General features: G+C 64.4%; 48 protein-coding genes. 29 read left to right on the top strand and 19 right to left on the bottom strand.

Features of this window, described 5'->3' with window-relative positions; genetic code table 11:
* Positions 1-134: 134 nt before the first annotated feature.
* From RFN28_RS29775 to RFN28_RS29765, 3 genes are all read right to left on the bottom strand, one after another.
* The gene (locus RFN28_RS29775) at positions 135-818 is read right to left on the bottom strand and encodes an RNA polymerase sigma factor (RefSeq protein WP_320290711.1); all 684 of its coding nucleotides are present in this window, start codon (positions 816-818) and stop codon (positions 135-137) included.
* 193 nt (positions 819-1,011) lie between these two features.
* Positions 1,012-2,097 carry an HPP family protein gene (locus RFN28_RS29770; protein ID WP_320290710.1) on the bottom strand — a complete coding sequence of 362 codons (1,086 nt, stop codon included), beginning with the start codon at positions 2,095-2,097 and terminating at the stop codon, positions 1,012-1,014.
* 217 nt (positions 2,098-2,314) lie between these two features.
* Positions 2,315-3,484, bottom strand: coding sequence for a cystathionine beta-lyase (locus RFN28_RS29765; protein ID WP_320290709.1), 1,170 nt, complete (start codon positions 3,482-3,484; stop codon positions 2,315-2,317).
* A gap of 556 nt (positions 3,485-4,040) precedes the next feature.
* On the opposite strand from RFN28_RS29765, the gene RFN28_RS29760 reads away from it, so the two are divergent.
* The 4 genes from RFN28_RS29760 to RFN28_RS29745 all read left to right on the top strand — a co-directional run bounded on the left by RFN28_RS29760 (position 4,041) and on the right by RFN28_RS29745 (position 8,297).
* Positions 4,041-5,069: an amino acid ABC transporter substrate-binding protein gene (locus RFN28_RS29760; protein ID WP_320290708.1), complete on the top strand. Its 1,029-nt coding sequence runs from the start codon at positions 4,041-4,043 to the stop codon at positions 5,067-5,069.
* A gap of 62 nt (positions 5,070-5,131) precedes the next feature.
* A complete protein-coding gene (locus RFN28_RS29755; RefSeq protein WP_320290707.1) occupies positions 5,132-6,319 on the top strand; it encodes an amino acid ABC transporter permease in 1,188 nt (395 codons plus the stop codon).
* A gap of 4 nt (positions 6,320-6,323) precedes the next feature.
* Positions 6,324-7,481: an amino acid ABC transporter permease gene (locus tag RFN28_RS29750; RefSeq protein ID WP_320290706.1), complete on the top strand. Its 1,158-nt coding sequence runs from the start codon at positions 6,324-6,326 to the stop codon at positions 7,479-7,481.
* Between the two features lie 12 nt (positions 7,482-7,493).
* Positions 7,494-8,297, top strand: a complete 804-nt coding sequence (locus RFN28_RS29745) for an amino acid ABC transporter ATP-binding protein (protein WP_320290705.1) — start codon at positions 7,494-7,496, stop codon at positions 8,295-8,297.
* A gap of 367 nt (positions 8,298-8,664) precedes the next feature.
* On the opposite strand, the gene RFN28_RS29740 is transcribed toward RFN28_RS29745, so the two are convergent.
* Both RFN28_RS29740 and RFN28_RS29735 read right to left on the bottom strand, forming a co-directional pair.
* Positions 8,665-9,900, bottom strand: a complete 1,236-nt coding sequence (locus RFN28_RS29740) for an FAD-dependent monooxygenase (RefSeq protein ID WP_320290704.1) — start codon at positions 9,898-9,900, stop codon at positions 8,665-8,667.
* A 12-nt stretch (positions 9,901-9,912) separates the two neighbouring features.
* The gene (locus RFN28_RS29735) at positions 9,913-10,158 is read right to left on the bottom strand and encodes a zinc-finger domain-containing protein (RefSeq protein WP_320290703.1); all 246 of its coding nucleotides are present in this window, start codon (positions 10,156-10,158) and stop codon (positions 9,913-9,915) included.
* Between the two features lie 237 nt (positions 10,159-10,395).
* Between RFN28_RS29735 and RFN28_RS29730 the strand changes: the two genes are divergently transcribed.
* Together RFN28_RS29730 and ppx are read left to right on the top strand one after the other, a co-directional pair.
* Entirely contained in the window at positions 10,396-12,591 is a 2,196-nt protein-coding gene (locus RFN28_RS29730) for an RNA degradosome polyphosphate kinase (protein ID WP_320290702.1), read from the top strand.
* Positions 12,588-14,123, top strand: coding sequence for an exopolyphosphatase (ppx, locus tag RFN28_RS29725; protein ID WP_320290701.1), 1,536 nt, complete (start codon positions 12,588-12,590; stop codon positions 14,121-14,123). The genes RFN28_RS29730 and ppx overlap by 4 nt, the downstream gene beginning before the upstream one ends.
* A gap of 25 nt (positions 14,124-14,148) precedes the next feature.
* Here ppx and RFN28_RS29720 read toward each other — a convergent pair whose 3' ends face one another.
* From RFN28_RS29720 to betI, 4 genes are all read right to left on the bottom strand, one after another.
* The gene (locus tag RFN28_RS29720; protein WP_320290700.1) at positions 14,149-14,571 is read right to left on the bottom strand and encodes a DoxX family protein; all 423 of its coding nucleotides are present in this window, start codon (positions 14,569-14,571) and stop codon (positions 14,149-14,151) included.
* A 183-nt stretch (positions 14,572-14,754) separates the two neighbouring features.
* Positions 14,755-15,177 carry a DoxX family protein gene (locus tag RFN28_RS29715; RefSeq protein ID WP_320290699.1) on the bottom strand — a complete coding sequence of 141 codons (423 nt, stop codon included), beginning with the start codon at positions 15,175-15,177 and terminating at the stop codon, positions 14,755-14,757.
* Between the two features lie 243 nt (positions 15,178-15,420).
* Positions 15,421-16,818, bottom strand: coding sequence for a class II fumarate hydratase (fumC, locus tag RFN28_RS29710; RefSeq protein WP_320290698.1), 1,398 nt, complete (start codon positions 16,816-16,818; stop codon positions 15,421-15,423).
* A gap of 485 nt (positions 16,819-17,303) precedes the next feature.
* The gene (betI, locus tag RFN28_RS29705) at positions 17,304-17,954 is read right to left on the bottom strand and encodes a choline-binding transcriptional repressor BetI (protein WP_320290697.1); all 651 of its coding nucleotides are present in this window, start codon (positions 17,952-17,954) and stop codon (positions 17,304-17,306) included.
* Positions 17,955-18,032: 78 nt separating this feature from the next.
* Between betI and choX the strand changes: the two genes are divergently transcribed.
* From choX to RFN28_RS29690, 3 genes are all read left to right on the top strand, one after another.
* Positions 18,033-18,971 carry a choline ABC transporter substrate-binding protein gene (gene choX, locus RFN28_RS29700; protein ID WP_320290696.1) on the top strand — a complete coding sequence of 313 codons (939 nt, stop codon included), beginning with the start codon at positions 18,033-18,035 and terminating at the stop codon, positions 18,969-18,971.
* Positions 18,968-19,825, top strand: coding sequence for an alpha/beta fold hydrolase (locus tag RFN28_RS29695; protein ID WP_320290694.1), 858 nt, complete (start codon positions 18,968-18,970; stop codon positions 19,823-19,825). The genes choX and RFN28_RS29695 overlap by 4 nt, the downstream gene beginning before the upstream one ends.
* A 182-nt stretch (positions 19,826-20,007) precedes the next feature.
* Entirely contained in the window at positions 20,008-20,496 is a 489-nt protein-coding gene (locus RFN28_RS29690; protein ID WP_320290693.1) for a sulfocyanin-like copper-binding protein, read from the top strand.
* Between the two features lie 18 nt (positions 20,497-20,514).
* Here RFN28_RS29690 and RFN28_RS29685 read toward each other — a convergent pair whose 3' ends face one another.
* Positions 20,515-21,279 (bottom strand): NIPSNAP family protein, encoded by a 765-nt coding sequence (locus RFN28_RS29685; RefSeq protein WP_320290692.1) that lies wholly within the window; start codon positions 21,277-21,279, stop codon positions 20,515-20,517.
* Between the two features lie 239 nt (positions 21,280-21,518).
* On the opposite strand from RFN28_RS29685, the gene RFN28_RS29680 reads away from it, so the two are divergent.
* Both RFN28_RS29680 and RFN28_RS29675 read left to right on the top strand, forming a co-directional pair.
* Complete coding sequence (locus RFN28_RS29680) at positions 21,519-22,124, top strand: TetR/AcrR family transcriptional regulator (protein WP_320290691.1); 606 nt, start codon at positions 21,519-21,521, stop codon at positions 22,122-22,124.
* A 186-nt stretch (positions 22,125-22,310) separates the two neighbouring features.
* On the top strand, positions 22,311-23,459 hold the full coding sequence (locus RFN28_RS29675) for a metallophosphoesterase (protein WP_320290690.1): 1,149 nt from the start codon (positions 22,311-22,313) through the stop codon (positions 23,457-23,459).
* A gap of 134 nt (positions 23,460-23,593) precedes the next feature.
* Here the strand turns inward: RFN28_RS29675 and RFN28_RS29670 are convergent, their stop codons facing one another.
* Positions 23,594-23,773, bottom strand: coding sequence for a CsbD family protein (locus tag RFN28_RS29670; protein ID WP_320290689.1), 180 nt, complete (start codon positions 23,771-23,773; stop codon positions 23,594-23,596).
* Between the two features lie 173 nt (positions 23,774-23,946).
* Between RFN28_RS29670 and RFN28_RS29665 the strand changes: the two genes are divergently transcribed.
* The 11 genes from RFN28_RS29665 (at position 23,947) to RFN28_RS29615 (ending at position 30,333) form a co-directional block, all read left to right on the top strand.
* On the top strand, positions 23,947-24,621 hold the full coding sequence (locus RFN28_RS29665) for a glutathione S-transferase family protein (RefSeq protein ID WP_320290688.1): 675 nt from the start codon (positions 23,947-23,949) through the stop codon (positions 24,619-24,621).
* A gap of 117 nt (positions 24,622-24,738) precedes the next feature.
* Entirely contained in the window at positions 24,739-25,494 is a 756-nt protein-coding gene (locus tag RFN28_RS29660) for an SDR family NAD(P)-dependent oxidoreductase (RefSeq protein ID WP_320290687.1), read from the top strand.
* A gap of 85 nt (positions 25,495-25,579) precedes the next feature.
* The gene (locus RFN28_RS29655; protein WP_320290686.1) at positions 25,580-25,915 is read left to right on the top strand and encodes an ArsR/SmtB family transcription factor; all 336 of its coding nucleotides are present in this window, start codon (positions 25,580-25,582) and stop codon (positions 25,913-25,915) included.
* On the top strand, positions 25,915-26,694 hold the full coding sequence (locus RFN28_RS29650; RefSeq protein WP_320290685.1) for an SRPBCC domain-containing protein: 780 nt from the start codon (positions 25,915-25,917) through the stop codon (positions 26,692-26,694). The genes RFN28_RS29655 and RFN28_RS29650 overlap by 1 nt, the downstream gene beginning before the upstream one ends.
* Before the next feature lie 198 nt (positions 26,695-26,892).
* Positions 26,893-27,264: a YkgJ family cysteine cluster protein gene (locus RFN28_RS29645; protein ID WP_320290684.1), complete on the top strand. Its 372-nt coding sequence runs from the start codon at positions 26,893-26,895 to the stop codon at positions 27,262-27,264.
* Between the two features lie 619 nt (positions 27,265-27,883).
* Positions 27,884-28,093 carry a cold-shock protein gene (locus RFN28_RS29640; RefSeq protein ID WP_192246232.1) on the top strand — a complete coding sequence of 70 codons (210 nt, stop codon included), beginning with the start codon at positions 27,884-27,886 and terminating at the stop codon, positions 28,091-28,093.
* Positions 28,094-28,272: 179 nt separating this feature from the next.
* Positions 28,273-28,515, top strand: coding sequence for a hypothetical protein (locus tag RFN28_RS29635; protein WP_320290683.1), 243 nt, complete (start codon positions 28,273-28,275; stop codon positions 28,513-28,515).
* Positions 28,515-28,922 (top strand): hypothetical protein, encoded by a 408-nt coding sequence (locus tag RFN28_RS29630; protein WP_320290682.1) that lies wholly within the window; start codon positions 28,515-28,517, stop codon positions 28,920-28,922. Before RFN28_RS29635 ends, RFN28_RS29630 begins: the two co-directional genes overlap by 1 nt.
* 1 nt (position 28,923) lies before the next feature.
* Positions 28,924-29,076, top strand: coding sequence for a hypothetical protein (locus tag RFN28_RS29625; RefSeq protein ID WP_320290681.1), 153 nt, complete (start codon positions 28,924-28,926; stop codon positions 29,074-29,076).
* Positions 29,077-29,080: 4 nt separating this feature from the next.
* Positions 29,081-29,488 carry a YkgJ family cysteine cluster protein gene (locus RFN28_RS29620; RefSeq protein WP_430679179.1) on the top strand — a complete coding sequence of 136 codons (408 nt, stop codon included), beginning with the start codon at positions 29,081-29,083 and terminating at the stop codon, positions 29,486-29,488.
* Positions 29,489-29,721: 233 nt separating this feature from the next.
* Complete coding sequence (locus RFN28_RS29615; RefSeq protein ID WP_320290680.1) at positions 29,722-30,333, top strand: LysE family translocator; 612 nt, start codon at positions 29,722-29,724, stop codon at positions 30,331-30,333.
* On the opposite strand, the gene RFN28_RS29610 is transcribed toward RFN28_RS29615, so the two are convergent.
* A complete protein-coding gene (locus tag RFN28_RS29610; protein WP_320290679.1) occupies positions 30,330-31,367 on the bottom strand; it encodes an AraC family transcriptional regulator in 1,038 nt (345 codons plus the stop codon). The genes RFN28_RS29615 and RFN28_RS29610 overlap by 4 nt on opposite strands.
* 188 nt (positions 31,368-31,555) lie before the next feature.
* Between RFN28_RS29610 and RFN28_RS29605 the strand changes: the two genes are divergently transcribed.
* Together RFN28_RS29605 and RFN28_RS29600 are read left to right on the top strand one after the other, a co-directional pair.
* Positions 31,556-31,981 carry a GFA family protein gene (locus tag RFN28_RS29605; RefSeq protein WP_320290678.1) on the top strand — a complete coding sequence of 142 codons (426 nt, stop codon included), beginning with the start codon at positions 31,556-31,558 and terminating at the stop codon, positions 31,979-31,981.
* A 56-nt stretch (positions 31,982-32,037) separates the two neighbouring features.
* Positions 32,038-32,553 (top strand): OsmC family protein, encoded by a 516-nt coding sequence (locus RFN28_RS29600; RefSeq protein WP_320290677.1) that lies wholly within the window; start codon positions 32,038-32,040, stop codon positions 32,551-32,553.
* A 168-nt stretch (positions 32,554-32,721) separates the two neighbouring features.
* Here the strand turns inward: RFN28_RS29600 and RFN28_RS29595 are convergent, their stop codons facing one another.
* From RFN28_RS29595 to RFN28_RS29585, 3 genes are read right to left on the bottom strand one after another with little or no spacing between them, the layout of a single operon-like run.
* Positions 32,722-33,108 carry a nuclear transport factor 2 family protein gene (locus RFN28_RS29595; protein WP_320290676.1) on the bottom strand — a complete coding sequence of 129 codons (387 nt, stop codon included), beginning with the start codon at positions 33,106-33,108 and terminating at the stop codon, positions 32,722-32,724.
* A 19-nt stretch (positions 33,109-33,127) separates the two neighbouring features.
* Entirely contained in the window at positions 33,128-33,562 is a 435-nt protein-coding gene (locus RFN28_RS29590; RefSeq protein ID WP_320290675.1) for an OsmC family protein, read from the bottom strand.
* A 32-nt stretch (positions 33,563-33,594) separates the two neighbouring features.
* A complete protein-coding gene (locus RFN28_RS29585; protein WP_320290674.1) occupies positions 33,595-34,605 on the bottom strand; it encodes a zinc-dependent alcohol dehydrogenase family protein in 1,011 nt (336 codons plus the stop codon).
* A gap of 115 nt (positions 34,606-34,720) precedes the next feature.
* Here RFN28_RS29585 and RFN28_RS29580 point away from each other — a divergent pair, with 115 nt between their 5' ends.
* Complete coding sequence (locus tag RFN28_RS29580) at positions 34,721-35,338, top strand: TetR/AcrR family transcriptional regulator (protein ID WP_320290673.1); 618 nt, start codon at positions 34,721-34,723, stop codon at positions 35,336-35,338.
* An 85-nt stretch (positions 35,339-35,423) separates the two neighbouring features.
* On the opposite strand, the gene groL is transcribed toward RFN28_RS29580, so the two are convergent.
* From groL to RFN28_RS29565, 3 genes are all read right to left on the bottom strand, one after another.
* Positions 35,424-37,076 (bottom strand): chaperonin GroEL, encoded by a 1,653-nt coding sequence (gene groL, locus RFN28_RS29575; protein ID WP_320290672.1) that lies wholly within the window; start codon positions 37,074-37,076, stop codon positions 35,424-35,426.
* 62 nt (positions 37,077-37,138) lie between these two features.
* Positions 37,139-37,435, bottom strand: coding sequence for a co-chaperone GroES (gene groES / locus RFN28_RS29570; RefSeq protein ID WP_040975262.1), 297 nt, complete (start codon positions 37,433-37,435; stop codon positions 37,139-37,141).
* A gap of 307 nt (positions 37,436-37,742) precedes the next feature.
* A complete protein-coding gene (locus tag RFN28_RS29565; protein ID WP_320290671.1) occupies positions 37,743-38,504 on the bottom strand; it encodes an SDR family NAD(P)-dependent oxidoreductase in 762 nt (253 codons plus the stop codon).
* Between the two features lie 106 nt (positions 38,505-38,610).
* On the opposite strand from RFN28_RS29565, the gene RFN28_RS29560 reads away from it, so the two are divergent.
* A complete protein-coding gene (locus tag RFN28_RS29560) occupies positions 38,611-39,510 on the top strand; it encodes a LysR family transcriptional regulator (protein WP_320290670.1) in 900 nt (299 codons plus the stop codon).
* A gap of 204 nt (positions 39,511-39,714) precedes the next feature.
* Here the strand turns inward: RFN28_RS29560 and RFN28_RS29555 are convergent, their stop codons facing one another.
* Complete coding sequence (locus tag RFN28_RS29555) at positions 39,715-40,341, bottom strand: TetR/AcrR family transcriptional regulator (RefSeq protein ID WP_320290669.1); 627 nt, start codon at positions 40,339-40,341, stop codon at positions 39,715-39,717.
* Between the two features lie 120 nt (positions 40,342-40,461).
* On the opposite strand from RFN28_RS29555, the gene RFN28_RS29550 reads away from it, so the two are divergent.
* The 3 genes from RFN28_RS29550 to RFN28_RS29540 are packed head-to-tail and all read left to right on the top strand — an operon-like array spanning position 40,462 to position 44,073.
* Positions 40,462-41,646, top strand: coding sequence for an MFS transporter (locus tag RFN28_RS29550; RefSeq protein ID WP_320290668.1), 1,185 nt, complete (start codon positions 40,462-40,464; stop codon positions 41,644-41,646).
* A 13-nt stretch (positions 41,647-41,659) separates the two neighbouring features.
* Positions 41,660-42,940, top strand: coding sequence for a D-arabinono-1,4-lactone oxidase (locus tag RFN28_RS29545; protein WP_320290667.1), 1,281 nt, complete (start codon positions 41,660-41,662; stop codon positions 42,938-42,940).
* A complete protein-coding gene (locus RFN28_RS29540; protein ID WP_320290666.1) occupies positions 42,937-44,073 on the top strand; it encodes an alanine racemase in 1,137 nt (378 codons plus the stop codon). Before RFN28_RS29545 ends, RFN28_RS29540 begins: the two co-directional genes overlap by 4 nt.
* Positions 44,074-44,314: the final 241 nt, after the last annotated feature.

Here is a 44,314-nt window from a genome sequence, read left to right as displayed (position 1 = left end):
ATCCATGCCGTGACCTCGCGCGAAAAGTGCAGCGGAGCAGAATTCTGCACCGTCGCAATACGTCCATGTAACGGCATGGATCCTGGGGTCTGCGCCGCGTCGCTTCGCTCCCGCTACGCCCGAGGATGACGAACTCAATCGCCGAACCCCAGCCTCTTCATCACCGCCGCCGTCAGCCTGTCGCACCGCCGCCCGGCGAAGGGGAAGGCGTCGAGCAGCACCGGGCCGATCTCGTCATCCAGCGCCTTGCGCACCAGCGCGCGAGCGCGGTGCAGCCTGGTCTTGACCGTCTCCGGCCGGATGCCGAGCACCTCGGCCGTCTCCTCGATGCTCAAGCCCTCGATGACGCGGGCGACGAAAACGGTGCGATAGACATCGGGAAGGCTGTCGGTCGCCCGTTCGACCAGGCCGAGGATCTGCCGCTGCGCCATCGTCCGCTCCGGATCGTCACTTGGGTTCAGGGGAAAGCGAATGATCTGCGCCTCCGGGTTCTCCGGCATGGCCACGACACGCTTTCGCTTGCGCAGCCGGCCGAGCGCCTCGTTGATCGTGATGCGCGACAGCCAGGTCGACAAAGAGGCATCGCCGCGGAAGCTGTCGAGGCTGGCGAAGGCGCGCATATAGGCCTCCTGCACGATGTCCTCGGCCTCGGCGTCGTTGCGCACCACGCCGCGCGCGATGCGGTAGAGCCGCTGGTTGTGCGACTTGACGATTGCGCGGAAGGCATCCGCTTCCCGTGCAAGCGCGCGGCGCACCAGCGCCATGTCGCCGGCCTCAGCCGCCGAAATCGCGGCGGCCTCTATTGCGGACTTCCTCATCGTGTCCCGATCTCCGGACAGGCGTTTCATCCTAATGCATGTCGCCCAAAAGTGCGCAGCGGTTTTGGGAGAACGACATGCATCAAACAAAGACTTAAAGCGCGTCGCCCGACACCGTTTCAACGCGACGCGCTTTAAGATTGGATGCGCCAGCCGGCAAAAGGTTCCCGGACTTTCCGGACCCAGTCGGGCGCTATGCTACAGCTTTCAGCTGCGGCCTGTCTGCAGCCTGCACGCGCGCCGCGGCGGCGAGAAGTTCGGTCTGCGTGATCAGGCCGAGAATTTGCCGCCCGGCATCGACGATCACCACGGCGTGGCTGTGCCCGTCCGTCAGCACCGGCAGCAGGCTCATCGCCGGCGTGTCGGGCGAGGCGGTGCCGGCTTTCGACATCACGCCTTTCACCGTATCCGTTGGCCTGGTCAGCTCGCGCAGGCCGACGGCGCCGACCAGCTTTGCCTCGCCATCCACCACCGGCAAGGTGCGGATATTGTGGTCGAGCAGCTGTTTTCGCGCGTCGTCGGCGCTGGCATTCTCCGGCACCGAGATCACGTCGCGGGACATGATGTCCTGGCAGAGCAGGCTGCGGTGCGCGCGCACCATCGCCTGCAGCTCGACCCGGCGCAGCAGCCGCTCGATGTCGTCGCGGTCGATGTCGAAGGTCTCGTCGAGCGCGGCAAGCGCGGCATCGACATCCTCCGGCCGGAAGCCGACGCGCTCGGTCGGGGGCCGGTCGGTGGTGCCGTGGCTGTTGGCGGCGGGCTGATGCACATGCGGGTAGTTGCGCCGCGACAGCTTGTGGAACAGCAAGCCGAGCGTCACCAGGATGATCGAGTTCAGCGCCACCGGCACGAAGGGAAACAGGAAGCCGGCGGCGGTCACGGCTGGTCCGCCAAGCACGCCGGTGAGCGCCGCGGCACCGCCCGGCGGGTGCAGCGAGCGCGTGAACGACATGGCGGCAATGGCGAGCGCCACCGCGAGGCCGGAGGCGATCACCGGGTTGTGCACGAAATGCGCCACCGTCACGCCGACCAGCGCCGAAATCGTGTTGCCGCCGATGATCGACCAGGGCTGCGCCAGCGGGCTCGACGGCACGGCAAACAGAAGCACGGCCGAGGCGCCCATCGGCGCCACCAGCATCGCCACATGCGGGCCGCTGCCCATGGCGAGCCCGCTGATCACGCCGGTCAGCGCGATGCCGATGGTGGCACCGATGCAGGCGGTGAGCCGTTCGCGCAGCGTCGCGCCGGCAAGGATTGGAACGAAGAGGCGGAACGCCATGGCGGGCCCTGGGAAGAGTGGGTGATTTTGCGGGTGCCGCAATGCCGCCGAAGCCACGGATTTGGAAGCCAAACCAATCCGCATATTCGCGGCCGGGGAAAATATTATTGCCCGGCGAGGCGCGTGCGGCATGCCGCAAGCGGCCTCTGCTTTCTCAATTGCGCCAAGGCGTTACGGGCGTTTGCGGAATCGGATTGGCAAGCGCTCGACCCATCGCTCAGGCTTCGGCTGCCGCTTTGAGCCCGCGCTGGATATCGGCCTTGAGGTCCTCGACGTCTTCCAACCCGATCTGCAGGCGAATCAGCGGGCCGGCGTAAGGGCCCTTGGCGACGGTGCGGTCGCCGAGGAAGACCGGCACGGCAAGGCTCTCATAGCCGCCCCAGGAATAGCCGAGGCCGAAGATGGTCAGCGCGTCGAGGAAGGCGTGCTGCTGTTTCTGCCCGCCGCCCTTCAGCACGATCGAAAAGATCCCGCTCGAGCCGCAGAAGTCGCGCTTCCACAGCGCATGGTCAGGGTGGCTCGGCAGCGCCGGATGCAGCACCTCAGCCACGCCCGGCTGTTCCTCCAGCCAGCGCGCGATCTCGAGCGCGCTCTTCTGGTGATGCTCGAGCCGCACTCCCATGGTGCGCAGGCCGCGCAGCACCTGGTAGACGTCGTCCGGCCCGGAACAGCAGCCCAGCGTGCAGAAGCCTTCATAGAGCTGCTTCCAGCAGGCTTCGTTGGCCGATACCGTGCCGAGCAGCACGTCCGAATGACCGGCCGGATATTTTGTCGCCGCATGGATCGAGATGTCGACGCCATGATCGAGCGGCTTGAAATAGAGCGGTGTCGCCCAGGTGTTGTCCATCATGACGATGGCGTTCGCCGCATGCGCCGCCTGGACGATCGCGGGAATGTCCTGCACCTCATAGGTGTTCGATCCCGGCGATTCCGTGAACACCACCTTGGTGTTGGGCTTGATCAGCGCCGCGATGCCGGCGCCGATGCGCGGATCGTAATATTCGATCTCGACGCCGAGGCGTTTCAGCATGGTGTCGGCGAAGTTCCGCGTCGGGTGGTAGACCGAATCGACGATCAGCAGATGGTCGCCGGCCGAAACGAAGGTGAGCAGGGGGATCGTCACCGCCGCAAGGCCCGACGGCACCGCGATCGTGCCGGCCGAGCCTTCAAGCGCATCGACGGCGAGCGTGAGCGCATCCATGGTCGGCGTGCCGCGCGTGCCATAAGTGTATTTCTGGCCGCGGTTGGCCATCGTCGCGGCGTCGGGATAGAGCACCGTCGAGGCGTGCACGACCGGCGGATTGACGAATCCGAAATAGTCGCGCGGCTTGTTGCCGGAGTGGGCAAGCCGCGTGTTGATGCCGATATCGCTGCCGTTTGTCGCCATGGTTCGTCGCCTGTCGTAATGTGTCAGGAGGCCAGCCATAAAGCGACGGCACTGGGCGTGCAACTGCTGCCAACGCGCCAAGCGGCGGTGTTTGGATGGGCCAAATAGAAGATTGCCGGCTTGTCGTTTGAGCCTGTTGCACGCCTCCTGCGAAGATGCGCCGAAGCCGGTTTGAGGCACCTTCCTGTGCCCATGAATCATGCCAGTCCTTCTTTTTGCGACGACAGTAGTAACCGGCAGGAGTTCACGTAACGTTCAAACTTTGCGCGACGCCCGACTTGCCGGTTCCGCTTGCATCTCTTGACCAATTCGCGGCGCTTTTGGCTGCAATTCGGGCATTTGCGGCAATCGGTTTTCAAACGTGTCGCAATTCGGTCATTTCCCTTGACCTCACAGGAATAATCGCCTTCGATGCGTTTCGTGAATGGGAGGCAGTGCATCGGTAACGGTGCGGGTCCGGGAGTGGGGCCGAAGTGGGAGCTGCATTCACACAAAAAAGGATCAGGGCTGCCTGGGAAGCAGGGGCGCCTGTAAAGCAGAAAAGGGTCTGTGGGTCATGAAACACATTGCAATCGGCATTCTCGGCGCCGCCGCGCTCGGGTTTATGGCGTCGGCAGCCTCGGCCGGCACGCTGGATACCGTGAAGCAGAAGGGCTTCATCCAGTGTGGCGTCTCGACCGGCCTCGCCGGCTTCTCGGCGCCGGACGACAAGGGGGAATGGCAGGGTATCGACGCCGACTTCTGCCGCGCCGTCGCGGCCGCCGTCTTCGGCGACGCCACCAAGGTCAAGTTCACCCCGCTCAGCGCCAAGGAACGCTTCACCGCGCTGCAGTCGGGCGAGGTCGACATCCTGTCGCGCAACACGACCTGGACGATCAACCGCGACACCGCGCTCGGCCTGAACTTCGTCGGCACCACCTACTATGACGGCCAGGGCTTCATGATCAACGCCAAGAAGCTGCCGGGCGTGAACTCGGCGCTGCAGCTTTCGGGCGCCGCCGTCTGCGTGCAGACCGGCACCACGACCGAGCTCAACCTCGCCGACTACTTCAAGGCGAACAAGATGGAGTACAACCCCGTCGTGTTCGAGAAGCTGGAAGAGGTCAACGCCGCCTATGACGCCGGCCGCTGCGACGTCTACACCACCGACCAGTCGGGCCTCTACGGCATCCGCCTGACGCTGGGCTCGCCGGCCGATCATGTCGTGCTGCCCGAGATCATCTCCAAGGAGCCGCTCGGTCCGGCCGTGCGCCAGGGCGACGACCAATGGTACCACATCGTCAAGTGGACGCTGTTTGCGCTGATCAACGCCGAGGAGTACGGCATCACCAAGGCCAATGTCGACGAGATGAAGAACTCGGACAACCCCGAGATCAAGCGCATCCTCGGCCAGGAGGCCGACACCAAGATCGGCACCGATCTCGGCGTCTCCAACGACTGGGTCGTCAACATCGTCAAGGCCGTGGGCAATTACGGCGAAATGTTCGACCGCAACGTCGGCTCCGGCAGCCCGCTCAAGATCGCGCGCGGCATCAACGCGCTGTGGACCAAGGGCGGCCTGCAATACGCTCCGCCGATCCGCTGATCGAAATGTGATCCGGGGGGCAGATCGTCTGCCTCCCGGTTTCTCTTTTCAGAGGACGGTCCATGGCTTCGCAGGAAATCCTTCGCGAGGGGCCGAGTCGCGGCTCCTTCGTCAATGACCCGAAAATACGCAGTCTCTTCTTTCAGACGCTGGTCATCGTCTTGCTGTTCGGCTCGATCTGGTGGATCGTCCACAACGTCATCGACAATCTGCAGCGCCTGCACATCGCATCCGGCTTTCAGTTCCTGAGGGGCCGGGCCGGTTTCGACATCTCGGACACGCCGATCGCCTACACTTCCGATTCGACCTACGGCCGCGCCCTGGTGGTCGGTTTGCTCAACACAATCATCATCGCGGGCGCCGGCATCGTCACCGCGACCATCATCGGCTTCATCGTCGGCATCGGCCGCCTGTCGAATAACTGGCTGATCCGCAAGATCTTCACCGTCTATGTCGAAGTGTTCCGCAACATCCCGCCGCTGCTGGTCATCTTCTTCTGGTATTCCGGCGTGCTGGCCGTCCTGCCGCCGCCGCGCGAGAGCATCCATCTGCCGTTCGGCACCTTCCTCAACCAGCGCGGGTTCTATTTCCCGCGCGCCGTCTGGGGCGAGGGCTCCTGGCTGGTCGCCGTCGCCTTTGTCCTGGCGCTGGCCATGGCCTGGTTCGTCGCCCACCGGGCGCGTCAGCGGCAAATGGCGACCGGCCAGCAGTTCCCGGTGTTCTGGACTTCGGTCGCGCTGATCGTCGGCCTTCCGGTGCTCGCCTTCCTGTTAGCCGGAATGCCGCTCGCCTTCGATTTCCCGAAGCAGTCGACCTTCAACCTGACAGGCGGGTTCCTGCTCAAGCCGGAATTCCTGTCGCTCTACATGGCGCTATCCTGCTATACGGCGGCTTTCATCGCCGAGATCGTGCGCGCCGGCATCAGGGGCGTCAGCAAGGGCCAGACCGAGGCAGCGGGCGCCCTCGGTTTGCGCTCCGGTCCGATTCTGCGGCTGGTGGTGGTGCCGCAGGCGATGCGCATCGTTATCCCGCCGCTGACCAGCCAGTATCTCAACCTGACCAAGAACTCCTCGCTTGCGATCGCCATCGGCTATCCGGACCTCACCGCCACCGCCGGCACCGTACTCAACCAGACAGGGCAGGCGGTCGAGGGTGTGGCGATCATGATGATCGCCTATCTGGTGCTGAGCCTCGTGACCTCCGCGGTCATGAACGTAGTCAACGCCAGGATGGCGCTGGTGGAGAGGTAGGGCCATGCAGGAACACGATACATCCTGGGTGCGCACCGAGATGGCGCTGGCCGAGCCGGCGCCGCTCGGCGAGCGCGGCGCTATCGCCTGGGTGCGCAAGAACCTCGTCGGCTCGGTGGGCGACACCATCCTCACCATCCTCGGCATCGCCATCTTCGCCTGGATCCTGCCGCAGATCATCAACTGGGCCTTCATCAACGCCCAGTGGACCGGTCCGAACCGCACGGTCTGCGCCACCGTCTCGCAGGGCGGCGTCCAGCCCGACGGCTGGACCGGTGCCTGCTGGGCCTTTGTCAACGCCAAGTTCGGCCAGTTCATCTTCGGCACCTATCCGATCGAGGAGCGCTGGCGGCCGATCCTGGTCGCCGTCCTGTTCGTGGCGCTTCTGGTGCCGATGCTGATCCCGCGTGTGCCGCGCAAGGGGCTGAACGCCATCCTGCTCTTCCTGGCGCTGCCGGTCGTCTCCTTCTTTCTTCTCTCGGGCGGCGTGTTCGGCTTGCCGGTTGTCGAAACCTCGCGCTGGGGCGGGCTGCTGGTCACGCTCAGCCTGTCGTTCGTCGGCATTGTCGCGTCGCTGCCCTTGGGCACGGTACTGGCGCTGGGCCGCCGATCGAAAATGCCGATCGTCAAGCTACTATGCGTCATCTTCATCGAGTTCGTGCGCGGCATTCCACTGATCACGGTGCTGTTCTTCGCCAGTGTCATGCTGCCGCTCTTCCTGCCTGCCGGCGTCACCTTCGACAAGTTCCTGCGGGCGCTGATCGGCGTGTCGCTGTTTGCCGCCGCCTATATGGCCGAAGTGGTGCGCGGCGGCCTGCAGGCGATCCCGAAGGGCCAGTATGAGGGCGCCGATTCGCTCGGCCTCGGCTATTGGCAGAAGATGGGGCTGATCGTGCTGCCGCAGGCGCTGAAGCTGGTCATCCCCGCCATCGTCAACACCTTCATCGGCATGTTCAAGGACACCAGCCTGGTCCTGATCATCTCGATCTTCGACCTCTTGGGCGTGGTCAAGCAGAACCTCTCCGACGCCAACTGGGCGACGCCGCAGACCGCCAGGTCGGGCCTGATCTTCGCCGCCTTCGTGTTCTGGCTGTTCTGCTTCGGCATGTCGCGCTATTCAATGTACACCGAACGCCGGCTCGACACCGGCTACAAACGATAAGGGGAATTGGCCATGACCACCGAAAACGCCGTCAGCGCGGAAGAAATCAAGGTCGATGCCAAGAAGATGCACATCTCGACCACCGATGTCGCCATCGACATCATCGGCATGCACAAATGGTACGGCGAGTTCCATGTGCTGAAGGACATCAACCTCAAGGTGATGCGCGGCGAGCGCATCGTCATCTGCGGCCCGTCCGGCTCCGGCAAGTCGACCATGATTCGCTGCATCAACCGGCTGGAAGAGCACCAGAAGGGCAAGATCATCGTCGACGGCAAGGAACTCACCAACGACCTGAAGAAGATCGACGAGGTGCGCCGCGAGGTCGGCATGGTGTTTCAGCATTTCAACCTGTTTCCGCACCTGACCATCCTGGAGAACTGCACGCTGGCGCCGATCTGGGTGCGCAAGACGCCGAAGAAGCAGGCCGAGGAAATCGCCATGCATTTCCTGAAGCGCGTCAAGATCCCGGAGCAGGCCAACAAATATCCCGGCCAGCTCTCCGGCGGCCAGCAGCAGCGCGTGGCGATCGCCCGCTCGCTCTGCATGAACCCGCGCATCATGCTGTTCGACGAGCCGACCTCGGCGCTCGACCCGGAGATGATCAAGGAAGTGCTGGAGACGATGGTCGGTCTGGCCGAAGAAGGCATGACCATGCTTTGCGTCACCCACGAGATGGGCTTTGCCCGCAAGGTCGCCAACCGGGTGATCTTCATGGACCAGGGCCAGATCGTCGAGCAGAACACGCCGGCCGAATTCTTCGACCATCCGCGCCACGAGCGTACGAAGCTGTTCCTGTCGCAGATCCTGCACTGAACGATCCGAGAGCGAATTCTTGGAAGCCCGCCCGCAAGGTCGGGCTTTCTTGCTTTTGCGCGATCGGCTGGTGGAGCCCGCTGCCGGTGTCGCTTGGGTAGTCGATGCGGTTATACGATTAGTGTGGGCACTCCGCGAATTGCCAAGCGCCGCGTTCCTTCACACCCCCCTCTGTCCTGCCGGACATCTCCCCCGCAAGGGGGGAGATTGGCAGTTGCGACGCCTCGCTTCATCCTGCAACGCTGGTGGTTGGCGAAAACGGCGGTGACAGCTGATCTCCCCCCTTGCGGGGGAGATGGCCGGCAGGCCAGAGGGGGGTGCTGTCCCGCCGGCGTATCCAGTTGCCGGTTGGCTATCAAAAGGCTTCTCAGCGCCCCACCACCTTCCGCTCCTCCCACCCATACAGCCAGTCCAGATCCGCGGCGAGCTTCTCTGCCGGCCGCATGGCCAGCACCAGGTTGCGGGCAATCGCCACCGGACCCCGGGCATGCCAGGCGAGCCGGTTGAGCGCGCCGCGCCGAAGCACCTTCTCGATCCGCGGCCGTCTGAGATTCTCCCAGGTGCTTAGGCTTTGCCGCGGATCGGCGGGGGAGTCGGCGACCAGGCCGGCAAGCATCGCGGCGTCCTCTATGCCCATCGCCGCGCCCTGGGCTGCAAACGGCGTCATGGCATGCGCGGCGTCGCCGATCAGCGCGATGCCTTGCGGCATCGTCCAGCGCCGCTGCTCGACGGTGTGGATCGGAAACGCCGTCCATGGCCCGGCCAATGCGACAAGCCTTGCCAGCGAAGGCGAGGTGCTGCGCATGGCGCTGGAGAGGATGGCGGGATCGGCATGGCCCGACCAGCTGTCCGCGATGCGCTCGCCCTTGGTGAAGGCGGCGAGGTTGACGGCGCTGCCCTTGCTCACCGGATAGGCGACCATATGGAAGCCGGAATGGAGAAAAGCGGTGGTGCAGTCGGCGGCTCCGATCGCCGCAAAGGCCTGGCCGGCGGCGCTCTCGGCCGCGACCGTGGCCCGCCAGGCGAGCTCGCCCGAGAAGCGGTTCTTCCCGAAAGCCGAATCCATGCCCGCAAGCAGCCTGCGAACCGTCGACCAGACGCCGTCGGCGCCGACCAGCAGGTGTCCGGCGGCCTCGATCTTGCCACCATCCGTTTCGGCTGTGACAGCGATATCCTGCGGCGCGACGGTGATCTCCGTCACCCGCGCGCCGGTGACGAGTTTGATTTCAGGATGCTCGGCCACCCGCGCCGTCAGCGCGTCTTGGAGGTCGGCGCGATGCGCTACCAGATAGGGCGCGCCCCAGCGGTCCTCGCCGGCCTGGCCCAGCGGCACGCGTGCCAGTTCGCGCAAGGTGGCGGCGTCCTTGAGCACCACCGCTTCCGGCCGGATGGCGCTAACCGCCAGGCGATCGAGCACGCCGAGCCGGCGCAGGATGCGCGTCGCGTTCGGGGAAAGCTGAAGCCCGGCGCCCACCACTTCGAGCTGCTCGGCCTGTTCCAGCACGGTCACCGCATAGCCGCGCTCGGCAAAAGCGAGCGCCGCCGTCAGCCCGGCTATGCCGGCCCCGGCGATGACGACCTGCCGGGACCGCGCCTTATCCATGATCGCGCGGGATTAGGCGGCCTGGTCTATATAGAGGCAGCCCGGGGGCTGCGTTTCCGTCGCCTTCAGCTTCGGCGAATAGCGGTAGAGCGTCGAGCAATAGGGGCAGACCTTCTCATTGTCGTCGCCCATGTCGAGGAATACATGCGGATGATCGAAAGGCGGATTGGCGCCGGTGCACATGAATTCCTTGACGCCGATATCGATCGCCGGATGGCCCGCGTCGTTCTGGAAATGGGGAATGGTACCGCCTGCCATCGTCGTCTCCTTCAGTTCGGCCCGTTTGCATCTGGATCATAACCGGCCAGTTTGCAAGATCGATGAAATGAAACTGTCGCAAAACCCTGGCAGAGGATAAGCTGAGCCGGTTAAGCGCATGATCCCCGGGAACGAAGTGATTCCGTGACATCATGCGTCATGAAAGGCATGTAAGAGCGTCCATAACGCGCCCGGCGGTGTATGGGGTTCAAAGAGAACGGTTGCAGGCAAGGAACCATGAGCGAACTGAGGCCGGTGCAGAACGAGTTCATCACTGTCGAGGCGGCGAGCCCCGACGGCGGTAATCCCGACCGTTTCGTCAACCGCGAATTCTCCTGGCTGCAGTTCAATCGACGCGTGCTGGAGGAATCGCTGAACGAGCACCATCCGCTGCTCGAGCGCGTCCGCTTTCTCTCGATCTCGGCCGCCAATCTCGACGAGTTCTTCATGGTCCGCGTCGCCGGCCTCGCCGGCCAGGTGCGCGAGGGCATTGCGCTGAAGAGCCCGGACGGCCGCACGCCCGAGCAGCAGCTCGAGCAGCTGCTGCGCGAGGTCGAGCGCCTGCAGGAAGATCAGCAGAAGAGCCTGTCGACCTTGATGGAGCTGCTCAACAAGGAAGGCATCGAGAGCATTACCCGCGACGCGCTCAGCAAGGAAGAGAGGGCCTGGCTGGAAGAGCATTTCCAGGAACAGGTTTTCCCGGTGCTGACCCCGCTGTCCATCGACCCGGCGCATCCGTTCCCGTTCATTCCCAATCTCGGCTTTTCCATCGCGCTGCAATTGCGCCACCGCAGGAATGGCGAAGAAATGAGCGCGCTTCTGCGCCTGCCGGTGGCGCTGCGGCGCTTCATCCGCCTGCCGGACCGCAGGCACCATATCCGCTTCATCCCGTTGGAAGAGGCGGTCGGCTTGTATATCGGCAAGCTGTTCCCAGGCTATGAGGTCAAGGGTTCCGGGACGTTCCGCATCATCCGCGACAGCGATATCGAGGTGGAAGAGGAGTCGGAAGACCTCGTGCGCCTGTTCGAGACGGCGCTGAAGCGTCGACGCCGCGGATCGGTCATCCGCATCGAGTTCGACACCCTGATGCCGGCCGAATTGCGCGAGTTCGTCGCCGGTGAGCTCGGCGTCTCGGCAAGCCGCATCAGCGTGCTCACCGGTCCGCTGGCGCTCAACCAGATCTCCGAGATCGTCGCCATCCCGCGCGACGACCTCAAATTCACGCCTTACAATCCGCGCTTCCCCGAGCGCATCCGCGAGCATGGCGGCGACTGCCTGGCCGCCATCCGCGAGAAGGACATCATCGTCCATCACCCCTACGAATCCTTCGACGTGGTAGTGCAGTTCCTGCGCCAGGCGGCGGCCGATCCGGAAGTGGTGGCAATCAAGCAGACGCTCTACCGCACCTCGAACGACAGCCCGATCGTGCGCGCGCTGATCGACGCCGCCGAGGCCGGCAAGTCGGTGACGGCACTTGTCGAGCTCAAGGCGCGCTTCGACGAGGAGGCCAATATCCGCTGGGCGCGTGACCTGGAGCGTGCCGGCGTCCAGGTCGTTTTCGGCTTCCTGGAGCTGAAGACCCACGCCAAGATGTCGCTGGTAGTCCGCCGCGAGGATAGCAGGCTGCGCAACTATGTGCATCTCGGCACCGGCAACTACCACCCGGTCACCGCCCGAATCTACACCGACCTGTCCTTCTTCACCACCGACCCGATCATCGCGCGCGATGTCGCCCAGATCTTCAACTTCATCACCGGCTATGCCGAACCTGCGGAGGAGATGCGCGTTGCGGTGTCGCCGTTCACGCTGCGCAACCGCATCCTGAAGCACATCGCCGACGAGGTCTCCCATGCGCGCGACGGCCGGCCGGCCCGCATCTGGATGAAGATGAACGCGCTCGTCGATCCGACCGTCATCGACGCGCTTTATGACGCCGGCCGCGCCGGCGTCGAGATCGATCTCGTGGTGCGCGGCATCTGCTGCCTCAGGCCCCAGGTGCCGGGCCTGTCCGAGAACATCAGGGTCAAGTCGATCGTCGGCCGCTTCCTCGAGCACAGCCGCATCTTCTGCTTCGGCAATGGCCACGGCTTGCCGTCGGATGAGGCGATCGTCTACATTTCCTCGGCCGACATGATGCCGCGCAATCTCGATCGCCGCGTCGAGACCCTGGTGCCGATCACCAATCCTACTGTGCATGAGCAGGTGCTTGGCCAGATCATGCTCGGCAATGTCATGGACAACCAGCAAAGTTTCGACGTATTGGCTGACGGCACCTCCCGCCGCGTCGTGATGGAGGAGGGTGAGGAACCGTTCAACGCGCAGGAATATTTCATGACCAATCCGAGCCTTTCCGGACGGGGTGACGCGCTGAAATCGCATGCGCCCAGGCGCATTGCCCAGTTCAAGCGCCGCAAGAAGATCGCCGCCGAGTGATTTCAGTCTCCCAGGGCCGGCTCCAGGACCGGCGGCCGCTGTCGATCATCGACATCGGATCGAACTCGATCCGCCTTGTCGTCTATGAAGGGCTGGCGCGCTCGCCGACGCTGCTGTTCAACGAAAAGATGCTGGCCGGTCTCGGTCGCGGCATCGTTTCCACGGGCAAGCTCGATCCCGAGGCGGTGACGCGCTCGATGGAGGAGTTCCGCCGTTTTCGCGCGCTGTCAAACCAGGCCGGCGCCGAGCATATGTATGTGCTGGCGACCGCGGCCGCGCGCGAGGCGATCAACGGCCCGGACTTCATCCACCGCGCCGAGGATGTGCTGAAGACCGAGATCCGCGTGCTCTCCGGTCGCCAGGAAGCGCATTATTCGGCGCTCGGCATCATCTCCGGCTTCTATCCGGCCAACGGCATCGCCGGCGACCTCGGCGGCGGCAGCCTGGAGCTGGTCGACATCAATGGCGAGGCGATCGGCGACGGCATCACGCTGCCGCTCGGCGGCCTGCGCCTGCAGGACATGGCCAAGAACTCGCTCGTCCAGGCGCAGAAGATCGCGCGCCAGGAACTGGCGCGGGCGAAGCTCTTGAAGGGCGGGCAGGGCAGGGTCTTCTACGCCGTCGGCGGCACCTGGCGAAACCTCGCCCGGCTGCACATGGAGATGAACAATTATCCGCTCGGCGTCATGCATCACTACGAGATCGCCGCCGACAGCGCGCAGGCCTTCCTCAGGCAGGTGGCCAAGGGCGAGGTCGAGAAGGTCAAGGGCATCGAGGGCGTCTCCAAGAACCGCCGCTCGCTTCTGCCTTACGGCGCCGTCGTGCTGCAGGAGATCATGGCGGCGATGCAGCCCTCCAAGATCGTCGTCTCGGCGCAGGGCGTGCGCGAAGGCTTCCTCTATTCGCTGCTCGACGCGGCCGAGCAGAAAGCCGACCCGCTGATCTCGGCCGCCGAAGAGCTGGCAGTGTTGCGTTCGCGCTCGGTCCACCACGCCCATGACCTCGTCGAATGGACCGGCAAGGCCTTCAAGGCCTTCGGCATCGACGAGACGGTGGACGAGGCGCGCTACCGCCATGCCGCCTGCCTGCTGGCCGATATCGGCTGGCGCGCGCATCCCGAATATCGCGGCCGGCAGTCGCTCAACATCATCGCGCATGCCTCCTTCATCGGTGTCGACCATCCCGGCCGCGCCTATCTGGCCTTGGCCAGCGCTTATCGCCATGACGGCATCTTCAACGATGGGATCGCGCCGGAGATCAAGGCGCTGGCGCCGCCGCGCGTGCTCGAGCGCGCCCGCGTGCTCGCGGCGATGATGCGCGTCGTCTATCTGCTGACGGCGGCGATGCCCGGCGTGATGCCGCGGCTGAAATGGGAAAGCCGCGGCAACGGCGTGCTGGCGCTGGTGCTACCGGCATCGCTCGCCGACCTCTATGGCGAGCGTCCGGCCGGCCGGCTGGCGCAACTCGCGCGCATCACCAACCGCCGCCTTGTGCTGGCGGTCGAGGGCGGGCCGAGTGTGTCGGTGAAATAGGGCGTGTCGGTGAAATAGAGCCGCTTCAGGTCACTTCGGCGCCGATGCCGAAGCCGCGCCCGTCGGCCGACCATGCGCCGGCTCCGGCCATGGCGAGCGCCAGGAACCCGCCGGCGATCGCAATGTCCTTCATCAGCATCTGCTGGTGCAGGAAGGCGATCATCGCATCGTCCCCGCCTTGGCCGTAATGTCCGATGAAGCCGGCAACGACGCAGAAGGCAGCCAAGAGTAGCGCCACGATCCGCGTCTGGAAGCCGACGAGGATCAACAATCCGGCGATCAGCTCGAACAGGCTGGTGCCCCAGGCGGCAAGCGTCGGCAGCGGCAGGCCGAGACCGGCGAAATAGCGCGTCGTGCCGGCGATGTTGGTGAGCGCCTGGAAACCTGAAGGCACGAAAAGCGCGGCAAGCAGAAGCCGCGAGATGAGAAGCAGTGCGTTGCGGGCCATGGCCACCTCCCTTGCCGGTGCCCGGATCATACCGGCTCTCGGTGCAATTTACGCCTGCATTTGAGAAAACGAAAAAGCGGCGCGGAAAAATCCGCGCCGCTTTCGCTAAGGCCTGGGAGGAACAAGCAATTCCAGGAAAAGTGTAAGGCGGTTTTCCGTTCGAAATTGCGTCAAACAAAACCTTCAGCCGCGCTTGGCGTCGATCGAATAGGCGCCGGCGCCGGAGGAGGCGAGCAGGATGAAGCCGCCCGTGATGGCGAGGTTCTTGAGGAACTGGATCATCTGCATCTGGTCGGCCCAGCCGGTATGGGCGACCAGCCCGGTGGCGATCGTGAAGATGGCGAGCACCCAGGCAGCGATCCGCGTCTGGAAACCGACGAGAATGGCAAGGCCGCCGAGCAGCTCGATCAGGCCGACGACAACGGCGGTCACGGTCGGCACCGGCAGGCCGAGGGCGCCGAAATAGGCGGCGGTGCCGGAAATGGCGGTGAGCTTGCCGAAGCCGGAAAGCAGGAAGATGACGGCAAGCAGGATGCGGCCGAGCAGGATCGTGGTGGAGCTGTTGGATGCGGTGCCGGTGCCGGCAGCGGAAGTGTTGATGGACATGGCGAGTCTCCGAACGGGGGTTGAATGCCCAGTCAGATAGATCACGAAGACTGTTCACCAAAGCCGCTTATGCGGTGACACATTGTTCACAGGTTCAATATTTCTGCGATCAACTGGTCAGCGCGAATTCGTATCGCGAGAACCGGCTGCGGGAGCAAATTCTCCCGCCGCGAGATGTTGTCCATTGTTGGCATTGGCAGGTCGCATGCCTTGGAGACTTGGCCGGAACGCCCGTCACTTGCACTACCCCGGATGCGTCATGTCCTCGGGCCGCACCAGCCGGTCGTAGTCGGCTTCGCTGACCAGCCCGGTGGCCAGGGCCTCCTCGCGCAGCGTGGTGCCGTTCTTGTGCGCGGTCTTGGCGATCTTGGCGGCGTTGTCGTAGCCGATGGTGGGGGCAAGCGCAGTCACCAGCATCAGCGAGCGCTCCAGCGCCGCCTTGATGTTGTCCTCGCGGGCCTCGATGCCGACCACGCAATTGTCGGTGAACGACACGGAAGCGTCCGCGAGCAGCTGCACCGACTGCAGGAAATTGTAGGCCATCAGCGGGTTGTAGACGTTGAGCTCGAAATGGCCCTGGCTACCGGCGAAGGTGAGCGCCGCGTGGTTGCCGAACACCTGTGCGCAGACTTGCGTCATCGCCTCGCACTGCGTCGGATTGACCTTCCCGGGCATGATCGAGGAGCCAGGCTCATTTTCCGGCAGCGACAGCTCGCCTAGGCCCGAGCGCGGACCGGAGCCGAGGAAGCGGATGTCGTTGGCGATCTTGAACAGCGCGGCCGCCGCCGCGTTGATCGCGCCGTGCGAGAACACCATGGAATCGTGCGCGGCGAGCGCCTCGAACTTGTTCGGCGCCGTGACGAAGGAGATGCCGGTGATCGAAGCGATGCGGTCCGCCACTTTCTCGGCAAAGCCGACCGGCGCGTTGAGGCCGGTGCCGACCGCGGTGCCGCCCTGCGCCAGCTCCTGCAGGCCGGGCAGCGTGATCTCGATGCGCTTGATCGACGAGACGACCTGGGCGGCGTAGCCCGAGAATTCCTGGCCAAGGGTGAGGGGGGTTGCGTCCTGTGTGTGGGTGCGGCCGATCTTGATGATGTGGTTGAAGGCGCGGGCTTTGGCGGCAAGCGCCTTGTGCAGGTGGTGCAGCGCCGGCAAGAGGTCATGCACGATCCTCTCGGCGCAGGCGATATGCATGGCCGTCGGATAGGTGTCGTTCGACGACTGGCTCATATTGACGTGGTCGTTGGGGTGCACCGGCTTCTTCGAGCCCATCACGCCGCCGAGCAGCTCGATCGCCCGGTTGGATATCACCTCGTTGGCGTTCATGTTGGACTGGGTGCCGGAGCCCGTCTGCCAGACGACCAGCGGGAAATGGTCGTTGAGCTTGCCGTCGATCACCTCTTGCGCCGCCTCGACGATCGCCTTGCCGATCGTCGGGTCGAGCCGCTTCATCTCCATGTTCACTTCGGCCGCCGCGCGCTTGATGACGCCGAGCGCACGCACGATCGATGCCGGCTGCTTTTCCCAACCTATTCTGAAATTGCCAAGCGAACGCTGCGCCTGCGCGCCCCAGTAGCGGTCGGCCGCGACCTCGATGGGACCGAATGTGTCGGTTTCGGTTCTGGTCTTTTCAGCGCTCACGGCAAGCCTCCGGTTGTCGATTTGCGCAAGGGCGTATCGCGTTGCACAAATGGCATCAAGCGGAGATTGCGGGCGAGGGGAATGCAAATCGGTTGAAGGGTGGCGCCTCTTCCTTTTCCCCTTGTGGGAGAAGGTTGATCGGCGCGCAGCGCCGAGACGGATGAGGGGTGTTGGAGGAAACGAGGCGCTAGAAAATTGGAGGATTGGAAACGCCTAGTTCTTCAATTCCGCGATCCTTCCACCACCCCTCATCCGGCCGCTTCGCGGCCACCTTCTCCCACAAGGGGAGAAGGGAAGGGCGTGCTCCGCCATCGGCGCTCCCACAATATCGATGCCGTCCCCCGCCGTGAGGACGTACTGGCACGCCCGGCACGACGATGAGCCGCCGCACCGCTGGATCCGCGAGCGGATCCTCGACGAAGTCGCCGCGCTCGGCTTCAAGGACTGGGATGGCGCAGAGAGTGCCGATCTATAGGACCAGTTTTTCATCCGGCCGAGGCGAGGCCGACGGACGCGGGCTGGCGCAGCGCCAGCCGCGCAGCGACATAGTCCTTGACCTGGCGCACCGCCTGCTCGCGCGAGACGCTGCCCGGCCGCAGGCCGAGCCTGAGCCACAGCCCGTCGATCAGCGCGGTGACGCCGAGCACGATGTCGTCGGCCGCTTCCGGTGACGTGAGGCCGCGCAAGCCGGACAACAGGTTCGAGCGCATGCGCGCATGGATGACCTTCTGGATGCGCGCCAGCTTCTCGTCGCGCGGCACCTCGGCGCAGAGCGAAAGCCAGGCGTGGCATAGAGGCGGCAGGAACAGATGCTCCTCGAAATTGCCCTCGATCACTGCGTCGAGCCGCTCCATCGGCGTATGCGCTCGCTTGAGCCGCGCCACCACCGCGTTGCACAGCACGGCATTTGCCTCGCGCATCGCATGCTCGAACAATTCCTGCTTGTTGCGGAAATAGTGCAGGACAATGCCCTTCGAGGCGCCGGCCTGGGCCGCGACCTTTTCTAGCGTCGCGCCGGCGATGCCCTCGCGCTCAAGCACCGCGAAGGCCGCCTGCCGCAATTCCTTGCGGCGTATGTCGCTGAGACGCGTGAGCTTCACCGGATCGATCCATGCATTGCGAATCCATGTTGACATTTTCGTCCGTCCAGATCAACAATTGACCAATGGGACAATAACATGACCAAATGGTCAACAAGAAAGAGGAGAACCGGAATGTTGCGATTGCTCGCGAATGGCGTCTGTCTCGCTGCCTTGATGCTGGCCGCTCAAACGGCTTACGCGGCCGAGCCGGAGCAGTGCAGGGCGGTGAGAATGGCCGAGCCCGGCTGGAACGATCTCGCCTTCACCACCGGCGTGGCCAAGGTCCTGCTTCAGGCGCTGGGCTACGAGCCGCAGAGCGAGGTGCTCGGCATCAACGTCATCTACGAAGGCATGAAGAACAAGGACCTCGACCTGTTCCTCGGCTACTGGGACCCGGCGATGGTCACCTATTACGAGCCCTACAAGAACGACGGCTCGATCGAGAATGTCCGCGTCAATCTCGTCGGCGCCAAATACACTTTTGCCGTGCCCACCTATGTCTGGGAGGCCGGGGTCAAAGATCTGTCCGACCTGCACAAATTCGCCGACAAATTCGGGAAGAAGATGTACGGCATCGAGCCCGGATCGAACCAGCTGATGATGGACGCGATCGCCGATCCGCAGTTTCACCTCGACGGCTGGCAGGTGGTCGAATCCAGCGAAGCCGGCATGCTTTCGGAGGTCGGCTACGAGATCAAGGAGAAGCAGTTCATCGTCTTCCAGGGCTGGGCGCCGCATCCGATGAACACGATGTACGACTTCAAGTACCTGACCGGCGGCGACAAGTTCTTCGGTCCGAATTTCGGCGCCGCCACCGTGACGACGCAGGTGCGCAAGGGTTTTCTGCAGCAATGTCCGAACGTGGCGCAGTTCCTGAAGAACCTCGCCTTCGACATCGATCTGGAAAATGTCGGCATGGGCTACCTCATCAATGACGGCATGAAGCCGGAGGAGGGGGCGCTTAAGTCGATCACGCTGAACAAGGACCGGCTCGACGCCTGGCTTGCCGGCGTCACCACCTTCGATGGCAAGCCCGGCCTCGCCGCGGTGAAGGAAAAGCTTGGACTGTGAGGCCTGCGGCATTGGACCTGTCGGAACAGGATGCGCTGACCGAGCAGGACGCCTGGGCAGGCCGCAAGCGGCGCGTCGATGTCGGCGGCCTCGACCTTGCCTATGTCGAGATCGCCGGTTCGGGACCGCCGCTCGTGCTGGTGCATGGCTTCACCGACACCAGCCGCAGCTTCTCGCTGCTGGCGCCGCATCTTCGCGGCCGCCGGCTGATCATGCCGGACTTGCGCGGCCACGGCGGCTCGCAGGCGGGCGAGGGCTTTGACATCACCGACTTCTCCGACGATGTCGCCGGGCTGATCCGGAGCCTGCGGCTCGCCCGGCCGGTCGTCGTCGGCCATTCGCTGGGCGCCATGGTGTCGATCGCGCTGGCCGCGCGGCATCCGGAATTGATTGGTGGATTGGTGGTGATGGCCGGGGCGTTGAAGGCCGATTTCGCGTCGGACCATGCGTTGGTCGTCGGCGTGGCAGCGCTCCGCGATCCGATCTCACCGGCAGATCCGTTCTACGACTGGTGGCATCAATGCGGGCCTGGCGTGCCGCAGGCCTTTCTCGCCGGCATGGCCAAGGACGCTTCGGCGATGCCGGCGGCGCGCTGGCGCGCGATTCTTCAGGGAGTCCGTCGCACGGACCTGACCGCAGCGGCACGCTCCGTGCGGACGAGGGCTCTGATCATTGCCGGTGCCGCCGATCCACTTTTTGGCGAGGCGCACCAGCAGGCCTTGGCGCAAGAGTTGGCCGGGTCACGGCTCCTCCGGGCGCAGGATTGCGGCCACAATCCGCATTGGGACGACCCGGCGTTGGTGGCCGCGATCATCGGCCAAGCCTTCGGGAACGAGGATACCTGGTGGGGCTAGTCGTTCCACGGCATTCGCTGATTGTCCGTTTTGTTCAGCCGTATCGGTTTGATCCAGCGCAAGGCTGGATGTGGCTGGAGGTGCAACCATGCAGTCACCGTTGGGCTGCTCGTTGGTTCACGGCCCGTAAGCGGTCGATTGCCGGTGTCGGTTCCACCGGTGTCTGCCGGAGGAATTTCGCTGTGAAAAAGCTGGTAAGAAATGCGGCAGTGGGGTTTGCCGCGGTTATCACGATGGCTGGCGCCGCCCAGGCCGCCAGCACCGTTCAGGTTTCGTTGTGGGACAAAGGGGCGAACACGCCCATGACCGCTGGCTTCGCCTATGGAACGCCAAATGTCGACATGTCGAAGGCAACTATGGGGATGACGGCCAAGCCCGCGACGGTGAAGGCCGGCAAGATCACGTTCAAGGTGAAGAACACTTCCAAGGATACCATCCACGAAATGATCGTGATGTATCGAGCGGATCCCAAGGACCCGCTTCCCTATATTGCTGCCGAGAACCGGGTCGATGAGGACAAGGCCGGCGACAAGGGAGAGGTTTCCGAACTCGACCCGGGCGCTTCGGGCACGCTTACCGTAGACCTGAAACCCGGCAAATACGTGCTCATCTGCAATGTCCCCGGTCACTTCGCGACGGGCATGTGGACAGAGTTCACCGTCAAGCCGTAGCAGCCGAACCGGTAGGGATCACCGGCCGAGCAGCGACCGCGATGTCGGCGAAAGCAGTAGCACCTGAGCTGGCTTCGTCAGGGCCGGCTCCAAAGCTGTTCGAAAGGCCCGCCATGCCGGCGAACTGACGAGGGCGGCGTGCGCCGTCTCGTCCGCGAAACCGGTGACGCCGACGAAGACGTTCTCGCCGACTCTCACCGGTAGGCGCGGGAATGTGTTTTCGGCATGCTCGCTGACGAAGGCACCGAGCAGCCGGCCCCCATTTGCCGCGAGTTGCGGAACCGCTTCCGTCCGGAAACGCCTGCCAAAATCAGCCTCTGTGCCCGGCTGCAAATGATGAATCGAAATTTCAACAATTCCCGCTAAGCCGCCATCTTGGCTTGGTTTCCCTGCGTCCACGGTTGCGGGCCGCTTCAATCCCGAGAGGTCGAAGCCCGCATCCCGCCATGCCGGCTTCAGCAACAGCACATCGTCGGAATCGATCATCGTCGCATTGGCGGCGTCGCGATGCTCGGCCCACACCAACCCGTCATAGAAAGCGGTCAGCGCATCCTTCCTCGCCTCCATGTTCTCGAAGCCGCGCAGCCAGACGAACATGTCGGGACGGTCGAGATCGCGGAACTGGCCGATGATTGTCATGCCGCACGCTTCCTGGCTCTCGATGAACTCCCGGTCGAACAGCGCGATCAGCGTTTCGCGCTGGCCGGGCTTCAGCGTGTATTGCCGGAGCTCCACCACCGGCGAGGCAAGGCGGTGGAGGAGAGCGCTATCGGACTGGTTCATGGTCAAAACCTCAAAACAGGATGATCATCCTGTTTATAAACAGACCGGTTGTCCTGTTTTGTCAATCTGATATCTTTGTCCTTCCCTTCTCCCCTTGTGGGAGAAGGTGGATTGGCGCGCAGCGCCAAGACGGATGAGGGGTGCTGGACGGATCGCCGTCTTTGCCAAGCTGGAGCACCCCTCATCCGCCTTCACTGTTCAGGCACCTTCTCCCACAAGGGGAGAAGGAGGAGATGGCGATGCGCAAAAAGCGCACCAACGACCCCGAAGGCATGCGCCGTCGCGTGCTCGATGTGGCGGAAGACTCCTTCCAGGCGCACGGCTATCACGCCTCGAGCCTCGGTGACCTGATGGCGGCGGCGGGCATCACCGGCGGCGCACTGCACCACCATTTTCCAACCAAGAAGGCCTTGGCGCTGGCGGTGATCGAGGAGCGCGTGGCGGCCGCCGTCGAAGAGACCTGGATCGCCCCGATGCGGGCGGCGCCCTCGGCGCGCGAAGGCGTGCGCTCGGTGTTCGAAGCGGTGGCTACGGAACTCGAGCAGCAGGGTTTTGTGCGCGGCTGCCCGCTCAACAATCTCGCGCATGAGTTGTCGCTAGCCGATCCCGATTTCCGCTCGGCGCTGGCCGACATCTTCGCCGGCTGGCGGCAGACGCTCGCCGACAAGATACGCGCCGACCAGCTGGCCGGCGGCGAAGCCGGAACCGATCCCGAGCGCTTCGCCGCGCTCACGGTGGCGGCCTATTCCGGCGCCATGTCGATGGCCAAGGCCGCGCAGGATGCTAGCATCCTGAGGCAGTGCCTGGAGGGGTTGGAGAGGGTCGAGCCGCGGCCGCCTACCTGACGATTGGCATGACGCCACTCGCTGCCGTCATAGCCGCATCGGGGTTCGGGACAGTGACAGCAGCCGGGTGGTTCTTGAGAAAGCTCAAGGAAAATTCAGACTGATCGATCACCGAACTTTCGTCGGCATGACATCGAAGCGCGAAAGGGCCTCTCGGTCGCCAAACTGGACGAAATGGCGCTGAAAATGTTCAATCGCGCGATTATGAAGCGGCTTACTTCAATCCCCTTTTCCCGCCGTTCTTTCCTCATCGAGGCAGCCGGCCTCGCCGCGGCTGCCGCCTTGCCGCGCTCCGCTTTCGCTCAGACCGGCCAGCGCATCCAGCCGATCGACGCGACCTTCCTGTTCATCGCCGACATCCATGCCTGCCGCATGGTGCACGGGCTCAGCCTCCATTGCGAGCAGGAGGGCAAGACCGACGCCGCGCTGCTGCGCAACGTGGCGGCGCTCAACGCAATCGAGGACAAGCAGTGGCCGGTCGAGATCAACGGCGTCGCCACCGGCCTGCGGTCGGCCGGCAAGCGCATCGGCACGCCGCTCGGCCTCGTCACCGGGGGCGACATCACCGACGACGGCGGCGGCCAGATCACCCAGCCGAGCGAGGGCACGCAGCTTCTGCAGTTCAGCCAGCGCTACCAGCAGGGCGTCGGGCCGGACCGCGTCCATATTCCCGTCTATGTCGGGCTCGGTAACCACGATCTCGACCAGAATGGACCGAAGCGCCATGTCGACTGGTACCGCCGCGAGATGCGCGATTATGTCGAGGTCAACCATCGCCCCGGCGTCTTCTTCAAGCCGCCCGTGCCGGCGACCAATTACGATATCGACACCGACTGCTATTCCTGGGATTGGGGCGGCCTGCATCTGATCCAGACCCACCGCTTTGCGGGCGACACCGGCCATGGCGCGCTGAGCAGCCTGCCCTGGCTGAAGCAGGATCTGGCGACCTACGCCGGCGACGGCCGTCCAGTGATCCTGTTCCAGCACTATGGCTGGGACAGCTTCTCGATCGAGCGTTGGGATCCGGCAAGGCACGCTTATGACGATCAGGGGACCGGCAAGCCGCACTGGTGGAGCGAGGCCGACCGCCAGGCGCTGCTCGGCGTGCTGAAGGGCTATAACGTCATCGCCCTCTTCCACGGCCATCAGCACGAGGTACCGATGATCTACCAGCGCGACGGGCTCGACATCGTCAAGCCGAAGGCGGCCTTTATGGGCGGCTTCGCGCTGGCGCGGGTGACCGACGACCACATGGACGTGGTCCTTGGCGAGGCGGCTGGCGACCAGGGCGAGACCGTCTTCACCAACGCCTTCGCCAAAAGCTGGGCCACCTGAACGGAAAAGCCTCGGGAAGAGGCGGGCCTCCAGGATGCCGCTCGAACTTTCGGTCCTCTGGGCGAAAGCGGCGCTGAACGTTGAAGAGGCCGGCGCGAGGATCGCGCCGGCCTCTTCAAGAGTGGTGGAACAGATCAGAGCACCCTGCGGACCTTGTCCTTCACGTCGCCATAGGCCTTGCGCACCTTGCCGGCGATCCTTTCGGACACGCCTTCCACCTGCAAGCGCCGGCTGCCGGTGGCCTTGCCGGCGGCCTGCTTGAGCGTGCCTTTCACCTGCTTGGCGATCCCGACGACCTGATGCCTGTTCACCATATCCGCATCTCCCGGGTCTGGAATAGGAGCAGGATGCGAGCGCTGCATCCGACACGACAACGAGCGGACAACGTTCGGGTTCCCGTGCGGTCTGCCGCGTGGCGACGGAAGACTTTCATGGGGCGGGCGGAGCGGTTAGCCTGACGCCGCAACGACACCAAGTGGGGGCGATCATGGCTGAATTCACGCTCTATATCGGCAACAAATGCTTCTCCTCCTGGTCGCTCAGGCCCTGGGTGGCGATGCGGCATCTGGACATCCCCTTCGAGGAAAGCTTCGTGCGGCTGCGCACGCCGGAGACCGCCGCCAATCTGGCCAAGGTCTCGCCGACCGGCCTTGTGCCCGTATTGAACCACAAGCCGTTGAAGGGAGGGGGCAGGATCGTCTGGGAAACCCTTGCCATCCTTGAATATCTGGCCGACCTGTTTCCGGAGAAAAAGCTCTGGCCGGAGGATCTCGGCGCCCGTGCCCTGGCGCGTTCCGTGGCGACGGAGATGCATTCCGGTTTCCGCGAGGTCCGCTATGGCTGGCCGATGAATCTGCGCCGGCCGAAGGCCCACAAGCCGCTCGATGCCGAGGGCGAGGCGCAGCGGGCGAGGATCGAGGCGATCTGGCGGCAGTGCCGTGAGCAATATGGCACGGGCGGCCCGTTCCTGTTCGGCCATTTCACGGCCGCCGACGCCATGTACGCGCCCATCGTCACCCGCTTCTACACCTATGGCGGCGAGCTTGCGCCCGTCACGCGTGCCTATGTCGATGCGGTGCTGGCGACGCCGGCAATGCGGCACTGGTATGCGGAGGCCGCCAAGGAGCCCTGGCCGGAGCCAGGACCGCACGAGCAGGATTAGAGCAGTTCCCAGTGCGCGCCGGTTTTGGCCGCAATTGCGTCAACTGCTCCGATGGCGGACTTCAAGAACGGCCCGCGCGGCCTATGTGAGGGAAGGGCGGGTAGTTGGAGAAATCTCATGACATCCGCAAATTCCCCTCTCGCGGGCAAGGTCGCGCTCGTCACCGGCGCCTCATCCGGTATCGGCGAAGCGACGGCCGCCGCGCTCGCCGCCGCAGGCGCGAAGGTGGCTGTCGCCGCCCGCCGCATTGATCGCCTGGCGACGCTGGCCGGCCGCATCGAGAAAGCCGGCGGCACCGCGCTCGCCATCGCGGCCGACATCGCCAAGGGCGGCGATATCACCGCCATGGTCGACAAGGTCGTTTCCGAATGGGGCCGGCTCGAGATCCTCGTCAACAATGCCGGCGTGATGCTGCTCGCGCCCGCGGCCGAAGCCGATCTCGACGACTGGCGCCGCATGATCGAGCTCAACCTGATGGGCCTGATGGCCACCACCAAGGCGGCGCTGCCGCATCTCAAGGCTTCCAAGGGCCACATCGTCAACGTCTCGTCGGTGGCAGGCCGCGTCGCCAATCCCGGCGCCAGCGGCTACGCGGCGACCAAGTTCGGCGTCGTCGCCTTCTCGGAATCGCTGCGCCGCGAGGTCTATGCCGACAAGGTGCGCGTCACGGTGATCGAGCCCGGCCTGGTGCGCACCGAGCTCGGCGATCACATCACCAACGAGGAATTCAAGGCCGGTCTCGAACACCGCCTCTCCACCATGGAAGCGCTGACCGCCGAGGATATCGCCAACGCCATCCTCTACGCTGTCAGCCAGCCGCCGCGCGTCAATATCAACGAGATCCTGATCCGGCCGACCGATCAGGAGCGCTGAACCATCAGCGAAGCCCTATCGCCGGTCGAGGAGAATTGACCGTCGCCGCAATTTGGCATAATAGGTAACCAAATGGATACGCATCATGCCGCAGGCTGAGCAGGACCATTCCGTCTTCCGCGCCATCGCCGATCCGACGCGGCGCGCCATCCTCGACCGGCTGCGGAAGGGCCCGGCGCCGGTCAACGAGCTGGCGTCCGCCTTCTCGCAGAGCCGGCCGGCCATCTCCAAGCATCTGAGGGTCCTGCGCGAGCTTAACGTCGTCTCCGAGCAGCGGCGGGGCCGCGAGCGCGTCTACCGGCTGGAGCCGGCAGAGCTGAAGGACGTGGCGGACTGGATCCTGCCCTACCGCGACTTCTGGCAGCAAAGCCTCGGCAATCTCAAATCCTATCTGGAGAACGCCAATCTGGAGGAGGACTAATGGCCAGCAACGACAGACCGCGCGCGATCGCCGACGTTTCCGCCGGGACCATCCTTGCCACGGTGACGATCGCCGTGCCGCCCGACCGCGTCTTTCGCGCCATCACCGCCGAGGACCAGATCCCGCTCTGGTGGGGCGCCGACAACATGTACCGGACGACGAAACACATGGCCGATGTCCGGCCTGGCGGCGCCTGGCGCTCGGAAGGCAAGGGCGCCGACGGCCGCGATTTCCATGTCCAGGGCGAATATCTCGAAGTCGAGCCGCCGCATCGCCTGGTGATGACCTGGAAGGCGCCTTGGGACGGCGACAACGTCACCACCGTCACCTACACATTGGAAGCGGTCGAGAACGGCACGCGACTGACGCTGCGCCACGAGGGCTTCGGTCCGCGCCGGGACGCCTGCCGCGACCATGGTTCGGGCTGGGAACGCGTGCTGGGCTGGCTTGGTGATTTCGTCGCCAGGGAGACCGGTGCCAAGCCGCTTTCGGTCTTCCATTGCCGGCTGATCCCGCCGCGGCCGGACTTCGCCTTCACCCTGACGGAAGAGGAGAGGGCGCTGATGAGCGCGCATGCCGACTATCTGCGCGGCAAGCTCGATGAAGGCGCAGTGGTCCTGTTCGGCCCGGTCGCCGATCCGGCCGGTCCGTGGGGGCTAGGCATTGTGCGCGCAAGGGACGAGGCCGAGGCCAGGGCCTTGACCGACGGCGACCCGACGGTGCGGTCGGGCCGGGGCTTCCGCTACGAAATCCTCCCGATGATGAATGCGGTGATGTAAGCCGCCAAAGAAAACGCCCCTCGCACTTTTTTACGGCGCGGGGGGCGTCTTTGTCATCAGCCTTTCTCGATTGCTCGTGAACTGCTAACGACAGGAAACCTAACTCGCAGCCCGCGAAATGGTTCCCGGCAAAATAAAAAAATCTTGTTCGGCCGATGCAGGCGCTTTCCCAGGCCCTATGCTAGAGGCATCGCGACCATGAGGATCGCCTTGCCGCACGACCATTCCTTCCTGACCTTGATCGACGCACCAGCCGCCTTCGACTGCCAGAGCTGCGGGGCCTGCTGCGCCTATTCGGCGGACTGGCCGCGTTTTTCCACGGAGGAAGACGCCGAACTGGACCTCATCCCCGAGGATCTGGTTGCCGCCGACCAGTCCGGCATGCGCTGCGAGGGTGGCCGCTGTGCCGCGCTTCGCGGCGAGGTGGGCAAGGGGACGGCCTGCGCGATCTACGATGCCCGCCCCCATGTCTGCCGCGCCTGCATGCCCGGCGGCGACGACTGCCTGATGGCCAGGGAGATGTATGGGCTGGCGCTCGAACTGCCAATCTCCCCCCTTGTGGGTGATTGAGGAGTGGTCCGCGTAGCGGACGCGAAGCCAATTGCTTGGCTTTGCGAACGACGAAAGCCCGGCAGGGCAGAGGGGGGCGCTGTCCCGCCGGCATCTCAAGCGAGTTTCAATCGGACGTCTGAGTAGATTTCGGCGAGGAAAGGACGGAGCGGTTCGCGTTCCTTCGCGCCCCCCTCTGGCCTGCCGGCCATCTCCCCCACGAGGGGGGAGATTACCCTCTTCGCAAAAAGCACCGAATGGTTCCAACTTTTTTCCCGTTCTTTGCCGCCCGTAGGATTGCCGTCCGGCGACCGCAATAAATGCTGCCGCAGCCCTTTCCCGAAGCCCTGGAACCGGCTTGCGGCTGGCGTCATGGGTTCGAGCCGCAAGATATCTGTTGCTGCCATTTCGAGGAGATCAAGCGCGTGCCGGGGCCGCGGCTATGCAGCGGTCGCCAAACAAGAAATTTGACAGGCGCTCAAATGAAGTCTACGAGGACGACGTCGATATTTGTTTGACTGACTTTTGTTATCCGCGCGCCGAGCGCGCCTTGGCGAACTTCCTCCATCAAAAATCGAGACAGACGTAGTTATGCAGTCGCATGACGGCGAACGAATATTTGCCATGGAAAGGGTTCGTTATGAGCACCGGCACAGTAAAATGGTTCAACGCCACCAAGGGTTTTGGTTTTATTCAGCCTGACGACGGCTCGGCCGACGTTTTCGTTCACATCTCGGCAGTAGAGCGCGCCGGAATGCGCGACATCGTCGAAGGCCAGAAGCTCGGCTACGAGATGGTCCGGGACAAAAAGTCGGGCAAGATGTCCGCAGACCAGCTGCGGGCTGCCTAAGCAGAATTCAGCCTTACCGGTGACCACGGATGTACTGGCACCGGCAGATGGCGAGAGGAGGGTCAGGCACTGCCTGGCCTTTTTCGCTTCCGGGCACTGAATTGTGCGTCGCCGGCGGAATGGGATGTGCTAAGCACCATTGCGCCGGCATTTGAATGCTCCGGGATCAGGAGAAGAATTTGTCCCTCACTTCGAAGACACAAGGCAGCCAGGCCGAATCGCTTCTCAGCAAGGCCCGGACGCAGTCGATGTCGCTTAACCGCATCGTTTCCGAACAGGATGCCGTCAGCCAGGCCCGCGAGGCCAAGACCGCGCGGCTGCGCGAACTGCGCCTGGAGAAGGAAGCCGAGGACAGGGTGGCCGATGCCGCCCTTGCCGCCTTGCCGAAGCAGGTCGGGCCGAAACGCACGGGCAAACGCTGATGGCCACCAAGCGCGTGCCGAAAACGCCCATCGCCGGGGATTCCACGATTGCCGACATGGTCGAAGTCCTGGACAAGCCGGTCGAATATGTCCGGCGCGTGCTGGAAAAGCTGGAGCGCTGCAGGCGGGCCCATGGCGATGCCCAGGTGCGCGTCGGCGTGCGTAGCCGCGCCGAATGCCCCAATTATCTGATCGAATATGTGCTTGAGGATGGCAAGACGCATGAGCGGGTGACGCATCTGGATGCCGCCTACAGCGGCAGCACGCACCGCGAACTGGCGCCGCACTACGTCGCGGAGCCCAGGAACTGGTCGCCCGAGGAAATGAACATCACGGCGGTTTCGGCGCTGATCGGCCGCCTGCGCAATCCGCGGGCGCCGTCATCGCGATTTTCCTACGAGGATTGACATGGCCATAAAGTTCTCTCCCAAGGAGGTCCCGGCGGCCACTGTAAAACCGGCCAAGCCGGCTGCCGCGCCGAAAGCCGTCGAACCGGTCGCGACCGATCTGTTCGAGACGCCGGCGCAAGTGCTGCCGCGCAAGACAGGCAAGAAGAAGTAGCGCCTTGCCGCACCAGGCTGATCGCAATCCCCTTGCGCCTTGGCTGGCCGCTTCGGCCGACAGAGACGTCTTGTCGCCGAGGGAAGTCGCCCTGCCAGCTTTCGACTGCCAGAGCTGCGGGGCCTGCTGCGCCTATTCGGCGGACTGGCCGCGTTTTTCCACGGAGGAAGACGCCGAACTGGACCTCATCCCCGAGGATCTGGTTGCCGCCGACCAGTCCGGCATGCGCTGCGAGGGTGGCCGCTGTGCCGCGCTTCGCGGCGAGGTGGGCAAGGGGACGGCCTGCGCGATCTACGATGCCCGCCCCCATGTCTGCCGCGCCTGCATGCCCGGCGGCGACGACTGCCTGATGGCAAGGGGGATGTATGGGCTGGCGCTCGAACTGCCAATCTCCCCCCTTGTGGGTGATTGAGGAGTGGTCCGCGTAGCGGACGCGAAGCCAATTGCTTGGCTTTGCGAACGACGAAAGCCCGGCAGGGCAGAGGGGGGCGCTGTCCCGCCGGCGTCTCAAGCGAGCTTCAGTCGGACGTCTGAGTAGATTTCGGCGAGGAAAGACGGAGAGGTTCGCGTTCCTTCGCGCCCCCCGCTTGCCCACACCCACACCTCCCGGTACCTTGCCGCGCGGGCAGGGCCGTGGAGGAAACCGTGAGCATCGAATTCCTGTTGACGTCGCTGATTGTCGTGGCCTCGCCCGGCACCGGCGTTCTCTACACGCTGAGTGCTGGCCTCTCGCGCGGCGCGCGGGCCTCGATCATCGCCGCCTTCGGCTGCACGCTGGGCATCATCCCGCATATGGCGGCGGCCATCACCGGCCTTGCCGCCGTGCTGCACACCAGCGCCGTCGCCTTCGAGACGCTGAAATATCTCGGCGTCGCCTATCTGCTCTACATGGCCTGGAATACGCTGAAGGAGAGGGGCGGCCTGAGCGTCGACGAGAACGTCGCGCCGCGCCCGGCGGCCAAGGTCATCACCTCCGGCATCCTGATCAACATCCTGAACCCGAAGCTGTCGATCTTCTTCTTTGCCTTCCTGCCGCAATTCGTCAGCACCACCGAGCCCCATGCGCTGCCCAAGATGCTGGAGCTCTCCGGCGTCTTCATGCTGATGACCTTCCTCGTCTTCGTCGTCTACGGCGTGTTCGCGGCCTCGATCCGCAGCCATGTCGTGTCGCGACCGATGGTGCTGACCTGGATGCGCCGCACCTTCGCCGGCGCCTTCGTCATGCTGGGCGCCAAGCTGGCGCTGGCGGATCGCTAGTTCGCTGCTGGTGCGGCCGGTGCGATTTCGGTTTCGGAGGCCTCGTCGCTTCCGGAACCGGGCGCGGGCCGAACGCCAAGCCGCCAGGCCGAGGGCGGGACGCCGATCATCTTCTTGAAGGCACGGCTGAACGCCGCCTCGGATTCATAGCCGATGTCCGCTGCGATAGTCGCGATGTTGACGTTGCCGGTGCTGAGCAATTCCGAGGCGATTTGCATCCGCCATTTGGCGAGATAGTGCATCGGCGGCATTCCGACGATTTTGGTGAAGCGTTCGGCGAGCACCGTGCGCGACAATGCGGACTCCTTCGCCAACGCCTCCACCGTCCAGTTGCTCGCCGGGCGATCGTGGATCAGCGCCAGCGCCTTGTTCAGATGCGGATCGCGCAGGCCTGCCAGCCAGCCGGTGTGCTGCGGCGGCAGCGATTCCACATAGCGGCGCAGGACGTCGACGAACATCAGCTCGCTGAGCTTGGTGAGCACCGTCTCGCTGCCCGCCCGCTTCTGCGCGACCTCCGATACCGCCAGTTTGATGAACTGGCCGAGCCAGCCGGCATCGCCTTTTGAGTCTCCGGCCTTGATGACCTGTGGCAGGGCTTCGAGCAGCGGGTTGAACGGCAAGGCATCACAGGCGAGGTAGCCGCAGACGAGCCCGGCCGAGATCGATCCATCGCTGACATAGTTGAGGTGGAACGGCTTTTGACTTGCGGAGGCGATCTCCAGCACATCCGCCGTCGGCGGATCCGCCTGCAGGTCCGGATTGCTCGACATGATATGAGGGTCGCTCCTGGTGAAGACGACGACTTCGCCGGCCTCCACGACGATCGCCTCCTTGCCGATGATACGGGCGAAGCAACGGCCGGTCGTCAGCACGTGGTAGGAAATCAGGTGATCCGCGCCGGGAAGGATCTTCGGCAATATCGAGGAGGGGGCGGGCGAGCAGACGGCCCATGGGTCCTGGGCCTTTATGTCGAAAAACGTCGCTCCGGTGAGACGCACCGTTTTCAAGAGATCAGACAGAGCGTCCCCGGCCATTCCACCCATGCCCCGTGAGTTGCGCGGCAACCCGGCGCGACATCCCATTCGAGTTCCGGACGCGCTGTCAAGTGAGGCGGACGCCGCGTCATTCCGTTCGTAGCTGGAAGCCTTAAACCCAACCGGCGCTTGTAAGGTGCCTCAGATAGGTGCCGAGCGCAGTCGAACTCAAGCTAAGGATGTAAGTCATGACGGTACATAAGGGCGGCTGCTTTTGCGGCGCCGTGGAGATCGAAGTGCACGGAAAAGCTGAGGCGATGGGCTATTGCCATTGCAGTTCCTGTCGTTCCTGGTCGGCGTCTCCGGTGAACGCCTTCACGCTGTGGAAGCCGGAGAACGTCAAGGTCACCAAAGGCGCGGAGTTCCTGTCCGGTTTCAAGAAATCCGAGACGAGCGACCGCCAGTTCTGCACCAAATGCGGCGGTCATCTGATGACGGACCATCCGCCGCTGGGTCTGGTCGATGTCTATGCCGCCACGATACCGACGGTGGAATTCACGCCGGGCGTCCATGTCAACTACGCCGAGACGGTCCTGCCGATGAAGGACGGATTGCCGAAGCTGAAGGATTTTCCGGCCGAGCTCGGCGGCTCGGGCGTGAGCGTGCCGGAGTAAGGCACGGCGATGACACGCGATTTCCAGGAACCACATCCCACGACAGGAGAACATGCATGGACATCACGACATTTCGCGCCACGCAGGGGCCGATCAAGGATCTATATCGCAAAGATGCGCGGGCGGCACTTCTCACGCTGAAAGCCAAGGGCCGCGCCGACGACGCCAGGGTGACATGCAAGGTCGAGTCCGGACGCGGGCTTGCGCTGGCTGGCATCCATCCGAAGGCCGGCGGCAGCGGGCAGGAACTCTGCTCCGGCGACATGCTGCTGGAGGCGCTGATCGCCTGCGCCGGCGTCTCGATGCGAGCGGCCGCCGCCGTGCTGGAGATTCCGATCAAGTCCGCCGAAATCTCCGCCGAAGGCGACGTCGATCTTCGCGGCACGCTCGGCGTCACCGAGGGTGTGCCCGTCGGCTTCAAGGAGATCCGGCTGCGATTCGACATCGAAACGGACGCTCCGCAAAGCCGGCTGACCCAACTGATGGAACTCACCGATCGGTACTGCGTGATCTTTCAGACCATCCAGCGCAGCCCCAGGACCTTCGTGAAGCTCAACAGGGTCGCGCGCTAACGCAATTCCAGGAAAAGTGTGTAGCGGTTTTCCGTCCGGAATTGCGTGCAAACAAATGGTTAGAGCAGTTCAGCGATTCTGCTGAACTGCTCTAACCGCCGGTTGCCCGGAATCCAAACCTTGGCGGGGGATTCCGGGCTTGGCCTGACCGCGGCTTTCCGGCCAGGCCTATCCCTTCACATAACTCATCGCCTCGACGATCCGCCCGTCCTTCACCCGCATCAGGTTGACGCCGCGCAGCGAATGGCCGTCGGCCATCCAGAAGCGCCAGCGGATCGTCGCGCGGTCGCCGGCGACAAACGTCTCTTCGAGGTCGAAGCGCGTCCCTGGTCCGGTCGCGATCGCCGACCACAGCTCGACGCAGGCGGCCTTGCCGCTGCGGCGGGCGCCGTCCGGCGCCGGCGTGGTGTTCTCGATCACGCAGTCCTCTGCCACCAGTTCGGTGAGCGCCGACGGGTCGTGCCTCTGGAAGACGTCGTTATAGCGCCGCATGATCTCGGCCGTTTCGGCCGAGCGTTTGGCCGTGGCGATGTCGATGATGAGTTCCTGGGTCATTGGATATTCTCCTTCCGTCTCACTGGTCGTTGAGGCTCGCCTTCAGCGTGATCGCGGCGACGCCGGTGAGCGCCCGCGAGACGAGGCAGCTCGACTTGGCCGATTGCGCCAGCCGCTGGAAATCTTCCGACGCCAGTCCAGCGACGCTTGCCCGCGTCTCCAACTCGATGCGGGTGATCGTCGGTCCCGCCGCGGTGGCGCCGAGATGCACCTTCGCGGTCGTGCGGATGCTTTCCGGAATGTGACCCTCGCGGACGAGGATGGCGCTCAGCGCCATCGAGAAGCAGCCGGCATGGGCGGCCGCGATCAGTTCCTCCGGATTGGTGCCCGGGCCGTTCTCGAAGCGCGACGGGAACGAATAGGCGCCCTCGAAGACGCCGCTGCCCAGCCGCAGCCGGCCGGATCCTTCCTTGAGCGTGCCCTGCCATTCGGCCGAAGATTCGCGAATTGTCATTGCGGGTTCTCCTGTGGTGGTGGAATGGAGCCTCATGCGCCGTCGATGACGACCTTGCCGAAGACGTCGCCCTGCTGGAAATGGCGGTAGGCCTCGCGCGCCTCGGCGAAGGGGAAGACCTTGTCGATGACCGGCTTCAGCCGATGCGTGGCGACGGCGGCAAGCATCGCCTCCAGCCCGTTGCGGCTGCCGACGAAGAGGCGGCCGATGGTAACGAGGCTGCGCTGATAGACGGCTCCTGGAATTTCGACCGACTTGCCGTTCTGGTCCTGAACAGTGAGCAGCACGATCCGTCCGTAAAGCGTGCTCGCGATCAGCGATTGCGCGAAGGTCGCCGGCCCGCCGGTCTCGACGATGAGATCGATGCCGCCGGTCGCCTCGCGCACCTTCATGCCCCATTCCGGCGTTTCGGCGGTTGTGAAGACGAGGTCTGCACCGAGCGCCCGCAGCCTTTCGATCTTCTCTGCCCGCGAGGTGACGGCGGCCACGCGGCAGCCGGCGAGTTTGGCGAACTGCAGGGCAAAGAGCGCGACGCCGCCTGAGCCGATGACCAGAACCCATTGGCCGGGCTTCGGAATCTCGGCGCCTGTCAGCGCGCTCCAGGCGGTCAGCCCGGCGCAGGTGAAGGTCGCAGCCTCCTGCCATGACAGATGGTCGGGCAGCCGCACGGCCCATTGCTCGTCGAGCAGGGCGTACTCAGTGAGCATGCCATCCAGCGTGCAGCCGAGCTGGTCGATGACCCCCGGATGCATGCGGCCGTCGACCCAGCGCGCGAAATAGCTGCCGGTGACATGGTCGCCGATTGCAAAGCGCGTGACGCCGGCGCCGATTGCCACCACCTCGCCGGCGCCGTCGCTCAGCGGAACGATGCCCGGCCGCGGCGTCAGGGGATAGGTGCCATTGAGGATCATCGTGTCGCGGCGGTTGAGCGAGGTGGCGCGCACCCGCACGACGATCTGATGCGGGCCGGGTTGTGGCATCGCCTCCTCGCGCATCGACAGTTTGTCGATGCCGCCTTGCCCCTCCAGTCGATAGCTTTGCATTTTTTGCCTCTGAAATATGTAGACCGATTTACATATTATGTAGACCGATTGTCATATTCTCGGCAAGGCCTATAGTGCGCACTCCTGACAGAGGTTGACATTGTGAGAGGTTGACGTGGCGACGGACACACGCACCCGCATGATCGAGGCGACGGCGCTGCTCATCAGGCAGCGCGGCTATCACGGCACGTCGCTCAACGATATTTTGAGCGCCAGCGCAGCACCCCGCGGCTCGCTCTATTTCCATTTTCCGGGCGGCAAGGACCAGTTGGTGATCGAGGTGACGCGTGACAGCGTGGCCAAGGTGACACAGCGGCTGGGCGCCGATCTTGCCGCGGAAAGCGACCCGGCCGTCGCCGTTCGCCGCATCTATCAGTCGGTCGCGCGCATGCTGGAGGAGAACGAGTTCTCGCTCGGCTGCCCGATCGCGCCGGTCGTGTTGGATGCGCCGAACGATCTGCCGGACCTCGCCGAAATCTGCCGCTCCGCCTTCGAGCAATGGATCGGCCTGCTGCGCCAGGCATTCGTCAGGGCAGGGGTACCGGAGCAGCGGGCGCAGGCGCTGGCGCTGCTGGTCGAATCTTCGCTCGAGGGCCTGATGGTGATCGCCCGCGCCACCCGCGACCGCACGCCGCTCGCTGCCGTGGCCGACGAGGTGGTGGCGCTTGTCGAGGCGGCGGTGCGCTCGGGCAAAGTTGCGCAGCGCGCGGACGCTGCTGATCTCCCCCCTTGAGGGGTCCTTAAAGGGGGGGATCAGCCAAACAAAAAGGGCGGCATCGCTGCCGCCCTTTCCGTATGCATTAGCCAGGTAGGCTGGATTAGAAATCCATGCCGCCCATGCCGCCCATGCCGCCGCCGGGCATGCCGCCCGGCATACCGCCGGCGGCTTCCTTCTTCGGAGCCTCGGCGATCATGGCTTCGGTGGTGACGAGCAGGCCGGCGACCGAGGCCGCGTCCTGGAGGGCGGTGCGCACGACCTTGACCGGGTCGACGATGCCCATGGCGATCATGTCGCCATACTCGCCGGTCTGGGCGTTGAAGCCGTAAGTCGCAGCCTTGTTCTCGAGGATCTTGCCGGCGACGATCGAAGCTTCAGCACCGGCGTTGGCCGCGATCTGGCGGGCCGGAGCCTGCAGCGCGCGACGAACGATGTTGATGCCAGCTGCCTGGTCGGAGTTGACGCCGGCGGCCTTGACGTTGGCCGAAGCGCGCAGCAAGGCAACACCACCGCCAGCGACGATGCCTTCTTCCACGGCCGCGCGGGTCGCGTTCAGCGCGTCGTCAACGCGGTCCTTCTTTTCCTTCACCTCGACCTCGGTCGCGCCGCCGACGCGGATCACCGCGACGCCGCCCGCGAGCTTGGCCAGACGCTCCTGCAGCTTCTCCTTGTCGTAGTCCGAGGTGGTCTCCTCAATCTGCTGCTTGATCTGGGCAACACGGCCCTGGATCTCGGCCTTCTTGCCGGCGCCGTCGACGATGGTGGTGTTCTCCTTGGAGATCGACACCTTCTTGGCGCGGCCGAGCATGTTGAGGCCGACGTTCTCGAGCTTGATGCCGAGGTCTTCGGAAATGACCTGGCCACCGGTGAGGATGGCGATGTCTTCCAGCATGGCCTTGCGGCGGTCACCGAAGCCCGGAGCCTTGACGGCGGCGATCTTCAGGCCGCCGCGCAGCTTGTTGACGACCAGCGTGGCCAGAGCCTCGCCCTCGACGTCTTCCGAGATGATGAGCAGCGGCTTCGAGGTCTGAACGACGGCTTCCAGGACCGGCAGCATGGCCTGCAGGTTGGAGAGCTTCTTCTCGTGCAGCAGGATGTAGGCGTCTTCGAGCTCGGCGACCATCTTGTCGGCGTTGGTGACGAAGTAGGGCGAGAGGTAGCCGCGGTCGAACTGCATGCCTTCGACGACTTCCAGCTCGGTCTCGGCGGTCTTGGCTTCCTCGACGGTGATGACGCCCTCGTTGCCGACCTTCTGCATCGCTTCCGCGATCATCTTGCCGACCGATTCGTCGCCATTGGCCGAGATCGTGCCCACCTGGGCGACTTCCTCGGAGGTCTTGATCTTCTTGGAGGCCTTGACCAGAGCCGAGACAACCTCACCGACGGCGAGGTCGATGCCGCGCTTGAGGTCCATCGGGTTCATGCCGGCGGCAACGGCCTTGTTGCCTTCCTGGACGATGGCCTGGGCGAGAACGGTCGCGGTGGTCGTGCCGTCGCCGGCGATGTCGTTGGTCTTCGAAGCAACCTCGCGCACCATCTGCGCGCCCATGTTCTCGAACTTGTCCTCGAGCTCGATCTCCTTGGCGACGGTGACGCCGTCCTTGGTGATGCGCGGGGCGCCAAACGACTTGTCGATGACGACGTTGCGGCCCTTCGGACCGAGGGTGACCTTCACCGCGTCGGCGAGGATGTTGACACCGCGCAGCATGCGCTCACGGGCATCGCGGGAGAATTTTACGTCTTTTGCAGCCATAGTTAGCTCCTGACAGGGGCTCGGGAAGAGCCCGAAAACTCAATTGATGGAGAGACTGATATTCAGCCGATGATGCCCATGATGTCGGATTCCTTCATGATCAGAAGGTCCTCGCCATTGAGCTTGACTTCAGTGCCCGACCACTTGCCGAAGAGCACACGGTCGCCGGCCTTGACGTCGAGCGGGACGAGCTTGCCGCTTTCGTCGCGGGCGCCCGAGCCGACAGCGATGATCTCGCCTTCCTGCGGCTTCTCCTTCGCCGTATCCGGGATGATGATCCCGCCGGCGGTCTTGGATTCGGATTCGACCCGGCGAACGACCACGCGGTCATGAAGCGGGCGGAACTTGGACTTTGCCATGTTGTCTTCCTCGAATGAGAACGTGAGAACTGTTCCTCCATCCGGCGAGGCCGCCGGATATATAAGTTAGCACTCACCTAGGGCGAGTGCTAACGTGGCGCTGAAATAGGCTGGCGGGTTGCGAGAGTCAAGGCGCGCGGGAGTGGGCAACCGCGCGAAATTTTTCTCGCCATGACGCGACGCGGAAAAACGCGGATCGCAGGTGCGTATCAAAATAGAAGCGCCGTGTTTCGCCGGCAAACAGCGGCGAAATACGGCGCGATGCGAAGGCAAACGGATCGGAGCGAGTGCTTCCGGGCTTTGCCGCTCAGATATTCATGCCGCCCGACACTTCGATGCGCTGGGCGTTGACCCAGCGATTGTCCTCCGACAGCAGCGAGGCGATCATCGGCCCGATGTCGTCGGCCACGCCGGCGCGGCCGAGCGCCGTCATTCCGGCCACGACGCGGTTGATCTCGGCGTCGTCGCGCACATGGCCGCCGTTGAAGTCGGTGGCGATGGCGCCGGGCGCCACGGTGTTGGCGGTGATGCGGCGGCTGGCGAGCTCCTTGGCGAGGTAGCGCGTGAACACCTCGACGCCGCCCTTCATCATCGCATAGGCGGCCGAACCCGGCACCGAGAAGCGCGCCAGTCCGCTCGAAACGTTGATGATACGCCCGCCGTCATTGATCAGCGGCAGCAGCGCCTGGGTGAGAAAGAACACGCCCTTGAGATGGATGTTCATCAGCGTGTCGAATTCCTCTTCCGTCGTCTCGGAGATCGGCTTGCGCAGGCCGGTGCCGGCATTGTTGACGAGGTAATCGAAGCGGTCGCGCTGCCAGGTTTCCTTGAGCGTCTTCTTCAGCGCAGCAGCGAAAGCCGGAAAGCTGGCGACGGCGCCGGTATCGAGCGCAAGGGCTGCGGCGCGGCCGCCGGCCGCCTGGATCTCGGCGACGGCCGCCTTCGCCTCGTCGGCGCGCGAGCGATAAGTGAGGATGACATCGACGCCCTTGCGGGCAAGGTTGAGCGCGGTGTTGCGGCCGAGGCCGCGGCTGCCGCCGGTGATGAGGGCGATGGGGCGGGTGGTCATGGCGAAATCTCCTTCTGTTTGGATGGAGATGCATATATTCGCCCCAATGGCCGATATAATCAGGTGTGGATTGCCAACACTATTCAATCCATGCGAACAATCGCCGATGGACAGGTTCGACAGCATGCGGCTCTTCACCCGCGTCGTGGAACGGCGCAGCTTCACCGCGGCCGCCGCCGACCTCGGCCTGCCGCGCTCCAGCGCCACCGCCGCGATCAAGCAGTTGGAGGAGCGGCTGGGCGTCCAGTTGCTGAGGCGCACCACCAGGCATGTCACGCCGACGCTCGACGGCGAGGCCTATTACCAGCGCTGCATCGGCATTCTGGCCGACATCGAGGATGCAGAGGGTGGCTTCGGCGCGCGTGAAGTGCGCGGGCGCCTCAGCGTCGACGTCAACGGCCACATGGCGCGCACCTTCCTGCTGCCGGAACTGCCGGGGCTGCTTGCCAGATATCCGGGCTTGACGGTGCACATCGGCGAGGGGGACCGGCTGGTCGATCTGGTGCGCGAAGGCGTCGATTGCGTGATCCGGGCGGGCGTGCTTCCCGACAGCGATATGACCGCGCGTCGTCTCGGCATCGCGCGCGAGATCACGGTCGCCAGCCCCGCCTATCTCGAGCGCCATGGCGTGCCGCGCACGCCGGACGACCTTTCCGGCCACATGATGATCGGCTTCATCTCCTCCCGCACCGGGCAGGTGATGCCGTTGGAATTCACCGTCGACGGCAAGGTCCGCGAGATCGTCCTGCCGTCGCGGGTCACCGTGTCCAATTCCGACACCAGCGCCGCGCTGGTGCGGTTGGGTTTCGGCCTGTTCCAGGCGCCAAGACTCCGCTACGCGGACGATATCGCGGCCGGCCGGCTGGTCGAGGTGCTCTCCGATTTCCCGCCGACGCCGACACCGATCTCGGTCCTCTATCCGCGCAGCCGGCAGCTCTCGCCACGGGTGAGGGTGTTTGTCGATTGGCTGGTGGAGATTCTGGGGCCGAAGCTGGAGGCGGGGTGAGGCAGCCAAGCGCGGCGAGGGGGTGCAGCGCCCATTTGGTTCGTCATCCTAGGGCGGAGCAAGGAGCGAAGCGACGCGCGCAGACCCTAGGATCCATGCCGTGACGCTAAGGCGTTGCAACGGTTACAGAATTCTGCACCGTTGCACTCTACGGCAAGGGTCACGGCATGGATACTCGGGTCAAGCCCGAGTATGACGACGGATCTACAAAAACAACCTTAGCTGCGCATGGATGATCGAGCGGTAATCCTCGATCGTGCGACGGCCTTCTTCCTCGTCCTGCGTCAGCGCCAGCCGCACGACGCCGCCGGCGAGCTGGAAGATGAGGAACACGATGCGACCAAAAGCCTCGCGCCGCTCCGGCTCGATCAGCGGCGCGACGGTCTTGCAGAACATCTCGGCCTGCCGCCTCGTCTCGGCGATGTCGAGATTCTTGAGCGCCTTGTCGGCCTGGATCGCGTTCTGCAGGTCCTGGATCGCCGGATCGCCGGCGACGCGGCCGCGATAGTCGTCGAGCAGCCGATCGGCCGCCGGCATCACGTCTTCGCGCTGCCGGACATTGGCGACGATCTCGGCGAGCCGCGCACGGCTCTCTTCGGAAAAGCGCTCGTAAAGCATTGCCAGGATCGCCGATTTGCTGGGGAAGTAGTGATAGACGGTGGCAATCGGTCCGCCGGCCAGCGCGCCGACCTCCTTCATCGTCACCGCGTCGATGCCCTTCTCGCCGATCAGCCGCATGGTCGTGGCGAGGATCGCGTCGATGCGCTCGCGGCTGCGCTCCTGCTTGGGCCTGCGCCTGGGTTCCGTCGCCGTTCGCGTTGCTTGCCTCATCAACCAAATCTCGCACGGGAGCTGTGAATTCTCGGTTGACAGGAAACTGATCAAGTATCAGTTTCCTGAAATGCTGATAAGTTGTCAGCTTTTCATGCGGGCTGCAAGGGAGAGCGCTTCGTGACCGTCACCGACGCCGCGCAAGCGGAAAATGGCGACTGGCTGGTCGGCAACCCGACAGGGTTGCAGCTTGCCTCGGCGCTCTGGATCGGCTCGGTCGGGCTGCTCATTCTGGGACTCCAGCCGGTGCTGCTCGGCGCGCTTTACACGGAAGGCCATGTCACCGGCGACGAGCTGGCGCTGGTCGCCACTGCCGAGATGATCGCGATCGCCATAGGCTCGGCGATCGTGGCGATGCTCCTGCCAGCGCGCAACATGCGCTGGAAAAGCGCTGTGCTTTTGATCCTGCTGGCGTTGGCGAATTTCTGGACGGCCTCTGCCGCAAGCCCCAATGCGCTGATCGGCGCGCGCACGCTCGCCGGTCTTGCGGAGGGCGGCCTGGTCGCAGTCGCCACCGAACTGATTGCCCGCTCGCGTCGCGCCGAGCGGATCGGCGGCTATTTCGTCACGCTGCAGACGCTGGCGCAATGCGCGCTGGCGCTTTTGCTTGCGCTCTACGCGGTGCCGGCAGCCGGCTCTGCCGGCGGCTTCATCGCGCTCGGCCTTGTCTGCCTGCTGTCGCTGGTCGTCGCCTGGATCGTGCCGGACGATTATGCGGATCTGCCCAAGGACGAGCATTTTGCCAATGTGCTTACCGTGCCGGCGATCACTGCGCTGCTGTCGATCTTCTGCTATTTCATGTTCTTCGGCGCCGTCTGGGCTTTTCTGGAGCCGCTCGGCGCCGAGTTCGGCATCGACGGGCGCACCGTCGGCCTGATGGTCTCGGCAAGCCTCGCCGCGCAAGTGGTGGGCGCCATGACCGCCACCGTCTTCGAGGCGCGCATCGACTATCGCTTCGCCATCACCGGCATTGGCGCCGTCGCGGCGATCAGTTCGGTGCTGCTTGCTTCCGGCCCTGGGCTTTCGATTTTCTGGGCGATGGCGCTGGTGATGGGCTTCATCCTGCTCTTCATCGTGCCCTACCAGATCCGGCTGGCGATCACCGCCGACGAGACGCGCACGGCAGTACTCCTGGTGCCGGCCGCGCAACTCTTCGGCCTCGCCATCGGCCCGATTGCCGCGTCGCTGCTGATCGACGGCCAGAACTTTCGGCCGGTGCCGGAATTCGCCGCGGCAAGCGCGCTCGCCAGCGTCGCGCTGCTCGGCGTCTTCGTGCTGGCCGGGCAGCGCCGCGTTCCAGCCTGAGCGGAAGGTGACGATGGCAAGCACCTGGAGCAACTGGTCGGGCTTCGTGACAGCCGCGCCCAAGCTGATCGCCACACCCGCCGACGCCGGCGAACTGGCGGAGCTAGTGCGCTCGGCGCCCGGCCCGCTGCGCGTCGCCGGCGCCGGCCATTCCTTCACGCCGCTGGTGCGGTCGGAAGGCACGATCGTCTCGCTGGAGAAGATCGAGGGACTGGTCTCGCATGAGGCTGCGACCAAGCGGGCGCGGGTGAGGGCGGGCACGCGGCTCGGCGCCCTGATGCAGATCCTGCAGGGCATCGGCCAGGGCCTGCCCAACATGGGCGATATCGACCGCCAGGCGATCGGCGGCGCGCTGGGCACCGCAACACATGGCTCCGGCCCGACGCTCGGCGCCTACCACACGCAGCTCGAGACGGTCCAATTTGTCGATGGGCAGGGCAAGCTGCGTGAATATAGCCGGGCAGGGGATCAGGACATGATCCATGCCGTCGGCGTCGCGCTCGGCGCCTTCGGCGTGCTCACCGAAGTGACGATGAAGAACATCGCGACCTATCGGCTGCGCCGCCGCAAATGGGTGCTGCCGATCGGCGACATGCTGCGCGATTTCGAGACAATGATGGCCGCGCATCGTTCGGCCGAATTCTACTACATCCCGTTTTCCGGCTATGCGCAGTTCATCGCCAGCGACCTGAGCGACGCGCAGCCCACATCGCGGCCGACGGAGGACGACGAGGCGGGGCTGGCAACACTGCGCAAGCTGCGCACCGCGCTGCACTGGCTGCCGTCGCTGCGCCGCGCGCTGATCAAGGGCGCGGTGAAAAAGGTGCCGCCGGAGGACTATGTGCAGGACTGGCTCAACGTCTATGTCAGCGACCGTCGCACCAGGTTCAACGAGATGGAATACCACCTGCCTTACGAGGACGGTCCGAAGGCGTTGGCCGAGATCATCGAGCTGACCGAAAAGCATTTTCCGGAGGTCTATTTCCCAATGGAGGTGCGTTCGGTGGCGCCGGACGAATTCTGGCTCTCGCCCTTCCACAAGAGGCTGACCTGCTCGATCGCCATCCACCACGATGCCGCAAACGACCCGCTGCCCTTCATGCGCGCCGCCGAGCCGATCTTCTTGAAATATGGCGGCCGGCCGCATTGGGGGAAGATGCACAGCCTGAAGGCGGCGGATTTCGGAAAACTTTATCCGCGCTGGGATGAGGCGATGGCGGTGCGCCGCGACATCGATCCTCAGAACCGCTTCGTGTCGCCCTATTTGGCCGGCCTGTTCGGCATCGGGCAATGAGCGCCTATTTCGCCGAACTGTCGAAGGCGCTGAAGGCGGCCGAGATCTTTCAGCCCTGCCTGGTGCTCGACCGCGACCGGCTCGATGGCAACATCGCATTGGTGAAGGAAAGGCTGGCGCCGGGCCTCGCCGTGCGCCTCGTCGACAAGTCGCTGCCCTGCCTGCCGCTGCTTTCGTATATCGCGAGAGCGCTTGGCACCAACCGCTTCATGACCTTCCACCCGCCGGTGACGCAGGCCGTGCTCGATGCTTTCCCCGAGGCCGATCTGCTCTACGGCAAACCGATGCCGCTGGGAGCAGCCAAGGCCGCGCTCACCCGGGGCGGCGCGGGCTGGTGGTCGCGCGTCTGCTGGCTGATCGACACGCCTGAGCGGCTGGCGGAGTATGGCGCGCTGGCTGCCGCGCTCGGCACCGAGCTGCGCTTCGCCTTCGAGGTCGACGTCGGCCTGCATCGCGGCGGCTTCACCAGTCCGGCGGAAATCAAAGCGCTCTCGTTTCCAGAAGGGCTGCGCTGCGAAGGCATCATGGCCTACGAGGCACATGCGCCGGAGATTCCCGGACTGTTCGGCGGCGCGGCCAGCGCGCTGAAAAAGGCCTCGGCGAAGGCAGCCGAGTTCGTCGCCGTCCTCGATCCGGACCAGCGCCGCATCCTCAACATCGGCGGCTCGAAGACGGCGCTGCTGCATGGCGGCGGCGTGGCCAATGAAGTGTCGATCGGCTCGGCCTTCGTGCTGCCGAGCGACTTCGACACACCCGGCCTCGACGGCTTCCATCCGGCGGCCTTCATCGCGACGCCGATCCTGAAGGCGCTCGATCCGGTGCTGCCCGGCCCGGCGGCGGTCTCCCGGACGCTGCATGCCCTCGGCCTCTTCCCGAAGAAGGGCTGCTATCTCTATGGCGGCAAGTGGATGGCCGAGCCGGTGTTCCCCAAAGGTATGAAGCCGAACGGGCTGACCGGGCTGTCGTCCAACCAGCAGTTCATGGGGCTGCCTGTCGGGGCGGACGTAAAGCCCGGAGATTATGCTTTTCTGCGGCCGACGCAGAGCGAGGCGGTGCTGCAGCATTTCGGAGCGATTGCGGTGTTTTCGGGCGGACGGATCGTCGAGTTCTGGCCGGCGCTGCCGATGAGGTGAGGGGGCGTCGCAGCCTTGGCCATTAGCGCCCTGCATCCGCGACTTCGTCATGTATGGACGGCCCCTTTTGGGCAAGAGGCAAAATGGCGACGACGGCGTAGGTCTGGAGCGGTCATGTATTCGGCCTTTAGTGCGGTCGATTGCGATGACCGCTGACCAGCAAGGGTTACGCGGATCGGGCTCCAATCATTCTAGCGCGCTTTGGAAGCGCGATGACGACGGCGGATTTTCCCGACCCAGG

The organism is Mesorhizobium album (genome assembly GCF_033977205.1).
GTDB classification, from domain to species: domain Bacteria; phylum Pseudomonadota; class Alphaproteobacteria; order Rhizobiales; family Rhizobiaceae; genus Mesorhizobium; species Mesorhizobium album.
The sequence above is the reverse complement of the archived record's forward strand: the minus strand, read 5'-3'. Positions and strand labels throughout refer to the sequence as shown.

Excerpts from the sequence above, each read along its gene's own strand:
- RFN28_RS29735 (WP_320290703.1), bottom strand. The coding sequence starts at position 10,158 with ATGGCAGGCGGTACCATTCCCCATTTCCAGAACGACGCGGGCCATCCG.
- RFN28_RS29650 (WP_320290685.1), top strand. The coding sequence starts at position 25,915 with ATGGCCAGCAACGACAGACCGCGCGCGATCGCCGACGTTTCCGCCGGG.
- RFN28_RS29720 (WP_320290700.1), bottom strand. The coding sequence starts at position 14,571 with ATGGCCCGCAACGCACTGCTTCTCATCTCGCGGCTTCTGCTTGCCGCG.
- RFN28_RS29660 (WP_320290687.1), top strand. The coding sequence starts at position 24,739 with ATGACATCCGCAAATTCCCCTCTCGCGGGCAAGGTCGCGCTCGTCACC.
- RFN28_RS29555 (WP_320290669.1), bottom strand. The coding sequence starts at position 40,341 with ATGAGGCAAGCAACGCGAACGGCGACGGAACCCAGGCGCAGGCCCAAG.
- RFN28_RS29560 (WP_320290670.1), top strand. The coding sequence starts at position 38,611 with ATGGACAGGTTCGACAGCATGCGGCTCTTCACCCGCGTCGTGGAACGG.
- betI (WP_320290697.1), bottom strand. The coding sequence starts at position 17,954 with ATGTCAACATGGATTCGCAATGCATGGATCGATCCGGTGAAGCTCACG.
- RFN28_RS29630 (WP_320290682.1), top strand. The coding sequence starts at position 28,515 with ATGGCCACCAAGCGCGTGCCGAAAACGCCCATCGCCGGGGATTCCACG.
- RFN28_RS29730 (WP_320290702.1), top strand. The coding sequence starts at position 10,396 with ATGAGCGAACTGAGGCCGGTGCAGAACGAGTTCATCACTGTCGAGGCG.
- RFN28_RS29585 (WP_320290674.1), bottom strand. The coding sequence starts at position 34,605 with ATGCAAAGCTATCGACTGGAGGGGCAAGGCGGCATCGACAAACTGTCG.
- RFN28_RS29775 (WP_320290711.1), bottom strand. The coding sequence starts at position 818 with ATGAGGAAGTCCGCAATAGAGGCCGCCGCGATTTCGGCGGCTGAGGCC.
- RFN28_RS29670 (WP_320290689.1), bottom strand. The coding sequence starts at position 23,773 with ATGGTGAACAGGCATCAGGTCGTCGGGATCGCCAAGCAGGTGAAAGGC.
- RFN28_RS29675 (WP_320290690.1), top strand. The coding sequence starts at position 22,311 with ATGTTCAATCGCGCGATTATGAAGCGGCTTACTTCAATCCCCTTTTCC.
- RFN28_RS29715 (WP_320290699.1), bottom strand. The coding sequence starts at position 15,177 with ATGTCCATCAACACTTCCGCTGCCGGCACCGGCACCGCATCCAACAGC.
- groES (WP_040975262.1), bottom strand. The coding sequence starts at position 37,435 with ATGGCAAAGTCCAAGTTCCGCCCGCTTCATGACCGCGTGGTCGTTCGC.
- RFN28_RS29590 (WP_320290675.1), bottom strand. The coding sequence starts at position 33,562 with ATGACAATTCGCGAATCTTCGGCCGAATGGCAGGGCACGCTCAAGGAA.
- RFN28_RS29610 (WP_320290679.1), bottom strand. The coding sequence starts at position 31,367 with ATGGCCGGGGACGCTCTGTCTGATCTCTTGAAAACGGTGCGTCTCACC.
- RFN28_RS29625 (WP_320290681.1), top strand. The coding sequence starts at position 28,924 with ATGGCCATAAAGTTCTCTCCCAAGGAGGTCCCGGCGGCCACTGTAAAA.
- RFN28_RS29680 (WP_320290691.1), top strand. The coding sequence starts at position 21,519 with ATGCGCAAAAAGCGCACCAACGACCCCGAAGGCATGCGCCGTCGCGTG.
- RFN28_RS29565 (WP_320290671.1), bottom strand. The coding sequence starts at position 38,504 with ATGACCACCCGCCCCATCGCCCTCATCACCGGCGGCAGCCGCGGCCTC.
- RFN28_RS29655 (WP_320290686.1), top strand. The coding sequence starts at position 25,580 with ATGCCGCAGGCTGAGCAGGACCATTCCGTCTTCCGCGCCATCGCCGAT.
- RFN28_RS29760 (WP_320290708.1), top strand. The coding sequence starts at position 4,041 with ATGAAACACATTGCAATCGGCATTCTCGGCGCCGCCGCGCTCGGGTTT.
- RFN28_RS29755 (WP_320290707.1), top strand. The coding sequence starts at position 5,132 with ATGGCTTCGCAGGAAATCCTTCGCGAGGGGCCGAGTCGCGGCTCCTTC.
- RFN28_RS29640 (WP_192246232.1), top strand. The coding sequence starts at position 27,884 with ATGAGCACCGGCACAGTAAAATGGTTCAACGCCACCAAGGGTTTTGGT.
- RFN28_RS29645 (WP_320290684.1), top strand. The coding sequence starts at position 26,893 with ATGAGGATCGCCTTGCCGCACGACCATTCCTTCCTGACCTTGATCGAC.
- RFN28_RS29665 (WP_320290688.1), top strand. The coding sequence starts at position 23,947 with ATGGCTGAATTCACGCTCTATATCGGCAACAAATGCTTCTCCTCCTGG.
- RFN28_RS29545 (WP_320290667.1), top strand. The coding sequence starts at position 41,660 with ATGGCAAGCACCTGGAGCAACTGGTCGGGCTTCGTGACAGCCGCGCCC.
- RFN28_RS29750 (WP_320290706.1), top strand. The coding sequence starts at position 6,324 with ATGCAGGAACACGATACATCCTGGGTGCGCACCGAGATGGCGCTGGCC.
- RFN28_RS29740 (WP_320290704.1), bottom strand. The coding sequence starts at position 9,900 with ATGGATAAGGCGCGGTCCCGGCAGGTCGTCATCGCCGGGGCCGGCATA.
- RFN28_RS29765 (WP_320290709.1), bottom strand. The coding sequence starts at position 3,484 with ATGGCGACAAACGGCAGCGATATCGGCATCAACACGCGGCTTGCCCAC.
- RFN28_RS29770 (WP_320290710.1), bottom strand. The coding sequence starts at position 2,097 with ATGGCGTTCCGCCTCTTCGTTCCAATCCTTGCCGGCGCGACGCTGCGC.
- RFN28_RS29540 (WP_320290666.1), top strand. The coding sequence starts at position 42,937 with ATGAGCGCCTATTTCGCCGAACTGTCGAAGGCGCTGAAGGCGGCCGAG.
- RFN28_RS29600 (WP_320290677.1), top strand. The coding sequence starts at position 32,038 with ATGGACATCACGACATTTCGCGCCACGCAGGGGCCGATCAAGGATCTA.
- RFN28_RS29595 (WP_320290676.1), bottom strand. The coding sequence starts at position 33,108 with ATGACCCAGGAACTCATCATCGACATCGCCACGGCCAAACGCTCGGCC.
- RFN28_RS29605 (WP_320290678.1), top strand. The coding sequence starts at position 31,556 with ATGACGGTACATAAGGGCGGCTGCTTTTGCGGCGCCGTGGAGATCGAA.
- choX (WP_320290696.1), top strand. The coding sequence starts at position 18,033 with ATGTTGCGATTGCTCGCGAATGGCGTCTGTCTCGCTGCCTTGATGCTG.
- groL (WP_320290672.1), bottom strand. The coding sequence starts at position 37,076 with ATGGCTGCAAAAGACGTAAAATTCTCCCGCGATGCCCGTGAGCGCATG.
- RFN28_RS29685 (WP_320290692.1), bottom strand. The coding sequence starts at position 21,279 with ATGAACCAGTCCGATAGCGCTCTCCTCCACCGCCTTGCCTCGCCGGTG.
- RFN28_RS29745 (WP_320290705.1), top strand. The coding sequence starts at position 7,494 with ATGACCACCGAAAACGCCGTCAGCGCGGAAGAAATCAAGGTCGATGCC.